Here is a 52,592-nt window from a genome sequence, read left to right as displayed (position 1 = left end):
TTCCACACTTGCGCGACGTCAAAACCGTCATCGAGCAAGTGTCCCAACAACTCCAGCGCAAACGGCCGGTCACATGGCGAGGCGCTGGTTGCACATGCATTCACCCAGGTCGCCCATCACTTCGTTCCCGATGCCAGGACACCGATTCTGCCGGTCTTCGTCAACGCCGCTACTCCGCCGCTTCCTCCGCCACGCCGGTACCTCGAATTCGGGCGGGCTCTGCGAAGCGCTCTGGCCCGGGCCGGTGAGGGGAAGCGAGTAGTGCTGTGCTCATCTGGTGGCCTGTCGCACTTCACGGTGGCGCAGTTTGCGATGGCGGGCTATCAGGGTCCCCACGTAATGGGCTCGATTTGCACCGACTTCGACTACGACCTGCTCGACGCCATTCGGGTGGCGGACTTCGACCGGGTCGCCGCACACAGTGCCGACGAACTCGTCGCCAACGGCGATTCTGAATTCTTGCAGGGTATAACGCTTCTCGGTGCCCTGCCAGACGGCGCCACCCCTCAAGCTCTCGAATATCAACCTATCTATCGAGCCTTGACGGGTCTATGGGCAGCCTATTGGGATCTGACGACATGACGGCCGCTGACGCCGGGCGGTGGCAGGCGGTGTTAGGAGACGCTACAGCGCTTCCCGCCGAAGGGCAGTCTTGCGTCTACGAGGCAGACGGCAGGCGGATCGCGGTCTTCAACGTTGGAGGCGAGTTGCACGCTATCGATGACACCTGTACTCACCGTCCGGCATCTCTTTCCGAGGACGGCGAACTCGACGATGGTGTCCTCGTGTGTGGATGGCACGGATCGATGTTTGAACTTGCCACGGGCAAGAATGTCGGGCCCCCGGCATGCGACGCACTGCGTACCTACGACCTGGAAATCGATGACAGCGTTCTGGCGGTCGAGCGCGGTTAGGGAGCGTCTAGCTCTTGCAGTCCAGAATCAGCGTCAGCTCGCGCCATTGGCAACCCAGGCCGGGTCAAGTGGCCGCTGCGCACCGCGCTGCGCAACGCCGAGGAGATACTGCGCGCCGTGCTTTGCGCCGTCGTCACGTAGTCCAAGGGCGACATCTGGCCGCCGAGAATGCTCACACTCACTGCCGCGATAGGGTGCTGGGTTCCCGGGCCGAATATTGGTGCTGCGACACAGGATAACCCGATCATGCTCTCGTTACGCTCGGTGGCGAAGCCGTGGGCCCTTGCGTCGACCAATTCGCGCCACATCCGGTCCGGATCGGTCACGGTGCATGACGTCGCCGCAGCCAATCGCCTGCTGAGATAGTTCTCGACTGCTACCGAACCCGAGTAGGCGAGCAATGCCTTGCCCAACGCCGTTTGATGCGCTGGTAGCTTCGCGCCAATGGCAGTCGGCAACGATTGCTTCGGCAGCGCCAGCTTTTCCACGAACAGAACCTGGTCGTCTTCGAGAATCGCCAGGTGGAGGCACTGACGGACGTTAGTGTGCACCGCGTGCAGAATCGGCTTGGCGGTCTCGCGGAGCTGGCGTGGTCGACAGAACGGTACTTGGTTGCCAAGTGTGAACATCCGCGTCCCGAGAACATATCGGCCGTCTCGGCGCGCGACCAAGCTGCGGGTTACGAGAGTGGCTAGCAGTCGGTGGGCGGTGGCCTTGGGTAGTCCGGTGGCCTCGACAATTTGTGTCAGCGACCGGCTAACGCCAGGACCGTCGAAAGCGTTGAGGATATCGATCGCCTTATCGAGAGACGTCCGGTTGGCCCTGGTTTTCGCCGCACCTGGAGCCGAAGGCCTAGAGGCTACCGTCAGAGCCATTACGTCACCCCGTTCTTGTCGAATACAAATTCGAGCGGCCTTGGTTCTCAAATATTACAAGCCAACAGACGGCGGCCGAGGTTAATTATGTAACGAATGTGTTCAAATCGCTGCTGAAACCTCAGAGCCGATTAACGGGCTCATGTGCGAAAGATCCGGAATTCTCGGAGTCGATGCCGCTGGCACCGCTTCACTCCGAATTCACTTGCACACCAATGCCTTCGGCCTTAGTCCGCCGTATGATCACTCCTCTCAACCCGGTTGTACATGATCGGGCAGATAGTTGTTGCCTCGCAACGTATTACGGGAGCCGACGTTAGGTTCGCCGCTGAGTGTCCGCGTCAGGATCCTCCGGCACTGTGCGCGTCTATTCGAAAGGGGAAGTGCCCCAGCAGATGTTCGCCTAGTTCTAAGTCTCTTGCGAGTTCCCATCGGTGGGGATCGCGATTGTTCTGCGAAAGGGAACCAAGCGCGTTGGCGTTGGCTGGATTCTTGAGTCCATTGACCCCGGCAGCGCCGCGAGGGCCCGGTTGACTGCTCGTCGGTTGCGGGTGCGGATCGGCGGATCTATGTCTGCCAGGATGCCTGGTGCTATCCACGGCAGCCGGTTTAGACCGTCGATCCAGCCGCCCTAAGAGGCTCATGGTCGGCCTGGATACCGCAGCAACTGCCAACCGCCCAGATCTCGTGTTGGGGAAGACGGCAGGGTGCGCCTCGCACGACTTCAATTTCACCAAGCTGAAGCCTCCCTACCTGTGGAAGTCTCATCATGATCCGGACCTCCGGTATTGCCGAGGTGTCGTTCCACAATGCGGAACTCGATCGGCGTCGGCTGAACGGTTCAACTCAGCCGGTCGGGGGGATCAGCATGCTTTGCCACGTCTTGTGTTTCGGCGCTTGCTGGGCGAGGTCTGATTGGGTGTAGGCGTGCCCATCCGGTCCGTAATAGGTGCCGGTGGCCGGGTCGTACTCGGCCGCGGCGATCGGCGGTGGAGCCGCCCCGGTAGCCGGCGACGCCGGCGCTGGCACAGAACCGGGCGCTAGTTGTGGGATGTCCTGTCCGCTTAGCGTCGCGTTGGGATCGCCTTTCCAGTTGAAACCGTCGTTGAGCGGCACATAGTTTTCATCGCTTTCGCACATCTTGACAGTCGGGGCACGCTTGCCTGGCCGCGTCTCACACGGCAGGTTGCGCGCACCGCGCACGTCAATGGGCGAATCCTGCGGCACCCGACAATACAGGTCGCCAGCGGGCCGATCCGGGTAATCCTCGTTGACCTGAGTGCGCTGCTGCTGGGGCGGCAGATATCCGGTCAGGCACGGCGGCGGGAGGTTCACGTTGAGGTCGAAAGCGAGATAGGCGCCCTTGTTCTTGGTGTTCAGGTTAGGGATTTCTACCGCGTTGAGTTCGGCCACCATCTCGGGGGTCAGCACCAGGAGCTGCTCGAGGTTCGGCTGATAGGTCAGCGCCACCTGGCCGACAGAGACCAGGTTGGCCAACACGATGGGCAGGGTGGGTTGCAGGCGCTCGATCAGCGAGCGCGCCTCGTCGGCCGCCGCCGGACCTTTGCGCAGGATTCCGGCGAGTGCGGCGTCCTGACCCTGGAACCCCCGGGTGATAGTCGCCAGGTGCGCGGCCCAGCCGCGGATGGCGTCTGCGCTGTCGGCTTGCGAGTCCAGCACCGGCTTGGATTGATCGATCAGGGAGGTCAGCTCGTCCTGATGGGCGCGAGCATCGATCGCCAGCGCGGTGGAGCCCCTCACCAGGCGGGACAGTTCGGGCCCGAGCCCGCCGACCGCCAGATAGGACTCGTCGATGACAGTCTTTAGGTCGTCGTGCGGGATCGCCTGCAAGCCAAGGTGGGTGGCGTCGAGCAGCGTGCTGATGTCCGGCGGGACGGTGGTGTGATCCAACGGGATGACGTCGCCGTTCCTCAGGGCTGGGCCGCGGTCACTGCGCGGCACCAGCTCGACGTACTGTTCGCCGATCGCTGCTTGACTGTGCACTTGGGCTTCGACATCGGCGGGGATGTTGATACCCGACTTGAGCGATAGCACCGCCGCCACGTCAGTGTCGGTCAGGCGAACATCGGTCACCCGCCCCACCTCGGTTCCCCGATAGGTGACATTGGCGCGTTGGTAGAGTCCGGCGGCCCGGGGCAGTTGCATCGTCACCGTGTATCGCCCGATACCGAATAGCAGTGCGGGAGCCTTCAGGTATCCGAAGATCATGATCGAGGCCGCCACCAGCGACACGACGACGAAGACGGTCAGTTGGATGCGGATGAGCCTGTTCAATCTCATGTTATGGCCCCTGATCCAGGTGGTAGGGCACGACCAGCGGGTTGCCCTTCGTATACGGGCTGGGGAGCTGACCGATGGTGCGGCCCCACTGCATCTCAAGTTCGGTCAGGTTGCCCGCCCATCGGGTTCCGGTGAAGAAGGCCGCGTCCAACCGGCTCAACGTCAGGTCGAAGATCACCACGGAGTTGGCATAGTCGCCACGGAACCATTTTTGAACGGTTTCTTCCGGCCATGGAAAGGTGACCAGATTGCTCAGCGAACGGGTCAGCGCAGGCCCGGCGTTGGCCAGTGACTCCAAAACTGGCGCCGTATCTTTGAGCTCCGCGATAAGGGACTCTTTGGTCTTGTTGACCGAATCGGCGGCCAGTGCGCTGAACCCGCCCAGCCGCGTGAGGGTGTCCGCTAGCTGAACGCGCTCGTCTTTGAGCACCGACAGGGCATCAGGAATCGTCTGCAATGCCTTGTCCAATACCGACCGCTGGTCGGCGAACTGGCCCATCAGCTTGTTGAAACTGTCTGTGGCGGCGATGATGTCGTCTTTTTGTGCGTTGAGGTAGGCGATGAACTTGTCGAGTTGGGTGATCAGGCTCCGCAAGTCTTGTTCGCGCCCGGAGAAGGCGGTGCTGAACGCCTTCGTGATGTCTTGAATCTGGCCGATGCCACCGCCATTGAGTAGCAACGAGAGCGCGGCGAGTGTTTGTTCGGTGTTCGGATAGGCACTGCCGGATGACAACGGGATCAGCGAGCCCTCGTGCAGCCTGCCCTGAGGGGCAACGCCCGTCGGCGGGGCCAACTCGACATGCAACGAACCCAGCAGACTGGTCTGGCCCAGTTTGGCTGTCGCATTGGCGGGCAAGTTCACGTCGCCATTGAGCCGCATCGTCACCAACGCATGCCAGCCCTGGCGGGCGATCATCGTCACTGTACCGACGGAGACATCACCGACCCGCACCCGTGAGTTCTTTTGCAAATTATTGACGTCGGGCAGCTGCGCCTGAATCGTGTAGGCGCCGGGCCCACGGCCCTGCGTGCCCGGCAACGTCATCGAGTTCAGGCCCCGCCACCCGCAGCCGGCCAGTACGACGGCCGCGAATGCGATCGGCACGACTGCGGCCAACTTAGACCACCGCGACCGCATCAGGATCCTCCTTGCGGCACCATGATCCCCCGCAACCCGTCGGCCGGATTGGTGGGCACCGCCTCGGCGGGCGGGGGGGCGGGGCTCTCCGCCATAGGCACACCGGGCGGCGCCGGTGGAACGTAATCTGGGCGCAGCCAATCTTCGCTGTAGGTCACCTCGTTGGGCCGGGCCTGCGGGCCCACGAATAGGTTTTCGCCAATCGGCAAAAAGTTGTACTGCCGGTTCTTGAGGATGGGCGCCAGGTATTGAACGCATAACTTTGACGACTGCTGCGCGTTGAGCCTGGACGCCGCCTGAATCGCCCCGCAGATGAACGTGATCGGATTAGCGAAGGTGTTGAGCGTCAACGCGCCCACGAGTGACCCCTGAGCGGGGTGATAAGCATTGACCAGATTCGAAAAGGCTGTCGGCGCAACATGCAGCGATTGCTTGATGTCATCGATGCTTTCGTTTAGGGCGGTGCTCAGCGAGGCCAGCTTGTCCGAGGTGGTCCCCAACGTTTCCTTGTTGTCGGCGATGAAGTTTCGGACGTCGTCGATGACGGCATGCACGTCCCGAAGCGCGTCGTTGATCTTGGTTGGATCGTCGGCGAGGAGCCCGGTCACGGTGGCCAAGTTTTGGTTGAGCTGCACCATCAGGTCGGTACTTTGCTGCAGCGCCGATACCAGAATGGAGAGGCTCTTGACCGTGCCGAAAATGTCTTGGCTGTGATCCCCGAGCGCCGAGACTGCTTGGGACAGCTTGAGCATGGTGTCGCGGATGTTCGTGCCCTGGCCCCGTAGGTTGTCGGCGGCGCTGTTGATCCATGAACCCAGCGTGCTGACACCGCCTGGCTGGGTAGGCTGCAGCATTTCGGTCAGCTTCTGCAGCTGTTGGCGGATGTCGTCAAACTCCACTGGAACTGCCGTCCGCTGCTGCGGTATGACGGCATCGTTCTGCATTGCCGGCCCACCGGTGTAGGCGGGGGTGAGTTGAATCGCCCGGGCGGTGACCAGGGAAGGTGACAGGATCACGGCCTTGGCGTCGGCGGGAACTCGGTAGGTGGAGTCGTACCAGAAAGAGATCTTGACCCGGGTGGGTTGCGGTTCGATCCTGTCGATCTTGCCGACCGGCACGCCCAGCACGCGCACCTCGTCACCGACGAAGAGACCTTTGCTGTTGTCGAAGTATCCGATCACGTGGGTGCGCCCAATCCCACCGACCGATCGGACGAGCGTGACGGCGCCCGCCACCAGTACGAGCGCGAGCACCACGCCCAGACCAATCCTTGCGTTGCGCAGCGTCATGGCCGGCCCCCGGCATCGGGCGCGTCAGGGGGCGCGATTTCGTTGGGCGCTGGCACGTACACGCGCGTCGGTGTTGGTGCCGGTGCCACGCTCGCGGGAGGCCCAGGGGGCGGCCCGCCTGGTGGAGGAGCCGGCGGCGGTTGGCGATAGGGATAGCAGCCCGGGCCAGGCAGCAGGCAAGGACGGTCGCCGGGGTTACCCGTGATGGCGTCAGGCAGGGTCAGGCGAGGGGCACCCTCCTGTCCGGTGCGCGGGAATGGCACCGGCAGCGGTGGGGTCGCGGGTTGCCCGGTCGGCGGGTCGACCCGCTCCGACGGCAACAAAGTGTTCGGGTCAAGGCCCAAGTCAGAGAACGCGGCGTCGACGAACGGCTGCAGGTACTGGCCCGGCAATATGTTCGAGATGTAGCTCTTGAAAAATGGCCCCGCCGAGAGCGCCTCCCCCAGCGACAGGGCGTAGGCATTGAGCAACTTGATCGATTTCTGCAGCTCCGCCTTGCGGTTGTCGACGATCGCCAACACCCCGTTGAGCTTGTCGAACGCGGGTTTCATCGTCGCCCGGTTTTCGGCGATGAATCCCTTCAGCTGCTCGCTGACCGAGGAAATATTGCGGAAGAGGTGCTCGAGGGCAGCGCTTTGGCCTTTCAGTTGGATCAACAGAACATTGCTATCGGCGATCAACCCCACGACTTGGTCGCTGCGCTGGGCGAGCACCCCTGCCGCCTTATTGGCGTTGGCCAGCAAATGGCGCAACTGCTCGTCGCGTTCGTCGAGGGTCTGGGAAAACCGCGCCACCCCTTCCACGGCCACCTTGACCTCTGGCGGGGTGTCAGAAAACGTTTGCGCGAGCGTTCTTAGCGACTGCGACAGCTGGTCGGTGTTCAAGCCGCTGATGGTCGTGGTCAGCTCACCCAGGGCGTCGGGAAGCTGGTAGGCCGAGGCCGTGCGAGTGAGCGGGATAGGGCCGCTCTGGCGGCCCTCCCCCCGCGGTGTGACTTCGAGAATCTTTGCGCCCAGCACGCTCTTGGTCTTGATCGCCGCCTCGCTGCGATCACCCACTGCGATGTGTTTGTCAATGGTAAATTTCACCAGCACCCGGGACCCGTCCAGACCGATCGACTTGACCTGCCCAACCCGGAGTCCCGCAACCTGAACGGCGGCGTCGGTTCTTAGGCCACCCGCTTCGGCGAAATAGGCCGAATAGTTCCTGGTCTGGTTGATGAACGGCAGCTTGTCGTACTGGAGTGCGACCAACACCGACACGGCGATCACCACCATCCCGATGGCCCCGATGATGAGGTTGTTGCGTTCGGCGAAAGATTTCATTTGGGCGTACATCTCCCCGAGGACTGATCGGCCACCTTGATATACACCGGCTGGCCCCCTTTGCCGTTGACCTTGAAAAGTAAGGAGCAGGCGTAGTAACTGAAGAAGTCGCCGTAGAGGCCTTGGCGGGCTAAGGCTCGATAGGCGTCGGGCAGCGTTTTGAGCAGGTTGTCCATGTAATCGTGATCGGCGACAACGATGCCCGCCGTGCGGTCAGCCTGCTGAACTGTTTGCTGGAACGGCGGACGCGCCTGTTGCAGCAGATCGGCGATCGACCCGGTGGCGGCATTGCTATATGCCAGACTGTTTGCGATGTCGGTCTTGCGGGCTGCCAGCTCCTTGACCAACTGGGCCAGCGAATCCACCGCTTTGCCGAACTTGCTACTGCGGTCGCCCAGCGACCCCAGCACGCTGTTGAGGTTGACGATCACCTGCCCGATCAGTTGATCGCGGTCGGCCAGCGTATTGGTCAAGGCTGCGGTCTGTGTCAGAAACGATCCGATCGTTGCGCCCTGTCCTTGAAAGGCTCCGATCAATTGGCCCGAGAGCGCATTGACTTGGTCAGGATCTAAGGCCCGGAACAGGGGACGAAATCCGCCGATGAGCGCATCGAGGTCCAGCGCGGGCGCAGTGCGGTCCATCGGGATGGTTTCCCCGGGCCGCAGCTTGCGCGTCCCCCCAGCTCCTTCTTCTAACGCTAGATAGCGCCCGCCGATCAGGTTGTCGTAGCGAACCGCCACCCGGCTGCCCTCGGTGAGCACCACCGAATCGTCGGCGCTGAATTCTACGAGGGCGGTGGCGTCGCGTTGGATGGAAATGCGTTGGACCTTGCCCACCTCGACACCGGCGATGCGGACAAAATTGCCGTTTTCCAGGCCGCTGACGTTGCTGAATACGGCTCTGTAATCTTGCGTCGACTCGAACCGCAGCTGCGCGAACACCGCGATGAGGCCGAACATGCCCACCAAGCAGACGGCGACGAAGATGGCGGAGCGCCAAATGGCGCCTGCCACAGAAGTTTTCATGGCCTCCCCCACGTTTTTGTCTGGACTTCGTAGCCGGTCATGGCGATGGGGCCGCTTCCTGGGGCAGCGGCGGCGTCGGAGTTGGAGGCATCGACGCCGGCGCCGTCACAACGAACGGTTCCGTGCCGGGCCTGGGCCCAGGATCACGCGGCGCGCCGGGAGCCGGTGCCGGGGGCAGCCCCGGGTAAAGAGGGGTTCCATCCGCGGCATATTGCGGCGCCCCATACGGTGGTGCGCCCGGATACGGAATCGGCCCGGGCGCAGGCCCGCCCGGATAGCGGATGCTGGGCGGCTTTGGCGTCCCGCGGGTCACCGGCAGGTAGTCGGCCCAACCGGGGAAGCCGATGCCCGGGTTAGGCCGGACATCCACACCGGTACCCCAGCCGGTGTTGGTGATTAGTTGACGTACCGGGTAGTTCTTCGACACGTCGGGTAGCGACCCACAACCCGGTTTGCCGCCCGGGCCGCCCTTGGCGCCGACAACCGGCAGGTTGTCGGGGTAGCGGTAAGGGTCGTCGCCGAGCAAGAATCCGATGTCCAAGATCGACGAGCGCCCGTTGCCGCCGAGGATGTCATAGCCACCCCCTTCGTCCAAATACCACTTGGCGCCCAATATCAGGCATGTGTACTCGGGGTTGTATTTCAACAACAGGTCCGTCGTGGGCCGCAATAGATTGACGGACTTGATCAGGTTCGCCTGGTTCGGCGCGAGCACGCTGATTCCGCTATTGGACAGCCCCATCACACTGAGCAGCAACGCATCCAGCTCCGATGCGTTCGCGGTGATCGTTGCGCTGGTTGTGCTGGCGGCGTCGAGTGTGCGCAGAATGTCAGGCGCTGCCGCGTTGTAGGCGTTCGACAGACCCCTCAGCGCCCGCCAGTCGGCGCGAATGGTTTCGCTGCGCGGGTTGATTGCCAGCAGTACTTGGTTGGCGGCGGTGGTGGCCTCGCCAATGGCCGGCCCTTCGCCGCGGACACCTTCCGCCAGTGCCGAGAGGACGCTGTTGAGCTTGGCCGGGTCAATCTGGTGCAGCACACCAACCAGGTCCTGGAACACCGTGTTGACTTCGGTGTTGACGTTCTGCGACTGCAGCACCTGGCCGGCGGCCAGCCGCTGTGGGCTGGGATGGTCAGGGTATAGCAGCTCGATGTATTTACTTCCGAAGACCGTGGTCGCCCTGATCCTTACCGAGACGTTAGCCGGAATGTATTTGATCTGATCGGGGTAGATGTCCAGCTTCAGCCGTGCCGGCCCACTTCCGCCGGTGACCTGGTTGACCTGACCGACCTGGACCCCGCGCATCTTGACTTTGCTGCCGGGATCCATCACCAGCCCCGACCGGTCGGAGGTCACCAAGACAGGCACATACGAGGTGAACGAACCGTTGAACACCAGACCTGTGAGCGTAACCACTGCCGCGATGACGCCAACCAAGAACAGGGCCCACCACGCCGGGTCGAGTCGGCCGTCGGACTCCTCTATTGGCATCGGCTCACCCCGAGAGATTCAGGTTGCCCGAATGCCCGTAGGCGGCCAACGACACCAACAGAGTGATAAACACCGCGCACACCAAAGAGGTACGCACCGCGCGGCCGACCGCCTCGCCAACCCCAGCCGGACCACCGGAGGCCGTGAACCCGTAGTAGGTGTGGATGAGCATGATGATGGCGCCCATCGCGACGACTTCGGCGAACGACCACACCACATCGAGCGGGTTGAGAAAGCTGTTGAAATAGTGGTCGTAGACCCCCGTGGACTGACCGTAGCCGAAAGTGGTGCCGACTCGCGCCGCGGAAAATGACGTCAACAGACCCACGCAGTACAGCGGGATGATCACGATGACGCCGGCGACTACGCGCGTTGAGCTGAGGTAGGCGATCGAACGCACGCCCATGGCTTCCAATGCGTCGATCTCCTCGTTGATCCGCATGGCACCCAATTGGGCGGTGGCCCCGGCGCCGATGGTGGCCGCCAGTCCGATTCCTGCAGTGGTGGGTGCGATCGCGCGAACGTTCAGATAGGCCGACACAAAGCCGGTTAACGCCTCGACACCGATGCCCGCCAGTGAGTTGTAACCCTGGACCGCGATCAGCGCCCCAGTGGACAAGGTCAGAAACCCGACGATGACAATGGTGCCTCCGATGATGGCCAGCACGCCCGTGCCCAGGCTCATCTGAGCCACCAGGCGGGCGACCTCCGTGCGGTAGCGCGTGCACGCGTCGGCGGTCGCGGCGAGCGTGCGCGCATAAAATCGGCTCTGGCGGCCCAACCGGCGCCAGCCACCCACCCAGCCCTCTACGATGCGGGCCACTGACGGATACCTCTGCGTAGCAACAACTTCGGCGCTCACATCGCCGCCTTGACGCCGACCGCGGTGACGATGAGGTTAATCACGAACAGTGCGATGAATGAGAAGACCACTGTCTCGTTGACCGCGTTCCCGACGCCGGCCGGCCCGCCCTTGACGGTGATGCCCTTGTAACAGGCGATCAGGCCGGCGGCCAAACCGAAGAGCGTGGCCTTGGTCAGTGATACGACGACCTCGGTAAGTCCGACGAGCAGGGTGAGGCTCGAGACCCACGCCCCCGGCGTTATGTGCTGTATGAAGACCGAGAAGGCGAAGGCACTGGTTAATCCGGTGAGGGTGACCAGTGATAACAATAGCGTCGCCACGAGTGTGGAGGCGATCATTCTCGGGACGACCAGCGCCTGAACCGGATTAATGCCGAGCACCCGCAGTGCATCGAGTTCCTCGCGGATGGTGCGGGCACCGATGTCGGCACACATCGCGGTGGCACCTGCGCCGGCAACCACCAGGACGGTCACGATCGGCGCGATCTGTGTCACCGTACCCAGCGCAGCTCCGGCACCCGAGATATCGGCGGCGCCGAAATCGATAAGCAAGATGTTGGTAATGAATACCGACAGCGCGCAAAACGGTATGGCCAGCAGGAGCGTTGGGGCAAGCGACACGCGGGCCACGAACCAGAACTGCAGAACAAACTCGCGCCACCTGAATGGCGGTCTCGGCAGAAAAAACAAGGCGTCCAAGGACATCGCGCAAAAGTCGCCGAAGGCGCGCAGCGGCCTGTCCGCAGCCCAGGTCGAAGACACAGCCGATCCCCGACCCCACCTCGGGCCCCCGACGACCGTCGCCGTTTTTGCCATGGATGCATGTTCGTCGGCGTATGAGCGAGCCGCATGCACTGTTTCGAAGGGCGGAACCGGAGTGAGCAGTCACCGCTTCGGATACGTCAGGATTGGTCCACTGCTGACAGAGCGAGCAATTCACTACGAACCGCAGATCGGATCCGATCGAGTTCGTCGGGTTCGAAAACGCGCCGACCCACTCCATCCCTGGGAGTGGTCGCGTTAGACAGATACGGCCAGACTTGGGCTGCGACTCTCGCGAACAGCTCCGAGCCGCCCATCGCGACCACGGTGAACGGTCCCGCCTGCGCCCAGCGCCGCGCCAGGCCATCGCGTACCACAGTGTCGAGGTCTTCGGCGCTCACAATGCCCTCGTCGACGAGTGCCACCGCCTCCCGCAGGAATCCGAATTGCAGCCTGTTGATGACAAAGCCCGGGGCGTCCTTGCGAACCCGGATTGGTTTTTGGCCCATCGTTCGCAATACCGCCTCGACGGTCGAGTACACCGCCGGCGACGTCTTCGGCCCAGCGATTAGCTCTACCACGCGAAAAGCGGTGGGAGGACTGAGATAATGCGTCCCTACTAATCGGCTGGGATCGGTCAGGGCGGCAGCGAGATCGCCGATCAGCAACGACGAGGTGTTCGTACACAAAATCGCATCCGGCGAAGCCTTTTGGGCGGCGGACAGTTGTTCCTGCTTGATCTCAAGCCGCTCCGGCAGCGACTCCACGACGATAGCGGCCTGCGCCGCCGCTTCTGCCACCGAGCCGCACCACTGCACTTCCGCGCCAGTGTCGTCGAGGTGGTGCTGCACCCGACGCACCGCCTCGACGGGCGACGTCGAGGACGAGGTCGTGACCCGCACACGGTATCCCGCGGCCGCGTATTGAGCCGCGATCGCAGAGCCCATCAACCCAGCACCCAGCACAGCCACGGTGGCCGGCGCTTGTATCTCACTCATTGTTGCCTCCTGAAAAATACGCGGATACCCGGCCGAGCCGGTCCAGGTCTGCATCGAAGAGATCGCCGCCAACCACATCGACGGGTGCAGTGATCGAACCGGACATGACGACGCTGCCGCTCTTCAGCGGCCCCTGCGCGGTCAAGGTGTTCGCCAGCCAGGCCAACGATCTCAGCGGACCACCCAAGACGGCCGCCCCGGCGCCTGTCAGCGCCACCTTGCGGTTCCTTGCCAAAACACAACCGACCAGCCGCAGATCAAGGTCGGTGATCCGGATGGGATGCTCGCCGAGTACGACGCCTCCGGATGAACCGTTGTCGGCGACCGTGTCGCGCAAGCTGATGCGCCAGTTGCGAATACGGCTGTCGATAATCTCGATTGCCGGCAAGCAATATGCGACCGCTCGGGCGGCGCTAGCAGCGGTAACACCAGGACCCGCAAGGTCATGCTCCAAGACGAAAGCCACCTCAGGCTCGACCTTGGGCGCGATGAATTCGTCGAGAGGAATCTCTTCACCCTCGGGCCACACCATGGTGTCGAACACGTGCCCGTAATCTGGCACGTCGACCCCCAGCGCGGTGCGCATCGGCGCCGATGTCAAGCCGACCTTGTGTCCCACCACGACTTCGCCTCGCGCGGTGCGGTGGCGTGCTTGCGCCAGCTGGATCTCGTAGGCATCGTCGACCGTCATTTCCGGAAACCGGTCCACTAACGGATCGATCGGCTTTCGAGTCTTGTAGCACGCCAACAGTTCCTCGGCGACGTTATGATGGTCGAGCGCGGTCACCCTTATCTCCAGTCCGTAGCGCACTTGCTGCCGGCGCACGGCAGTCCATGGTCACGACTCTGTCAATGCATCGCCCCATCGGACGACGGTCGTTTCGATCAACGGAACCGGGGTCGGTCTCTGGTAACGAAGCCGCCAACTCAGTCGATTGCTTGAGGCACGCGCAATGTCTCGGCGAAGAGCTCTTCGGGCACTACCAGCCGGCTACTGAGCCCCTGCTCGAAGGAGTATCGACACGCCGTCTGCAGCGTTTTTCTGTTGGCCTCAACTCCATACGGCCAAAGATCATCCCCATGAACCTTGCGGGCCTCGTCGAGCCGGTGCAAGAACCCGGGCAACGCCACGGGTGAATGCCCCCCGATCCCCTTCATCCGTTCCAGGCAAAGGTCTTTCGCGGTTACAAACGCTTTGTAGAGGTTGAGCGCGACCCATGGGTGGCGCTCATACAGTTCTCGCTTGACGACGACCAGGTGCATGATCGGGTATATGCCGGTCCGACCGAAGTACTCGATTTCGGCCGCCAAGGGATCCGGGTACAGCCGATGGACCGGGGAATACGGCTTCTCGAGCAGGCTTGATCCGTAGGGATTGAGGCTGGCATCCACCGACCCGTCCTGCAGCATTTCGTCGATGGTGCGGTTGGGTTCTACTTCGATGGTTACGTCCGGAATCGATACTGTCTCGCGCTCTATTCGGCCGGGGGTGTGGTGCCCTGCTTGGATCCAGGTGATGTCGCGGTGGTCGACTCCGTATTCGTCAAGCAGCAGGCCGCGCATGAAAAGCGCTGCCGTCATATGGTATTCGGGTACCGCGACCCGCTTGCCCGGCAATTGCTGAGCTGACTCAATCTCTTTACGCAAGATGATGCCGTCGTGGCGAAACACCCGCGAAGTGAACACGGGCAGGCCTACGTAGCGGTCGTCGCCCCGGGCAGTGCGCATGATGAAGCCCGACAGGGACATCTCCGCGACGTCGAACTCGTGGCACTGCGTGAGTCGCCAGAATGTTTCGGTGGGGGTCATCGTCAGCGGAATTAGATCGATTCCGACCGGCCGGACTTCCCCCGATCTGATCGCCTCGGTGCGGTCATACCAGTCACACGCGAATGACAAGGTCAGCTTCATCGCTTACCGGTCCTTTCCTGCGTGGCGTTGCTGATATGCGTTTGCCAGCCGCAATAGGTCTTCCACACGGTCGTCACCCGGGTCGAGGAGAACGGCTGCATCCAGCCCGGCCCGGGCTAGACGGTCCAATCCGACGATGCACGCGTCGAGATCACCTGCGACGGTGAAGGTATCGATCATTTCGTCGGTTATGTACCTCTCTGCGTTGCGGCCCGACAGCCAGGATTCGCGGAAGTATTCTGCGGCCTCCGGGTCAAGGCCTCCTTGGAGAGTGATGTCACGGATTCCCTGGATGCCGAGATATTTTGCAAGTGGGCGCAGGGCTTGGGAGCGAGCCTGCGGACCGCACAGCGCCACGACGTAAGCGGAGACGTCGGTGCCAGCTGGAAGCTTGTCCCGTACCCAACGGACGTATCTGGGTGAGCTCATCACCGACAGGATGATGCCGTCGGCATGCTTTGCAGCCATCGTGATCATCTGGGAGCCCTTGACGCCGAGACGGATTTGCGCTGGTTCAGTTTGTTCGTGGTTCAGCTTGGCGCCAACCGTGAAATGTTGGCCGGCGAAGTCGACTCGTTCGCCATCGAGCCCGGCGCGGATGATCTGAGTAGCTTCGCGCAACACGGCCACGGGCGCTCGGAACGGGACCCCGCAGCGTTCCTGTATCCATCCCGGGTTGCTGGCGCCCAAGGCCAGGATCGTTCGCCCGGGGGCCAGTTCGCGAAGCGAGGCGAACTCCATGGCGATGAGCATCGGATGTCGCAGCCACGGATTGATCACCCCCAAGCCGACTTTGGCTTTGGCGGTGGCGCCAGCGATGGCGCCGGCGACAACGAAGGCGCCGTTCTCGCTGGGATCCTCTGAAATCCATATCTCGGCGATACCGGCCTGTTCGGCGGTCCGCGCCAGGGACATTGCGTCGCTTGCGCGGCGGCTTCCGGCAATCAGCAGGCCGATGCGCATTGTCACGGGCGAACCCCCGCTGGTAGCGCGGCTTCCAGCGCCCGTAGAGACGGTTCCAGAACCAAGACGTCGGGTAGGCGCTTTGCTGTGGCGCCCGGGTCTTTCAGTCCGGTCGAAGTCGATAGCACCACGACGCTGTCATCGTCACGAATCCATCCGCGATCCGCGAGCTGATGGGCCGCGAGCAACGTCAACGCGGATGCGCCCTCGACGTAGAAACCCTCCGCTGCGGCAAGTTCGAGCTGCATACCAGCGATGGCTGCGTCGCTGGGCTCGGCGACCGCTGTTCCGTTCGTAGAGCGGATGGCGTCCAGTCCCTGGTGTGTGGCCACAGGAGTCGCCACCGAGAACGCCATTGAGGGCTGCGTGGGGACGGTGGGTAGTTCGCCGTTGACGACACTCAACGCGCGCGCATACGCGCCGAAGGGATCGACCGCCACCAGCCTCGGCATTCGGTCGGCAATGCCGAAGGAGATGAGGTCGGCGAACCCCCGCCGGATACCGGCTAACCCGTCGCCGTAGGCTGCCGGCGCCACCACGACGTTTGGGGTCTCGCCCAGTTGCTGCGCCAATTCGTAGGCGATGGTTTTGTATCCGTCAATGCCGAACGGATTGGAGCCGATCGGCGGGCTGAGCAGTCCCGAGATGGGCGTCCAGCCGAAAGCGTCGACTGCAGCCTTCATGACCGACCAGCGGTGCCGGCTGTTTTGGTAGGCAACTACGGTGGCCCCGTACGCCTGCATCAACGTGCGCATCTCGGGTGGCACGCTCGACAAGGTCAGTACGACACAGCTCAGACCCGCCGCCGCCGCGTAAGCGGCGACCGCGGCGCCATGATTTCCGGTCGAGGAGACCACCACAGTGTGGGCTCCCGATGCGGCCGCCTTGGTTACTGCAACGGCGGCCAGCCTGTCTTTATACGACCAAGTGGGATTCCGCGATTCGTCCTTGAGCAGCAGCCGGTTCATCCCGAGCCGCGGTCCCAGCCGATCCAAGGGGATTAGCGGTGTTTGCCCCTCGCCCAAGCTGACCGGGGCGTCATGATGCGTCAACGGCAGCATTCGCCGAAAGGCGAAGATGCCCGGCGCTGCTGGGGAAACCGGGAGGGGACCGGGAGCAAGTCTGTAGGCCGGTGCGAGGTTAACCCCGACCCCGCTGTCGTCGGCACATTTTCGGCACCCGAGCGGCGCGTACGATTCAGGTGTGTCGCGCGCGCATCGAGGGCAGCGCAGATATCCGAGGTAATCTGCGCTCATCGTGGCACCAGGGCCAATTGGCGATCCAGGGTGGTGAACAGCTCGAAGCCGTTCTCGGTTACCACCCCGGTGTCTTCGACCATCATTCCGCCCCAGCCCAATTCGTAATATGGGGTTTCAAGGCAGAAGACCATCCCAGCCTGCAGGATCGTATCAACATTCGGCGCAATGATCGGCCGTTCGTATACCGATAGGCCGATCGCGTGACCCACGTGGTGGCGCCGGTAGCCTGCCAACCCACTGGCACGAACGGTGTTGAGTCCGACGCCGAAGAGCTCGCCTGCAGTCACGCCGGGGCGCGCATGTTCGATTTCGGCCCATAGACCGGCGAGCAGAGCCGCATACCGGGAGCTCTGAGTCGGACTCGGCGGACCGACGACAGCGGTACGAGCGATATCTGACCAGTAACCGTTGTAGACGCAACCGATGTCAAAGCGCACCAAGTCTCCCAGTTCAATCGCGCGATTGGTTGGGAACGCGTCCGACAGTGCGCTTCGCTCACCCGAAGTGACGACGACGAAGCGGGGTGCGCCACCGTTAGCGGCCATAGTCTGCGCCACCAGGCTAGCGATATCTCGCTCCCGGCAACCCGGAACGATCCCGGTAATGCCGGCGGCGATACCCTGCTCAGCGATGGTTGCCGCGCTGCGGAGTAGCTGTTGTTCGGCGGGAAGCTTAACCGCTCGCAGGGCCATTAACCATTCTGTGGCATCCACGAATCCGGACTTCAGCCCGGAGGTCATCAGCGGGGTCCGAGCCGACGACTCCACGGCGAGAACAGAATTCGGTCCCGTCACCCGCGAGATCGCCGCCGCTATTGCGGTCGCGCAATCCGGGTACCTGCTGGGCATCGACTCGGATTGGAGACCTTCAAAGAAGAAGGTCCCGTAGGCGAGGATTTGATCGGCGGCGATGTTACTGTCGAGGGCGGCCGCCACGTCGCCGGCACCAACGATCAGTAACAGATCCGTAGGCGTTACGACCGCAGCCATCGCGTAATCCGAAAAGACCGATGCTGCGACACTTCTGAACCCAGAAGCGTAATGGGCTGATTCGGCCGAGGTCAGCAGGATCACGTCGAAGGCGGCGTCGGCAATCGCGTCTTGCAGACGCATCCTGCGGTCAACGGCGAGTTGGGCGCCGAACCCCTTCTCAGTTTCCAATGGAGGGCGCCTCGGTGAATGGCGAAGCGAAAAGCGGTTGGGCATCGTCTTCTTTTGTGCGGCCGACGGTTACGCCGACCTGCAAGCTCTTGCGCACGTAGCGGGGAGTGCTGACGTGATCGTTGCCCCAAACCGAGTCGAAGCCCAAGGCTTCGGCCCGCACGCCCGACTGGACGGCATCGGCGGCCGAAGCAAACGGAGACGGATGCATCAGGCCTTCAGTGCAGTTTGGTACTGCCACCCCCAGTTTTGTCGTCGGCACGGCTGACACCTTTACAGCCTCGCCGACGAGGGCAGCAACGGGAACATTATGTTCCACCATTCAGAAGCGAGCCTCTTCACCCGCCTTCGGGCTGCCATATCTGACCTGCAGTCGTATGGCCGGATACGTGGTGGCGCAACGCGCTTGACTCACAATGACGGAGTCGCCGAACGTTACACCGCGGCTTCGTCTTTGTGACGAGCCTCCACGCCAAGAAGGAAATCCGTCACGATCTTGTTGAAGGTCGGCGCGTCCTCCCATTGCGGCCAATGGCCACAATTGGCCATTTCAACGAATTGCACGTCGGGGATGTATTCACTCGCTTTGAGCGCCTGCGCCGTCGGAATGGTGGGATTGTGGTCGGTCCAGATGAAGAGCGTCGGTTGCTTGATCTGGCTTAACGATTCGGGGGTCATCGGCACCGAAACCGTGTCGCCCCGGCGCAGCGCCGCAACGATATCGGCGTTGGCGCGGCGGATGTTATCGCGTTGGTAATAGTAGTAGCGAAGTGCTGCCAGCTCGTCAGTCAACGACTTCTCGGGCTCATGGAAGAGCCACGCCAATCGATCGCGCACCCCTTCCATCGTCGGGCCCTCCTCGACGATGCGCGCATTGCCCTCCAGCAGGCGCTTCATCCCTTGCGCCAATCGCTCGTCATCTGCTTCGGAGGTGTCGACCATGAAGGGGCCGCCCCCGACGACCGCGATCACACTAGAGACACGATCGGGATGCCACAGAGCCCCCGACAATGCATGGCTGGCCCCGAATGACTCGCCCAGCACGCAGGCTTTGTCCACCCCCGCCGCGTCAAGGATTCCGATCATGTGATCGACCCGGTCACGCATCGTGGGGGTGGTCGTGGGGTAGTCGGTCATCCCGGAACCGAGATAATCAGGAGCGATGACGTGGAAGTGTTCTGAGAGCGGAACGACATTCCTGGCGAAGGCTTCGGCGTGTCCGCTTGAACCATGCATCATCAGCAACGCGGGACCGGATCCGGCTTCGATTGCGCGTGTGCGAATGCCTCCGACATCGTAATAGCGGACTTCGGCGCCGGCCAGGTCGAGCCAAAGCGTCTGTGCCATGCTGGTGCTCACTTTCTTTGCGCTGGAATCTGTTTCCGCTCGTGGCGGCGGGCCGACGCTTCTCTAGAAAAGAACCGACAATGCGCGGGGCAGGACTGGATGGGCGAGCTGGATCCGACGCTCGCAAAGTTTTAGATTCCCGTCCTCGCGACGGAGCCGGTCCTGGCGCCGGCCGGCGAAAAACACCCCGTCGGTGTCTCTGGACCGGATCTGCCAGAGCATGAAGTTCGATTGGGCCGCCCACCCCTCGTCCTGCTCCTGGACCTGAACATTGGAGATGAGGCGGCGCTTCAAACTCGGTGGATGCTCGACATGAGTGTGGGGCGACATCAGCCATTGGCATCGGTTGCGCAGCGACTGCTTATTCTCGTCGAAGTAGTGTCCGCCACGCTCAACCACTGACGGGTCGACGCCATCGACAAATTCGATGAGCGGGCAGAAGTACCAGACGTCGTCGGTGAGTAGTTCCAGCCATTCCTCGTAGCGGCCCTCGTCCAAGAGCAGCGCTTCGTGGAAAAGGAACTGCTCGACTTCGCGCACGAGGCTGTCGATGCCGGTGGACATGGTCAGTCAGCTCCTCATCAACTGCGCCCAGTGCCGATATATAGCGAGCTGGTTGAAATCCGAGTATCCGAAGGCAGTCTGGCCGGGCAGTTCCTCAAAGTGCGCGTCGAGGTACTCCTGCGGCGGTCGGACACCCATTCCCATCTCGTAGTTCAGCGCGTAACGCAACGATGCCGGTGAGCCGGCGGCTCCGTTCATGCGGGTGAAGTTTTCGTAGTCGTCGGGTTCGACCATTCCCGAGGGGGATTGGGTGCGGATAAGGTCTTGGGCGGATCGACGTTTCAACGACTCGGGCGCATCCTTTTCGACCACGACCCATTGCCAGTAGTCCACTTTCCGCGGACCCGCGGGATGTATTTGCATGATCCCCGTTTGATTGACCGCGGTGCCTCGCGCTATGAAGCCCATGTTCGGGAAGATGTTCCCCACCATGAAAATGCCCGGATAGATACGGGGGTCGGGCTTGACTTCCTTGAGCTTGCGGTAGCGCTCCTCGATGTAGTCGAGCGCCTCTTGATCCAGGAAGGTTTTGGCGATGTGCTTGTCGTAGTTCTCCGCATTGCCGTAGAGCTGAGCACCGATGAGTCCGTGTGCTGGTGCGTTGTTGGCGCCGCTGCTGGCGTGATAGAAGCGCATGTGCCGGTTGTTGAAAGTGCCCGGTTCTTCGGCTCCTGGGTCTTTGACCATCAGCGAGCCTAGGTGAGAACTCCAGGGATGGTAGACGTCCCCGGCAAGGTTTTCTGCGGTCAGCTTCCAATTTCCCGATACGACGAGGCGCTGAGCCCCGGGCAGCACCTCGATGCCGCCGGCGAATGCCCGTACCAATACCCAGTCGAGGTATTCGCGGATGTCACCCAGATATTCGTCGAGGGTCAGCTCCGATTCCCAGGAAGCGAAGATCAGCCCGCCGTACTCGGCGACATGCGGCACCGAGATTAAGCCCCACTTGTTCTTGTCGAGCACCCCGTCGTAGCTCACCTCGAAGAATGGAGCGTCTTTCAAGCTTCCGTCGTTGCCGTACGTCCAGCCGTGATAGCTGCAGGTAAAGACGCTGGCCTTGCCCCGATCGAACGGGCAGACCAGATTGCCCCGGTGGCGGCATCGGTTGAGGTGAACGTGCAACGCTCCTTTGCGGTCGCGCACGACGATTACTGGGTCCTCGCCCATCTTGTTGGCCAGGTAATCACCTGGATTGGGCACTTGGGATACGTGTCCGACGTAGAGCCATGAGCGCCGAAAGACGCGTTCGAGTTCCTGGCGGTAGATGTCTTGATCAAAGAAGATCCGCGGGTCCACGCGACCGCGCTCGACGTCACCGGCGATTGCATCGAGATCCACTGTCACACTCCACCTCCAATCGACGTCACGAGCGCCGTGCGCCTTCAGCCAAACAGGGACGTTGCATCAACATCCAGTATCGTTCCGCATCCCGGAAGAATCTCTGTTCTGCCGAACCTTGTTCGCAAACAGGGGGTGTAGTTGATGGCGGTCCTCCACGCCCGACTCCTGCTCGGGTTCGTTCGCCCGCGACAATGCGTCCGTCGGCGCACCGTGGGTAGGGGTGCCCGTCGCGCTGCCGGGCATCAATGCCGAGGTCGGCTCGGGCCGTTACGGGCCGCCATTCATCGAAAGGTCTGCGACATGCACAGCGTGCATCCCGCTACGTTGAGAACTACGCGGGCGACCCCGACGGGCTGCGGTATACAGAACCGACGAGGTCGGCGAAGCTGGCTGCCATCGCTAAAGAGGCTTGCGTGTCCACATGGCCGACGCACAGCTCCTCAATGCCGTTGCCGTCCTGTGCTATTCAGCCGCTGAGCTGACGTGGCGCTCGGGTGTGGGCCGACTTTTCCTGGCCACCAAGAAGACTGGGGCGATCAGCACCGACGCGGTGGTGATATCCACCCCTCGTCGGCACCCGGCCTGGCCTTTGTGGCGTGGAGCGTGCGGGACAACTCGTCGTTAACATTGCGCGACTACACAGTGCTAACACCACCGTCCGCTATGTCGACGATCTAGCACCCGCGTTGTGTCCCGCTTGCGGACACGACAGGTATCAACGACGCCCCAGCGGGTAGCCGCTGACGACTCATACGGGGTCGAATTGAGAAATCAACCATCGTCCGCGGATCTTGTCCAAGGTGACGCGCACACTCGACGCGGTACTCGTGGGCGGATCGTTGCCCACGGTCACTGTCTGGTTGACGAACACCAAAACCACCGCGTGATTGGGATTCGCCGAAACTGGTGCCGCGGCAGGAACATTCGCCAATGCAGAGATCTGCTTCTGTTTCGATCCCGGGATTACCACGTCGTGGATCAGTGACGTATAGGTGTTCTTGAAATCACCGGTCAACCGGTCCTGCGCACCGCCAAGGTCCTTCTCTACCGTGTCGGGTTTATACGACAACAGCGCGACCATGCTCTCAGTGGCAGCGCGCACAGACTCGGCTGTGGCCGTTTGCGATTCGCGGGCCGCGGAGTCCACCCATTTGAGATAGCCCGTACCCACAGCCAATATCAGTGCCAGTGCGGGCAGGGCCCCGAATACCAGCACCCTGCCCCAATTGATGCGTCTGCCGTCGCCCGCACCCGAGCCCGTGGCGTCGACTCCCGGGGCCTCGAAGCTATCGTCGTCGCCACCGTTATCGGTCGGGGCTACATCTTCGTCTGGTGTTCCGGAGCCGTTGTCCGACTTGCCGTCGTCGGTGGACGGGCTTTGGGTACCGGCGGGCACCTTTTCTTCCATCTCCGTGCCTGTTACAGCCGCGTCGGCGGTTCTCGTTGTCATGGCACAAACTCGACATTGGAGACTTTGGCGCCGGCGCCGACGCGTTGCACGTCGATGCGCATACGCCACGCGCGCGGCGGTTGGTCGGCCGCCGCAGCGTTGGCGGATTTGACCGTGACCGCGACCAGTACCTGTGCTTGGTCACCGTGCTCGGATTCAAGCCCCGCCGCGGTGATGGTCCCTTCGGACTTCGCCTGAGCTTGCTGCACGGCGTTCACGAACGCCGGGGAGCGCTTCTGAAAATCGTCGTAAAAGTTGCCGGTCGCCGAATCGAGGATGCGCTGAACGTCTGCCTCGATCTGGCCGTAGTCGATCGTGGTGAGATTCAAGGCAGCCTGGCGACCGGTCTGCAAGAACAGGCTGCGTAGCTCCTGCGCCTGATGATCCCGGTAGGCCCGCCACCCCAGCCAGCCGCCCGTACCACTCAACGCGAGGACGCTGACCACTGCGAAAACCGCGGCGAGTCGCACGCCCGAGGATGGGTTCGAGGGGGCATCGGTGTGATCGGAGACCGCGCCATCGCGCGCATCGGTGGGCTGGTCCTGCGGGTCGTCGCAGCCCGACAAAGCATCCACGTCGTCGGCGGCATCATCGTCAGCCACGTGTCCCTCCCTGAAGGCGCCAAATAGGACAGGCATGGATCCTCTCGTCGCCAAGCCGCCCGGTCCAGCACAGTTCCGCAGGTTGGTCCTGATCTTCCGCTCCTGGCGTTGAGGCGTTCACTCTTATGCCTGCGAGGTGTTCGAGGAGGCATAACAATGGCAACTACGACCTACTTCAGTCGTTTTGCGGCGCTGTTGACCGTCGTGACCATTCCGGTCATCGGTCAAGTCTCGGCCACGTCAACGGCACGCGCTGACAACAACCGGCTCAACAACAGCGTTGTTGCCAACGTCTACACGATTCAGCATCAAGCCGGATGCACCAACAATGTGATTGTCAGCCCACCCCTGCGGCTTGCAGCTCAGTGGCACACGCTCGATGTACTGAACAACGGGGCCCTTGACGGTGACATCGGCTCAGACGGATCCACTGCTCAAGACCGCGCGCAAGCGGCCGGTTTTCACGGCAGGGTGGCCGAGACGGTCGCGATCAACCCGTCGATTGCCATCAACAACATGGACATTCTGAATCAGTGGTACTACAACCCGCAGGACCTGGCGATCATGCAGGATTGCCAGTACACCCGGATGGGGGTGTGGTCGGAGAACAGCCCGAGTCGCAGCGTTGTCGTCGCTGTTTACGGCCACCCGGAATAACTCGGGAGCCGGCCCCGCATTGGAGCGGCACCTTCACATCGGGCCTGCCTGACCGGAATTGGGCCGCCGCTGCGCGCCGCGGCTACTGCGGGGGAGGCCGATAGCCCGCCGCCGATTTACGTAGCTGCCAAATTAAGTCGGGGCACAACAAGTTAACCGCGTACGACACCAAATAGTTGGCCGCGAACTCGTCGCTGGGCGTCACCTCACTCTTGACGTCACCCATCACTTTGGCATAGCTGTCGCCACCCCTGACCTTGTCGCAGATTCCGCGGCCGTACCCGATCGCGTCGTTGTTAGGAAAGTTGTAGTGCCGCCGCACTGCCACGTCGTACACATACTCGACCTCGGGCGCCGGAGCGGCGTGCGCTCGCGGTATCAGCGTCATTGGTTCTCCGCTCACGAGCAGCGCTGCGGCAAGCACCGTGACCGAGCTACGACGTCTCGATGACTGACGTCCCATCCGCCGCACCTCTCGAAAGTGATTCGCGACCCGCTGGTCTGGCGCGATCGTATTGGAGCGGGCCATCCCATGATCGTGGTAGTTCCGTCCGACGGAACTACCACGGCTGCGTCAATGTTGACTTGCCACAATCGCGCTATGCCCGAAAGGACGGACCGGTTTGGCGCGTCATCGTCACGGCCGCCTCGGGAGGCAGAATTGCTTGCGGTGACTTTGCGCCTTCTGCAGGAGCATGGCTATGACCGCTTAACCATGGATGCTGTCGCTTCTAACGGCCGCGCCAGCAAGGCCACCGTTTACCGGCTGTGGCCCTCGAAAGCCGAATTGGTATTGGCCGCGTTCATTGAGGGCGTGCGCCAAGTCGCGGTGCCACCAGATACCGGCGCGTTGCGCGGGGATTTGTTGTGTGTCGGCGAGATGATCCGCTCGAAGGTCCGCGAACATGCCGGCACACTGCGGGCCGTGCTGGCTGAAGTGCCGCGGCACCCAGCATTCAACGACGCCCTGCAGCATCAGTTCGTCAACCAGCTGAAGGTAATGATCCTGCATGTGGTGCATCAGGCGATCGACCGGGGTGAGATCAGCTCAGCTAATGTCACCGACGAACTCTGGGACCTCTTGCCGGGGTATTTGATCTTCCGCTCTATAACCGCCGGCCAGCCGCCCACCCGTCGCACGGTGCAAACTCTCGTCGATGAGGTGATCATCCCCGGGCTCACCCGATCTAGCGGCCAACACGAACGATCACGCGTCAGCCACTGTTAACGATTGCTAATGAGGGAACCAATTGACTCATGGCCCACAGCGTCTTTGTGCGCTCGCGGAATCCCCGACGGCTGCCCGACCCACTCGGACTAGCTCTGGGTGCGCCGTGGGTTCCGTGATGCGAGACCACCATTGCAACGTCATGATGGGCGGCGCCACGATCGTCTCGCCGCGAGAGCAACGGAGGAGATATGAGCGACGGACCGACGCCAACAGCACTCTGTAGCTCGGACATCGACCCGTTCTCGGAGGAGTTCCTGACGAATCCGTTTCCGTTTCTCGAACAGCTCCGCGAGCTGGGTCCCGTCGTGTACCTCGAGGCGCTCGGCGTCTGGGCGGTAGCCCGGCACGAGGAGGTTGGAGCCGTGCTTCGCGACCATGACACGTTCTCGTCCGCCGCTGGGGTGGGCCTCGACAATCTGAAGACGGGTCAGTCGTGGCGTCCGTCGAGCATTCTGCTCGAGATCGATCCTCCGCTCCACACCGTCAATCGCCGGGTTGTAGGGCGACTAGTTTCGCCAAGCGCACTGCGTGTCCTCGAGACAACGTTCAACCAAAGGGCGGAGAAACTCGCCGAGGAGCTCGTGGAGCGGCGAAGGTTCGACGCGGTCGCCGACCTCGCCGAAGTGTTCCCGACCGAAGTGTTTCCAAAAGCGTTGGGGCTTCAGGGTGACGTCAAGGACAAGCTCCTTGCCTTCGGTTCACTCGCGTTTAACGGGATGGGTCCGATGAACGCACGGCTTCAGGCCGCACTGAAGGACGCACCAGAACTAATGGGCTGGGTCGCCCAGCACACCGTCCGCTCGGCATTCGGTCCTGAGGGCATCGGCGCACGTATGTATGAGGGCGTGGACACCGGGGAGGTGAGCGAAGAAGACGCTTCGCTCCTCATGCGGGCGTTCCTGTCGGCCGGAATCGACACCACTGTGAGCGCGATCGCCTTCGGCATCCGCGCCTTCGCTTCCCATCCAGAGCAGTGGAGCCTCTTGCGGGCAGACCATCACTTGGCCAGAAACGCGTTCGAGGAAGTCGTGCGGTGGGAGTCGCCGGTTCCGGGCTTCTTCCGCACCACCACGACTTCAACGACGCTGGCCGGCTGCGAGCTTCCGGCCGACGCGAAGGTGCTCGTTTTCTTTGCAGGGGCCAACCGGGATCCGCGGCACTGGGACCACCCCGACACGTTCGACATCCGGCGCAAGACCGGTGGCCACGTCGGCTACGGCTGGGGTGCTCATGTCTGTGTTGGGCAGAACATCGCCAGGATGGAGGGTGTCGCCTTGTTCACCGCGTTGGCGCGGAGAATCGAGAGCTGGCGGCTGACGGGTGAGCCGCGGTTCAGGCTCTGCAACACACTCCGTGGCCTGGAAAGCCTTCCGGTGGAAGTCGTTCCTGCCGCGTAGGCGAATACGGTATGAGGATGAACCGACCGTTGTAGGACTTCGGGTGAGCCAGACAAGGACCCGCAGGCACCTTCGGAACTTACACGCCATTCTGGCGGTCAACATCGGCTACCCCGCGCTCCGTTCAAGCGCGCCAAGCACTTTGAGGTAGACGACGCGATGTCGAAGAACCCGAGCCGAGAGTTGCTCGCACGTGTTGCATGACGGAATTGGGATTGGGCTGCGATGGTGAGGTGGGCGGCGGATCAAACCACGTTCGCACTAGTCGTGGGGGCTGGGCCAGCAGGCCTGACTTGCGCTGCCGCGTTGGGGTCATACGGCGTGGATCATCTGCTCATCGAGCGGTATCCCGGAACCGCCCACACCCCCCGCGCACACATAGTTAATCAGCGCACCGTCGAGATCGTGCGCCACCTGGGTGGACAGCAGGATCTGGAGGCGGCGTCGACACCGCACGAAGGCATGGCTAATCGATTATGGGTGACGACGTTGACTCGCCCGGACGTCGTGCGCAAGGAGACATGGGGTACGGAGGCGCACGTCAATGCGGCGTACCGGCGGGCCAGCCCAGCGACGATGCTGAACTGTCCGCAGACGCGGTTTGAGCCGGTGCTTGTGGATATCGTGCGCCGTCAGGGTTCTGATGTGGCGTTCGGTCACAAGCTGGTGGAGACCCGGCGGTGCGACGGCGGCTATCTAAGCACGGTGCGTGTGGCCGGGGGTGACTTCAGCTACACCGTGTGGTCGCGCTATGTGATCGGTGCTGACGGCGCGCGTTCCTCGGTGTTGCAGATGGCGGGGCTCACCGTGCAGGGGCAGACAGGGCTCGGTCATGCGGCCAACATCTGGTTTCGCGCCGACTTGAGTCCCTACCTTGCACATCGACCAGCGGTGCTGGTCAGCAGTGTGTACCCGGGCCCGCAGCCGCCGCGCCGCGGGGGCCTCCTGATCTGTTATGAGCAGTTCAACGAGTTCGTGCTGTCGCGTTTCTACGATCCCACGGTCACCGACCTGGCTCAGATGAGCAACGAAGAAGCCATCGGCTACATCGAGGCGTTCGTCGGCGAGCCCGTCGCCGGCGTCCAAATCTTGGGTATCGCCGATTGGCAAATCAACAACCTGATCGCACCAAAGTTCAGCAATGCCGGCATCTTTTGCATGGGCGATGCCGTGCACCGCCACCCGCCGACGACCGGGATGGGGCTGAACATGTCGGCCGCCGACGCGTTCAACCTGGCGTGGAAGCTGGCGCTGGTCGAACGGGGGGTGGCCGGTGAAGCCTTGCTCAACACCTACAACACCGAACGGCAGCCGGTCGATGCGGCCACCGTCGAACGTGCGGTGTCAACCACTGTGGAAAGCGCGGCTTTCGAGGAGAGCTTGGGTCTGCGTCCGGGACAGACCGAAGAAGAGGGCTGGGCGGCCCTGGCCGAGCTCGACGATCCCGGCCCGATCGGCGACGCGCGCCGCGCGACGGTGCGCGCGGCGCTAGGCGTGCAGGACAAACTATTCAATGCCTTGGGCTTCGAGCTGGGATACCGCTACCGGGACGGCGCGATCGTCGACGACGACCACCCAGCGGACGAGCCTCCGGGCGACCCGTGGCTCGACTACCATCCCGGCACCCGCCCCGGCGCACGGGTCGCGCACGCGCGTATCGAACGCGAACGAGTACCCCTGTCCACCCTTGATCTGATCGACGGACTGCAGTTCGCCCTTCTCGTCGGGCTCGACGACACGGGATGGCGCCAAGCCGCCAGACAGGCTTCTGCGACGCTGAGTGTCGAAATTGTCGTCCACCAGATCGGCGGCCCCGAGATCCGTGATCCGTACTTCGAATGGGCCGATCGGCGCGAAGTCGGCCATGACGGAGCGGTTCTGGTACGACCCGACCGCCACGTCGCCTGGCGTGCACACCACCGCCCGAGCGATCCCGCTGGTGCGCTCACCACCGCCCTGCGCCGCATCCTCGCGCGCTGAGTACCCAACCAACGCGGCTGGCCCTCCAGAATCGCCACTGACAATGCTGTGGCCGTGTCAGACGTCGAGCGCCGGTCCGGCCAACGCAGGCGGTCGAAGTGGTTGCACGCCATCCCGACGGTCAACATCGGCCACCCGCCAGACAAACCCTGGATCGATCGACTGCCAACGCTGCCAGTCGACGACGTCATCCAATGGGCCTGATTCAGTTCCATCACCCCGATGGGGACGCGGCCGTGCCGGGCCGAGTGTGAGTGTGGTTCCTGTCCGTGGAACCTCGGTAGCTGAGAGGGTGTTGGGAGTTTCAGACTGCGACGATGAAGTTTGGTGTCGCGGTTCCCACTTGCACTGAGGGAATCAACTATCCGGTTCCTTATGCCTCGGTCGAGGAGGCCATCGGGCTTTCCGTTACGGCGGAGCAACTGGGGTTCGACTCGGTGTGGGCGAACGAGCATCTTTCGACGCCGGAGTACATCCGGCGTAGGTTCCCCGATCCTCCGAGTTTCTTGGATCCATGGGCGTATCTTGCGTTTATCGCCGCACGCACCAGCCGGATCCGTCTTGCGACTGGTGTGACGGTTCTGCCGTTTCGGCACCCTGTTGTGTTGGCGAAACACGTTGCGACGCTTGATCAGCTCTCAGGCGGGCGCCTGATCCTTGGCGTCGGTATTGGCGCTTATCGCGAGGAGCAGGAGTGCTTGCGGCTGGACGCGCCGCCGCCGCGTGGAACCTATGCGCGCGAGTCGGTGGAAGGGCTGCGGGCGTTGCTCGATAACCGCCGTGCCACCTACGCGGGGAAGTGGGTGTCGTTCGAGGATGTGGAGTCGTTCCCGAAGCCCGTCCAGTCGCGCCTGCCGATTCTGTCGGGCGGCAACTCCGAGGGAAGTCGCCGACGGGCTGCCCTGCTCGGTGACGGCTGGATGCCGGGGTGCCTGCTGCCCGAGGAGATTAGTGCGGGGCTCGCCGATATAGGCGAGCAGCGGGCGGCGGCGGGCAGGAACATGGAAGGGTTCGACTGCGCCCTGCAGCTTGGCGTCTATCTGGGCGCGACGAGAGAGGCGGCCGTCGAGGCGTTCAACGGGTCGGAGTTCTACCGTCACCTCCGCTCCCTTTCGTCCTCGACGCTGGCCGGTCAGCAAGACCAGCTGGTCGAGCGGAACCTGGTCGGCACGGTCGAGGACGTGGCCAGCAAAATCGACGCCTACCGGGCCGCGGGCGTCACGACGTTGGCGGGACTCATCTTCGCGACTGACACGATTTCCGAGACCATCGACATGATGTCTGCGTTTATCGCCGAGATGGGCCCGCGCTATGGAGAGTGAGATCCTCCGCTAATGCCCGCGTCCTATGCCGGAATGCTGGCGTGCCCGCGATGCGGGCAGACAGCCGCGGAGAGCGACGTCTCCGCCGGCTGCAACGCCTGCAGATCCGCCGGTGTTGGCGTCAACCTCGCGCCCGTTTACTCGGTCACCCCGGGCCCGCTGCCGGACCGCCCGGACGAGCCCGGCATCTTCCGCTTCCGCGACCTCCTCCCGTTGGCTGCTGCCGACGTTGCCGTCAGCTTGGGAGAAGGGCAGACACCGTTACTCCGCATTGGCCGCCTTGGATGCAAGTTCGGCGTCGAGAACTTATGGGTGAAAGACGAATCCCGGAATCCGACACTGTCATTTAAGGACCGGCTCGCAGCCGTTGCCGTCTCGAAGGCGGTGGCAGCAGGAGCCAGCACCGTCGTCGCGTCTTCGAGTGGAAACGCTGGCGCAGCGGTCGCCGCGTACGCCGCCGCTGCCGGGCTGCGTTGCGTCATCCTGACAATTTCCTCGGTACCGCCGACCATGAAGACGGTCATGCAGATGTACGGAGCGACCGTCCTTGCTGTCGCCTCGGGTCCTGACCGGTGGACGCTGATGCGTCAGGCGGTAGACAGCCTGGGGTGGGTGGCGTTGTCCGGGTACACCGACCCGCCCATCGGGGGAAACGCCTTCGGTGTCGACGGCTACAAGACCATCGCCTACGAATTATGGCAACAGCTCGGTATGGAACCGGACGTCGTGGTGGTGCCCAGCGGGTACGGTGACTCGCTGTCCGCCATCGTCCGCGGGTTCGAGGATTTGCGAGCGCTCGGGCTTGCCGATCGGGTGCCGCGCATGGTTGCCGTCGACCCCTTTGGGGCCTACGCCGCGAACCTGGCCGCCCCGGACGGTGAGGGCACGAGGGTGCCGGTGCGGCCGTCGATGGCGTTCTCGATCGCGACGCCAGTTGCCCCCTACCAGGGTCTTCGGGCGCTACGGACAACCGCCGGCACCGCGGTCTCCGAACCATCCGACGACGCGATCGCCCGCATGCAACAAACACTCGCGGCCACGCACGGTCTGTACGTCGAGGGCGCGGCGGCCATGCCACTGCTGGCTGTCGAGAAGCTGAGGGCGGACAACTGGATCACCCCGTCGGAGACCGTCGTCGTGCTGGCGACGTCTTCCGGTCTGAAGGATCCGGCCGCCTCCGCCCGGTATCTCCCCGATGTGCCAGTCATCGAACCGAACCTAGCGTCGTTGGAAGGCGCCATGACCGCAGTGTGCGATCCCATCCGCGGCGGCCAGCCACGTGGAACGGAGGACAAGGAATGACCGCGAGATTTCGGGAGTTCGTCCCGCAGGAGGATTCGCCACGCTACATCGGCCTCGACGCTGATGCAGAAACCTACTCGGACAACATCATCGGCCGGATTCTGAGCCTTGGTGCAGACAACCCATTGGACAGGATCGTTGCGCGGACCAATGTTCCGTTCCAGGGCGTGACCGTCGATGGGACGGTCGAGCCGGGGCTTTTCGAGCTCGCCGCCGAGGACGCGCCAATAGCCGCAATGCTCAAGGCGGCGAACAATTTGTTGTCGACCGTTACCCCCAGCGAACGCGCCAAGCTCGTTCGTCCGCTGACCTCGGTGGAGCGGCGGCGCTGGGCCAATCCGGAGATATATATCTTTCGGCACGGACTGCGGCTCGACGAGGTCAACGCCGAAACCCGAACCGCCATATTCGATTTCCTCAAGACCACCATGAGCGAAATCGGCTACGCCAAATTGCGGGACTGCATGTACATGAACGCGTTCCTCGGGACGCTCGTGGCGGCACCGCGGATCATGAACGAATACAGCTACAACTTCACACTTTTTGGCGATCCGTCGCTGACCGAACCATGGGGCTGGCAATTGCACGGCCATCACGTCGTGATGAACTGTCAGATAATCGGCGCGCAGATGGTCATGACTCCCTGCTTTTGGGGAGCCGAGCCCAACGAGGTCGACCATGGCCCACGCCGAGGCCTAAAGCTGTTCGTCGACGAGGAAAGCCTCGCGGTGCAGCTATTCGAGGTGCTTTCGCCGGAGCTACGCGAGCGGGTGGTGCTCTTCCCCAGCGCGTACGATCCCGCGGTGCCGCCCGGTCGGCTTGTTCCGAATGATCACCTCCATCTGTGTGGATTGAGCCAGGACAACCGGATCATCCCCTATGAAGGAGCCCCGGTTGCCGGCTTCGACGCTGCCGCGCGGGACAAGCTTGTCGAACTCATCGAGGTCTACCACCGACATTTACCCGACGGCCCACGGGCCGCCCGAATGGCTGATGTCGAAAAGCATCTCGACAACACTCACTTCTGCTGGATCGGCGGCGCCGGTCCGGATGACCCGTTCTACTACCGGATCCAGAGCCCGGTGACCATTATCGAATTCGACCATCACGCAGGAGTTTTCCTCTCGAACCCAACCGCCATGCGGTTCCACGTCCACACCCTGATGCGCACACCCAACGGCAACGATTACGGGATGGCCCTGATCCGCCAATATTGCGAGGCACACCAGCTCTCGCTCGCTGGACTCGAGCTAAATCAATAACCATGCGAACCATGAAGCGGCCGACGCCGGGCTGAATGATCCTGTCTTGGAATGGAACTGGCCAACATCACGCTCGATCATATGGGAGAAGGACATTGAAGCTGCTATTTTTCAACGAGTTCAATCTTGGCGTTTTGAAGCCAGAATCTAACCAGGTGGTCGATGTCTCAGCCGTGACAAGCGGACTGCCGGACCTGACTCCCCAGGACCTCATCATGGCCGTTATCACCGAGTTCGATCAACTGCAGCACAGCATCGCAAACCTGGCTTCCACTGCCGAAGGAGTTCCGCTCGAGTCTGTCCGCATCCGACCCCCAATTCCGTTTCCGCGAAACATTGTGTGCATGGCGGTGAACTACATCGACACCTATGCCCCTGAAGCGACACCGATCGATGCGTTCAATAAGTCGCCCAACTGCATTATCGGCGACGGAGACGTCATGGACCTTTCCTCGGCGCCGACGGCGTCGGTGATCCATGGCGAGGCCGAACTGGCTCTCGTCATCGGAAGACACGCCGCAAACGTCACGGAGCAAGACGCCATGGACTACGTGTTCGGTTACACGAACTTCATCGACGGCTCGGCCCGAGGCCTGGGTCGCGGGTTTTACCAAGGTAAGTCGCGGCGCAGCTTCGCTCCGATCGGTCCGTTCCTCGTTACCGCAGACGAGTTCGGTGACCCGCACAGCAAGAATGTGCGCCTATACAACAACGGCGTCCTCAAGCAGGACTTCAATACCTCGTCGATGGCTCACAAGATTCCTGAATGCATCGCACTGATCTCTTCTGCCCATGACCTCGAACCCGGCGACGTGATCGCAACCGGGACCCACCATGCAGGCTTAGATCCGTTCATGGACGGCGACCGTGTCGAGTTGGAGACCGAAGGCCTGGGGCGGTTGCACATTACGGTCAAAGACGATTTGAAGCGAACCTGGGATCGGTAGATCCCTCTTCGCCGAGCCGGTGGCCATCCCGCTCCCGGAGCTGAGTTTAGTTAGGCCGTGGGTTCCGTGGTGCGAGACCATCATTGCAAGGTCACGATAGGCAACGCCACGATCGTCATATCCGCGTTTATCGCTGAGATGGGACCGATCTATGGAGAGCGAGACCTTCGAAATGTTGTCGATGTTTGTGGTCGGGTGGGGATTGTTTCATGGAAAGTAATCTCGCCACTGCGCGTGTCTTGGCGGCGGCACGTACTTCCCATTTGCAGAAGCGGCTGGCTGCCGCTCCGTTCGATGTGCTGATTGCGACGACCCCGGAGTCGGTGTCGTATGTGACTGGGTTTCGCAGTATCAGCGCGAAACTGTTTGCCGATTACCCGTTGGCCGCGGTGGTGTCCGCGTCGGCGGTGCTGTTGGTGATCCCAGCGGGTGAGGTGGCTAACGCCATCGACGGGGGTTTCGAACCCGATGGGCTTGTCACGTTCGGCAGCTTCTTCTTCGCCGGTGACGGCCCGGCATCGGGGTTCAGTGGCCGCAACAACAGTTTCAGGCAAGCAGTTGTGGCGGCGTGCAAGCAGGCGGGGGGCGACGATGGGGTGCTGGGCATCGAGTCGCCGGCGCGGGTCGCGGGCTGTTTCGATGATCGAGCGAACGCACCCGTCGACGCCACCGAGTGGTTATTGAGCGTGCGCACAGTCAAGCTGCCGGCCGAGCAAGAGCTGCTGCGGATCGCATGCAACATCGCTGAGGACGGGATTCGTGCTGGTTTCGCCACGGCCGCACCGGGCGTCCGAGAGCGTGACGTCGCTCGGGCCGTGGCCGCGGCGATGGTTGCACGTGGCGGCGAGCCACGCTTTTTGGTCGTGACATCCGGAGAACGCAGCCCCTTTTCGGGCGCAATCGCCTCAGAACGCGAACTGCAGGCCGGTGACCTCCTGCGCCTCGATATCGGATGCCAATACGAAGGTTACTGGTCAGACATTGCCCGGACCGCGGTCATCAGCGGCGCGACTGACAAACAACTTTCCTATTACGAAGCGATCCGGGAAGGACTGCGCGTAGAGATCGAACACACCCGCGCCGGCGTACGAGCCGATGAGCTGTTCGCGACGGCGGTCGATACTGTCCGCGCCAGCGGAATCGCCCACTACGAGCGTAACCATGTGGGCCATGCGATCGGCATGTCGGTCTACGAGCGGCCTGTGATCGGCCCGACTGCCACGACCGCTCTCGAGGCCGGGATGGTGCTGTGCCTGGAAACCCCCTATTACGAGTTAGGTTGGGGCGGAATGATGGTCGAAGACACCGGTCTGGTCACCGACACTGGTTTCGAAGTCTGGACCACCCTCGACCACGACCTCGCCATCCTCACCTGATGCCCGGCCACGACGCGAGATGGGCGCGGCCCTGAACACTGAATCGTCCCGCCCTCCGGTCGGTGTTCTCGCCTTCACCAGAACGCCACCCGAACGGATCGGCGGCCTGGCAGCACGAGTCGAGGAACTCGGCTTTGCGCAGTTCTGGGTCGCCGAGGACTGCTTCTTCTATGGCGGCATGACGAGCGCCGCGCTAGCTCTGTCGGCCACAAAAGAAATCCCGATCGGTCTCGGGTTGGTCTCGGCGGCAGTGCGCCACCCGGCCATCGCCGCTATGGAGATCGCCAATCTCGCACGGGCCTTCCCCGGACGGTTCCTCCCCACTGTCGGTGTGGGACCGTCGGTGCAGCTCGATCAGATGGGCGTGCACTGGCCGCGGCCGCTTCGGGCGGTGCGCGAGTGCGTCACCGCAATGCGCGGCCTACTTAACGGCGAGACCATCTCGCGACAAGGCGAGTACTTCACATTCAACGATGTGTCGCTCGTCCACCCCGTGGCCAGAAGGGTTCCGCTGTATGTCGGTGGCAGTGGACCCAACATGTTGCGCCTCGCCGGAGAGATCGGCGATGGTGCCCTCCTGTCGGTGCTCGCGACCCCGCAATACGTGCGCCACGCACGCGAGCTTGTCGACGAGGGGCTCCATGCGCGCACATCCCAGGACCGACCGAATGGGGCCGCCCACCTAGCGGTCTACGTGTTCCTGTCATGCCTGCCCGACAGCGGTGCGGCCAAAGCGGCAATGCGACAGGTACTCGCTTCGCGCCTAGCGGCCATCGGGCCTGGGCCGCTTACCGACGCCTATGGCGACGCCAGCGCCACCCTCACCGCCATGCTGCCCGCTTCCCCCGAGACAGTGGCGGCCGAGATGCCCGACGTCTGGGTCGACGACTTCGCCATCGCCGGTGACCCAGAGGAGTGCGCGGCGAAGATCGGCCGCTACCTCGACGCCGGCGCCGACATGGTCGTCCTGTGCCCAATGCCGCCCGCGACCGCACCCGAGATGCTCGGGCTGGTGGCACGCGAGGTCCTCCCACGGCTGTAAGCGTCACGATCGGCGCGGCCCGAGCAGGGCGGCGGCGGTTGCGGAGCGCACCTAATGAGTTCGCATCGAAATGGTCACCTAATGAGAAGGGAACGCCATGTCCGTATCCACTGTTCTTACGCCGAGCGTGCCGCGTCCGGTCGGCCCGTATTCATCTGCAGTGCGCGCCGGCGACTGGCTCATCCTCTCGGGCCAGCTGGGGCGCATCCCGGATTCGGGCCAGTTGGTCGATGGAGGCTCTGCGGCACAAACCCGCCAGATTCTCGCCAATATCGTTGCCATTCTCGGCGACTGCGCCGCTTCACTCGCGGATGTCGCCAAGACAACCATCTTTGTCACCGACATCGGAAGCCTTGAGGAGGTGAACGCAACCTACGCCGAGGTATTCGGCGAGTTCCGACCCGCCCGCTCCATGGTCGAAGTCGCGGCTCTACCCGGCGGTGCAGCAGTCGAGATCGAGGTCTGGGCGCATCTTGGATGAACGAACCACGCTGCCCGATCACCGCATCGGTCGACGGCTAAGTCGCTCGGGTTGCCCGACCGAGCGCAGTTCAACTGCGCGACCGCACTCATGAGCTGCATCGCCGGTCTTGCCGCACAATACGCCGCGGGCGTTCCGCCGCCCTTGAACCAGACGTATCGATCGGCATTCCTGGCCATCGTCGTCGCCAAGCTCCGCGCAAATAGCTACTGAGATCGCCCGCAGTACAAAGCAATTCCCAGGCGCTGTTTATCGATAATCATCTATATGTTGCGCCACAACCTATTACGCCGAAGCTCGATGTTACGTCAGCTAAACTGGCCCCACAATTGCCACAACACGTGACGTCGATCACGAATCGGTAGGTGGCACATTCACTTCGGGATGGCCGGCGCGCCAATGCCCTTGAACACTGCGCGCCGACGCCGCAAATCGACTGTGAATCAACCGGTGAGATCCGCTCCCGCATACCTCGCACCCACCGGTGCTGCTCGTCCAGGCGCTCACCACCTGGGTTGGGCGAGGTGACCGAGCAGCCGTCGCCTGCAACCCGAGTTGTTCAGACGATTCGCCTGATGAGGTCATAACATTCTCAGCGGAGAACATTTCGTGCCTGACTCGTGTAAGGACAGTCGCTTATGAAAATGGTCGTCGGTGGCGTCGTTGCGTTCATTGCCGCATATGTCGTGACCGTCGCGTTGTATACCAGCACCGGGTTGGGTCGCCCCAGTCAAGTTACTGAGGGTCAGCCGGCCGCCGACGGCACACTGGTGACCATCGACCTCCTCGAGGTTCAGCCAATCAACGGCGTCCTCACGGGCAACCTCATCGTTTCACCAGGACCGGAATTGCTGGATCCGCAAACCCACGTCCTTAAGCAAGATCTCGGTGTCGCCGTCGCATCCGTTCTGACCTCCACCAAGCGCAACTGGCCCAAAGGTGAGGTGCCCGGCATCGTCCCAGTTTCCATGTCCGTCACCGGCGATCCCGCGGAATACCCATTCGATCACTACCGCGCGCGGCCGATTGCGGTCGAAATCTTGCACGGCGCTACACAATTGCCGGAACAGACCTCGGTCACCTTCGTTGACCGCCTCCGCGGGTGGAAGGTTACCGCCAGCAAGTCGGCTGCCCCCCCGTCGTATCGCGTGAATGTGCAGCGGTCGCCAAGCACGGGCGCGTTGGCCGTCCTCATACTCGGTGTTTTAGTTCTGCTTGCCGGGGTCGGGCTCTTCGTCGCGGTTCAGACCGCGCGTGGCAAGCGAAAGTTCCAGCCGCCCATGACAACGTGGTACGCGGCAATGCTCTTTGCGGTGATACCGCTCCGAAATGCGCTTCCTGACGCCCCTCCAATGGGATGGTGGGTCGACGTCACAGTCGTTGTCTGGGTGATCGTCATCTTGGCGCTCGATGCTGCTCTACATCTGTTGCTGGTGGCGGCACCTAAGTCCCGAGGAGAGCAAGCCGACATCACCGACCGCAGAATCCAAAGCGCCACCCCTATCTGGTCAGATATCCACGACGAGCAAGCGCATCCATCCTGTCCCTAATTCAGTTCGTCTTGGGGCCCGCCGCGTCGCCGGTCAACGCCGGCGCTCAACGACACTGGCCGATGCCCAACTTGAAGGACGCCCCAGAGCTGCAACGTAGAGCACCGCGGACGTTGCCACTGCCGCGAACAGGCAGCTCCGAGTTCGCTCAAGACGTTTGAGCCCAACTGACCCTCTGCGGTTCGGAAAAGGGACCCACCCCGGGGACGGTTGGAGGGTGATGAAGGTGGAGGACTGGGCGGAGATCCGCCGGTTGCGTCGACACCGCATCGAACGCCGACGCCCGCAGCAAGAACGCGCCGACGTTTCGACGCGAAGGAATTGGACACATTGTGATACCGCTGAAATCCAGCGGGCTGCTCACTACTCGTCATCATGTTGCGGCACAACAGCTCCCGCGGATGCGGTCAGCACCTTTGGATGTAGGCGTTCGAATTAACCTCGCTCGCAGTGGTTTCGGGTCGGCAGGCTGTGCGCCTGTTGACAGCACGACCGTGGTTTGGCGGCGGCTTCAGCACCCGCCCAATGATGCAACCTAAGGTTAGGCTAACGTAACTACCTTAGGTTAGGCTAACGTAAGGTCGCCGGGGCCGTGAGGTTTGCTGCGACCCGGGCACGGGCCGGTGACCGTCGACGAAACAAAGGGGTTGTTGACGTATGCGCGTCGTCTTCTTCGGGTTCCAGACATGGGGTTACAAAACGCTGCAGGCGTTGATCGACACCAATCACCAGGTGGTCCTCGCCGTCAGCCACCCGTTCAGCGACGAGTCCTACAAGGCGATCTGGTCGGCGCCAGTCGACGAGCTCGCGCGTGAGCAGGGTATCCCGCTGCACCTCACCGAGCGGGTGGACGCCCAGACGATCGACCTGGTCAAGCGCGCCGAACCCGACGTCATCGTAGTCAACAGCTGGTACTACCGAATGCCCGCGGAGCTGTACAACCTGCCCCGGCACGGCACCCTGAACTTCCACGATTCGCTGCTGCCCAGGTTCACCGGGTTCTCCCCGGTCCTGTGGGCGTTGATCAGCGGCGAGTCCGAGTTCGGGTTGACCGTGCACCGGATGGACGACGGCCTCGACACGGGGGACATCCTGGTGCAGCGGTCGGTGCCGATCGGCCCCACCGATACCGGCACCGATTTGGTGTTGCGGGGAATGGACCTGATCCCGGACGTGCTGACCGAGGCCCTGACCGCGCTGGAATCTGGCACCGCGGTCTGGCGACCCCAGAATAAGGCCGAGCGGACCTTCTTCCACAAGCGCTCCGAGTGCGACAGCCTGCTCGACTGGAGCTGGTCGGCAGCGGACCTCGCGCGGTTCGTGCGGGCGCTATCCGATCCGTACCCGGGCGCCTTCACCTTCTACCGCGGCGAGCGGATCGAGGTCCTCGAGGCACACGTCTCCGAGGCCGGCTACGGCGGCACTCCGGGCCGGGTGATCGTTCAGGAGGAAGGCGGCGTCGTGGTCTGCGGCGCCGACCCACATCGCGGCGGCAACCGGGGACTGGTGATCACCCGCGTCCGCGCCGCGGACGGCGTCGAGTGCAACGGCGAAAAATTCTTCCGGCGCGGCGGCTACCTGACCAGCCAGCCATGAGCGGCCGCGTCGGGTAACGGCATGAATCACGCATCTGGCGTACCGTCGGCCCCGCCGACGGCCGTCGCGCCATCGGAACCCGGCCTGCCCGACTATCCGGACAAGATCGACGCCCGGCTGCTGTGGATCGGCGCGGCCTGCGGCCTGGCGGGCATGATGGGCCACCTCGACGGCACCGCGGTGGCCGTCGCGCAACGGACCTTCCTCGCCGAGTTCGGGTCCACGCAGGCCGTCGTGTCCTGGACCATGGCCGGCTACATGCTGGCGTTCGCCACCGTGGTCCCGGTCACCGGTTGGGCCGCAGACCGATTCGGCGCCAAGCGGCCCTTCGCCGGCGGTGTCCTGGTATTCACCTTGGCGTCCGTGCTGTGCACCGTGGCGCCGAACATGTTGTGGCTGATCGTCTTCCGGGCTGTCCAGGGATGCGCCTGCGGCATCATGACACCCCTGAGCTTCGTGGTCTTGACTCGCGAATCCGGCCCGAAGCGGCTCGGCCGCTTGGTCGCTGTGGGTGCGGTTCCTTTCCTACTGGGCCCGATCGGTGGACCGATCCTGGGCGGCTGGTTGATCGGCACCTACGGCTGGCGGTGGATCTTCCTGATCAATGTGCCGATCGGGCTCGGCACCGTCGCGCTCGCCGCCCTGATGTTCCCGAAGGATCGGCCCGCGCCGGCGGAGACGCTCGACGTCACCGGCATGCTGCTGCTGTCACCCGGCATGGCAGCCCTGCTGGCCGGGCTGTCGTCCGTGCCGGGGCGGGGCACCGTCGCGGACCGTCATGTCGTGCTGCCCACGGTGATCGGCGCGGCGTTGATCGCGGGTTTCATCAGGCACGCATGGCGCCGGGCCGACGGCCCGCTGGTCGACCTGAGGTTGCTCAAGAATCGGGTCGTCAGGCAGGCCAACGTGACGCTGCTGATCTTCGCCGTGACCTACATCGGGGTGTTGCTGCTCATCCCGAGCTACCTGCAGGTGATGCTTCATCAGACGCCGCTGCAATCGGGACTGCACCTGGTCGCTATGGGAATCGGCATCGCGGTGACGACGCCGTTCGCCGGGGCCCTGATGGACAAAGACGGGCCGAGCAAGATCGTGCTGATTGCCTTCCCCCTGATGGCGGCGGGCCTGGGTGTGTTCACCCTCGGAGTCGCTCACCACGCCGGCTATGCGCCGACGCTGCTGGCCGGCCTCCTGCTGATCGGCATGGGGGTGGGCTGTGCCGCCACACCGGTTTCCGCGGCGTGCGTCCAACCGCTGGCCCCGCACCAGATCGCACGCGCCACGACGTTGCGCAGCGTCAACAATCAGCTGGGCGGTGCTGTCGGGGCCGCTCTGATGACGGTGCTGCTGACGGATCGAACCAGGGCCGCCGCCCAACACCTCACCCACGCCTACACGGCGGTGTTCACCGTGGCCACCGCGTTGGCGATCGGCGCAAGCATTGCGGCGGCGTTCCTGCCGATGACCACACTGGATAAACGCGTTGCGGCACAACCAATTTGACGGCCGGTTGTGACGCAGGGCAGGCCAACCTCGCGGGCGTGGCGGCGCTCGCCTTACTAGAAAGTTCGTCCTCAGATGCTCGATTACGGTACGCAACCGGACACGTTGGGACCGCTCACCGCGGCCCAGCGCGCGATCTGGGCCGCGCAGCAACTCCGGCCTGACGTCCCGTACAACTTCGCCGGTTACCTGGCGATCGATCACGACGTCGACGCCGACCGACTCATGGCCGCGTGCGAATCGGCGGTCGCGCGGTTCGGTACACCGTGTGCGCGGCTGGCCCTCGACAACGGCGAACCGGTCTTCGTGGTGGACCGCTCCTTCCCACTGACCCTGTGCTGTGTAGACCTGCGCGCCGAAGCCGACCCGCGCGGTGCCGCGCTGCGCTGGATCGACGACGACTATCGCCAACCGCTCGACCTACTCGCCGACCGGCTCGTCAACTTCGCACTGCTGCGACTCGCCGACGACCTGTGCTACTTCTACCTGCGCACGCACCATGTGCTCGTCGACGGCTACGGCGCGCACAACATCATCCGGCACGTCGCGGCCGTCTACTCCGGCGCCGACGCCCACACCGGTGCTGTCGACTTCTCCGCGTTCGCGCTCATCCGCGACGCGGATGTGAAGTATCAACAGTCGTCCCGCAGCGTCACCGACGCCGCGTACTGGAAGACAGTCCTGCGTGAGTCGGTGGCGGTCACCGACCTGGCCGGCACGCAGCGGTCGGTGCCCCCACGGCATCCACTGGTGCGCGAGTTGCGCTGCACCCACCGCCTTCTCGAGACGGGGCAGGACCGGTTCGACGTGGCCCGGGTCGTCGCCGCGATGGCCGCATTCGTCGCGAAGACCACGGGCCGGCAGCGGGTTTCGTTGTCGCTGCCCGTGTCGGCACGCACCACGGCCGCGCTGAAGAACAGTGCCGGCATGGTGTCGAACCTCGTGCCGCTGGTCGTCAGCGTCGAGGAGGGCGACACCGCCGCAGAGCTGACCGACCGGGTCGGCACCGCCGTGATCGGTGCACTGCGGCACCAACAGTTCCGGGGTTGGCCGGCACTCGTCGCGGATGCGACGCCGGTCGACACCAACGTCGAATTCGGCCAAGTGGTCAACATTTTCGGTTTCGCCGAACCTCTGCGTTTCGGGCCCTCACAGCCGACGTGCAGCGTGCTGACCACCATGCCCATCCAGGACGTCGCCGTCAACATCTACCCGCCTCTGGGCGGCAGCACGCCCAGAATCCAGTTCGCGTGGAACCCCGAGCGATACAGCGCCTGCGAGATCGACCGGCACGTCACCCGCCTTGAATCGCTGTTCGACCGGATCCTGATGGCGGACCCGTCGCTGCCACTGAGCCAGGTACCACTGCTGGACCGCGACGAGCGCGACCTGTTGCTGGCCCGGTGGTCGGGTGCCGAAGCGGCCGCTCCGGTCGGGCTGACGCCGTCGCTGCTGACCGCGGCGGCCCATGCCCGTCCCGCAGCGACGGCCGTCATCGACGACGACCGGGAATGGTCCTACCGCGACATCGATGAGTGGTCAACGCGATTGGCGTGGGTGCTAATCGACGCCGGGGTGGGCCCCGAGCGCGCGGTCGCGGTGGCGGTGGATCGATCCGTGGAACTGGTGGTCGCCTGGTGGGCGGTGGCCAAGGCCGGCGGGGCGTACGTACCAGTCGATCGCTCCCAGCCGGTCGAGCGCATCACGACGGTGCTGGACGCGGTCGGTGCCGTCTGCGTATTGACCTGCGGCAACAGCACTTTCGCCACGACCGGTGACCGCCCCACGCTAGACCTGGACACCGTGGACCTGTCCGGTCAGCGGACCGACCACATCTCCGACGCGGACCGGTTGACGCCATTGCAGGTGGACAGCACCGCCTACGTGATCTTCACGTCCGGGTCCACCGGCACCCCCAAAGGGGTCGCCGTCACCCACGCCGGCCTGACAGGACTGGCCGCGGCGCAGCGCTCGCTACTCGGCGTGGGTCCGAACGCGCGGGTGTTGATGGTGGCCGCGCCGATCTTCGACGCGTCGGTCTTCGAGCTGCTCTGGGCGGCGGGTTCGGGGGCGGCGCTGGTCGTGGCGCCGCGCGACGTGTACGCCGGCGCCGCGTTGACCGCGTTGACCACAGCTCACCGGGTCACCGCGGCCGTCCTGACGCCGACGGTGCTGGCCTCGCTGGAGCCGCTGCGGCTGCAGGGGATTGACACGCTGCTCACCGCCGGGGAGGCCTGCCCGCCCGAGCTCGCGGCCGCCTGGTCGGGGGGCCGCCGAATGCTCAACGCCTACGGGCCAACCGAGGCCACCATCTGGGCCACCTGCAGCGCGCCGCTGTCGCCGCAGCATGCGGTGCGCATCGGTGCGCCCATTCCCGGCGTGCGCGCAATCGTGCTCGACGCCCGGCTGAACCCGGCGCCCATCGGGGTGGTGGGTGAGGTGTACCTCAGCGGCCCCGCGCTGGCGCGCGGGTATGTGGGCCGGGTCGACCTGACCGCGGAGCGCTTCGTGGCCAACCCCTACGGGCCGGCCGGGACGCGGATGTATCGCACCGGAGACCGCGCGTGTTGGGACCCGGACGGGCAGCTGCGTTTCGTGGGCCGCGCCGACGACCAGGTCAAAATTCGGGGTTACCGCATCGAACTGGGCGAAGTCCGGGCCGCCTTGGCCGCGTGCGACGGCGTGCGGCAGGCCGTGGTGGTCGCCCGCGCGGGCGGCGACCACGGCAGGCGCCTGGTGGGTTACATCACCGGATCCGCCGACCCCGCGCAGCTGCGCGGCCGACTGGCCGAGCGTCTGCCGGCCTACCTCGTGCCGGCGGCAGTCGTCGTCGTCGACGCGCTGCCGCTCACCGCGAACGGCAAGCTCGACGTTCGGGCGCTGCCCGCACCGGAATTCGCCGCCGGCGCCTATCGCGCGCCGTCCGGTGCACTCGAAGAGGTGCTGGCCGGGATCTACGCCGAAGTCCTGGGCCTACACCGGGTCGGCGCGGATGACTCGTTCTTCGACCTGGGCGGCGACAGCATCATGTCGCTGCAGGTGGTGTCCCGCGCGCGTGCCGCCGGCGTCATCATCGGTCCGCGAGACATTTTCGTCGAGCAGACCGTGGCGCGCCTGGCAAGCATCGCCACCGTGGCCGTCGGTGAACAGCGCCCGGACGACGCGGGCGTGGGCGAGGTGCTGGCGACCCCGATCATGCGGTGGCTGCAGGGCATCGACGGTCCGGTCGACCAGTTCAACCAGACCATGGTGGTGCAGGCCCCCGCCGGAGTCGAGGAGACCGATGTCGTAGTTCTCCTGCAGGCACTGCTCGATCGGCACGCCATGCTGCGGTTGCGGGTCGACGATGACGGCGAGGGGACGTGGTCGCTGGCGGTGCCGGAGGCCGGCACCGTGGACGCCTCCGCCTGCCTGCAGGTGTCGCCGGTGCTGTCAGAGCAGGCGCTCATCGGCGCGCGGTCGCGGCTGAATCCGGGCGCCGGGGTGCTGCTCAGTGCGCTGTGGGTGCCGCCCGCCCGACAGTTGGCGCTCATCGTTCACCACCTCGCCGTCGACGGGGTCTCTTGGCGGATCCTGGTGGAGGACCTCAACATCGCGTGGGCCGCGCGTCGCGCCGGTCACCCCGTGACGCTGCCGCCGGGCGGCACCTCGTTCGCCCGCTGGTCCTTCCTGCTCGACGAGCACGCGCGCCGCCCCGAGGTGCTGGCCCAAGCCGAAGCCTGGCGGCGCGTGGCGGGCGCGCCGGCCGCACTGCCGGCCCCCGGCACCCTCGACACCCACGCCACCGCCGGACGCAGGTCGGCTCGTCTGGACGCCGACACCACCCGCATGCTGCTCGGCGAGGTGCCCGCGGCGTTCCACGCCGGCACGCAGGACATCCTCCTGATCGCGTTCGGCATGGCGATCGCACACTTTGCGGGCAGTCACCGCACGCCGATCGGAATCGACGTTGAAAGCCATGGGCGGGAAGCGGATTGGGGCGTCGACATCGATTTGTCGCGCACGGTCGGTTGGTTCACGGCCAAATACCCGGTCGCCCTGGCGGTGGGCGCGCTGGACTGGGCGCGGGTCCTCGACGGCGGGGCCGCCGTGGCAACGGTGGTCAAGGCCGCCAAGGAGCAACTGCGCGCCCTGCCCGACGGCCTCACCTACGGACTGCTGCGCTACCTCAGCCTCAAACTGGACGATCGCGAGCCGACTGTCGCGTTCAACTACCTGGGCCGACTGGCCGGCACCGCCGGCCTACCCCGAGACATCTGGCGCCCAGACCTCGACAGCCTGTCGGCCAGCGTCGTCGCGACCGCGGTGGCCACGCCGCTGACACACACCGTGGCGCTCAACGCCGGCATCCTCGACGACGAGGACGGCCCCCACCTGCAGGCCGAGTGGACGTGGGCGGCCTCTGCGCTCAATGCGGATCAGCTTGAGCGGTTGAGCGACTTGTGGTTCGAGGCGTTGAGGGGCATCTGCGCGCACGTGCGCGGCGGAGGCGGCGGCCTGACCCCGTCGGACGTCCTCCCCGCGCGCCTGACCCAGGCGCAGCTCGACGATCTCGAACGGCACGGTCGCGTGGCCGACGTGCTGCCGCTGACCCCGTTGCAGCAGGGGCTGTTCTATCACGCCACGGCTGCATCTGCCGAGGGCGTCGATCTCTATGCCGTCCAGCTGACCATCGGCATCGCCGGTCCCCTCGACCCGCAGCGGCTGCGTGCGGCGGTGCGCACCGTCGTCACCCGGCACCCCAACCTGGCCGCCCGCTTCTGCCCGGAGATCGATCCGCCCGTGCAGGTCATCCCCGCCGCCGCCGAAGTACCCTGGTGCGAAGCCGAATTCGACGCCACCCACCCGGGTTTCGGCGAGCAGGTCCGGCAGCTGTGCGCCGCCGAACGCGCCGCGGTCTGCGACCTGAGCGACTCACCGGTGTTCCGGGTGGCGCTGATCCGCACCGCCCCCGACCACCACCGGCTCGTGCTGACCAATCACCACGTCGTGCTCGACGGCTCGTCGCTGCCGATTCTGCTGCAGGAGATCTTCGTCGCCTACCACGAGCAGCGCCTCGCCGCGCCCGTGCCGTACCGCAGATACGTGGCCTGGCATGCGCAGCGTGACCTCGTCGCCGCCCACGCGGTGTGGCGAGAAGCCTTGGCCGGATTCGACACTCCCACGCTGGTCGGATCGCCACACCGGCAGCGACGGGGGCAGCGCGGCGTGCAGTCGCGCAGGCTCTCCGAGCGGGCCGGTCAGGCGCTGCAGCAACTGGCCCGCGCGCACCGCACCACCGTCAACACCGTGCTGCGGGCCGGATGGGCGCAGCTGCTGGTGTCGCTGACCGGGCAACACGACGTGGTTTTCGGTGCCACGGTCTCGGGCCGCGCGGCCGATATCGTGGGCATCGAGTCGATGGTGGGTCTGCTGATCAACACGGTCCCGGTCCGGGCGCGCGTGAGCGCCGCGACCACGGTCGCCGACCTGCTTGATCAGCTGCATCGCGCGTATCAGCAGACGCTGGATCACGAACACCTGGCGCTCAACGAGATTCACCGCGTCACCGGTCACGATCAGCTGTTCGACACGTTGTTCGTCTTCGAGAACTACCCGCTTGACGCGGCGGCCTCGATGAAACTCGGCGAGCTGGCCATCACCGATTTCACCAGCCACGAGTCTACCCACTACCCGCTGACCCTGCAGGCGACGCCCGGCTCCGAGCTGGGGCTGGCCATCGAGTACGACTGCGATGCGTTCGACCCCGAAACCGTTGCGGCCCTGGCCGACCGGCTGGAGCGAATCTTGTCGACCATGCCCGCCGACCCGTCGCGGCGGTTGTCGGCGGTGGACGTGCTGGCCGCGGACGAGCGCGCCCGGCTCGACCGGTTCGGCAACAGGGCGGTGCTTGGTCAACCGGTGACCGGACCATCGATCCCACAGCTGTTCGCCGCGCAGGTGCACCGGACCCCGGAGGCGGTGGCGTTGACGTGTGGTGCCCGCAGCTTGACCTACCGCGAGCTCGACCGGGATTCACACCGCTTGGCGCACAAGCTGATCGCCCATGGCGCGCGAGCCGGCCAATGCGTCGCGGTGATGTTCGGCCGGTCCGCCGACGCCATCGTCGCGATCTTGGCGGTGCTCAAGTCCGGGGCCGCCTATCTGCCCATCGACCCCGCCGTCCCCGACGCGCGGATCGCCTTCGTCCTCGGCGACGCCACACCGATCGCCGCGGTGACCACACCGGAGCTGGCACCCCGCTTCGCCGGCCGCGGGATCACCGTGGTCGACGCCGCCGCCGACGCCCCGGCCGCAGAATCCGCGCTGCCGTTGCCGGCCGGTGACGACATCGCCCACATCGTCTACACGTCGGGGACCACGGGAGTACCGAAGGGCGTCGCGACCACCCACCACAACGTGACTCAGCTGCTCGAGCCGCTGCACGAGGGCCTGCCGTCGGGGCCGAACGACGTGTGGACGCAATGGTATTCGTACGCGTTCGATGCCTCGGTGGAAGAGATTTGGGGCGCGTTGCTGCACGGCAGCCGCCTGGTGGTGGTGCCCGAGTCGGTCGCCGCGGTGCCGGAGGACTTTCAAGCGCTGATCGTCGACGAACGCGTCAGCGTGCTGCACCAGACGCCGTCGGCCCTCGCTGCGCTGTCACCTCAGGGCCTGGAGTCGACGGCCGTGGTGGTGGCCGCCGAGCCGTGCGCGGTGGAACTCGTGGACCGGTGGGCGCAGGGCCGGATCATGACCAACGCCTACGGACCGACGGAAACCACGCTGTGCGTGACGGTCAGCGTGCCGTTGGCGGCCGGCGCGGGGGTGGTCCCCATCGGCGTGCCGATACCCGGTGCGGCGTTGTTCGTGCTGGACGGCTGGCTGCGCCCGGTGCCGCCGGGTGTGGTCGGCGAGCTGTACGTGGCGGGCCACGGGGTCGGCGTCGGCTATGTCCGCCGACCCGGGCTGACGGCGTCGCGCTTCGTGGCGTGCCCCTTCGCGCCGGGGCGGCGCATGTACCGCACCGGGGACCTGGTCTCCTGGGGTGCCGACGGCCAGCTGCGTTACCTGGGCCGCGCCGACGAACAGGTCAAGATCCGCGGCTATCGCATCGAGCTGGGCGAGATCCAGGCCGCGCTGATCGACGTCGAGCACGTCGAGCAGGCGGTGGTGATCGTTCGCGAAGACCGCCCCGGCGACAAACGCCTGGTCGGTTACGTCACCGAAACCGCGCCCGGCACAGTGGATGTCGCCGCGGCGCGGACCCGGCTGGGCGAGCGGCTGCCGGCCTACATGGTGCCGGCGGCCGTCGTGGCGGTCCCGGCGCTGCCCCTGACGATCAACGGCAAACTGGACACCCGCGCGCTGCCGCAACCGCACTACCGCGACGCCGCGTATCGCGCCCCGTCGAACGCCGTTGAGGACATCCTCACCGGCATCTACGCCCAGATCCTCGGGATGGAGCGCGTCGGCGTCGACGACTCGTTCTTCGACCTCGGCGGGGACTCCCTGTCGGCGATGCGCCTCATCGCCGCCGTCAACAAGGCCCTACGGACGGATTTGACGGTACGCACCTTGTTCGCCGCGCCCACCGTCGCCCAGCTCGCGCCCCGGCTCCACCCAAGCGCGGGCGAGCGCCGGCCGCTGGTCGCCGCTGTGCGGCCGGCGCGAATACCGTTGTCGTTCGCCCAGAACCGACTGTGGTTCCTCGGCCAATTGCACGGCCCCTCGCCGGTGTACAACATGACGGTGGGCCTGCGACTGCACGGTCGCCTGAACGCCGAGGCGCTGGGCGCCGCACTGACCGACGTGGTGGGCCGCCACGAATCGCTGCGCACGGTGTTTCCCCACATCGACGGGGTGCCCTACCAGGACGTGGTGCCGGCCGACCGGGTGGAATTGGGCTGGGCCACGGTCGATGCCCGCGGGTGGTCGCAGGCCCGGTTGGCCGATGCCATGGACGCCGTGGCGCGTCACGCGTTCGACCTGCAGACCGAAACCCCGCTACGGGCACAGCTTTTCACCGTTACAGACGACGAACATGTGTTGGTGGCAACCGTGCATCACATCGCCGCCGACGGCTGGTCGGTCACCCCACTAGTGCGCGACCTGGGCGTGGCCTACGCCAGCCGGTGCGACGGGCGCGCCCCCGACTGGGAGCCCCTGGCGTTGCAGTACGCCGATTACGCGTTGTGGGAGCGTGCCCGATTCGGAGACGTCGACGACAGCGACGGACCCATCGCCGCCCAGGTGGCGTACTGGCGGCAGGCGTTGGCCGGGATGCCCGAGCGGCTGCACCTGCCGACCGATCGGCCGTACCCGCCCGTCGCCGACTACCGGGGCGCCACCGCCGTGGTGCAGTGGTCCGCCGAGCTGCAGCGCCGGATCCGCGTGCTGGCCCGCGATCACGACGCGACCAGTTTCATGGTGCTGCAGGCCGCTTTGGCCGTGCTGCTGAGCAAGCTGTGCGCAACCGCCGACGTGGCGGTGGGGTTCCCGGTCGCCGGACGCCCCGACCCCGCGCTGGACGAGCTGGTGGGATTCTTCGTCAACAGGCTGGTGCTGCGGGTCGAACTTGCCGGCGACCCGACGATCGCCGAGACGCTGGCTCAGGTGCGCTCTCGCAGCCTTGCCGCCTACGAGCACCAGGACCTACCTTTCGACGTTTTAGTGGAGCGGCTCAATCCGACCCGATCGATGGCCCATCACCCGTTGGTTCAGGTGGCGTTGGCGTGGCAGAACCTGCCCGGACAGCACGACGACCCGGCTGCGGGGCTGACGTTGGGTGACCTGCAGATCACCCCGATGCCGCTGGACACCCATACCGCGCGGATGGACCTCACCTTCTCGCTGGCCGAACGGTGGACGCAGACCGGTGAGCCCGCGGGCATCATCGGAGCGGTGGAATTCCGCACCGACGTGTTCGACGCGGCCAGCGTCCAGGCGCTGATCACGCGGTTGGAGCGGGTCGTGCTCGCCATGACCGCCGACCCCGACCGCAGGTTGTCGACCGTCGACGTGCTCGACGAACGCGAACACGCATGGCTGGACGAGGCGGGTAACCGCGCGGTATTGACGCGCGGTTACGTCGGCGCGTCCATACCGGAACTCTTTGCCGCACAGGTGCTTCGCACTCCCGAGTCAACAGCGTTGTGCTGCGCGGACCGGTCGATGACCTACCGCGAGCTGGAGCGGTCCGCGAATCGCCTCGCGCACCTGTTGGCCGACCACGGTGCGCGGGCGGGCCGCATTGTCGCGCTGCTGGTCCCGCGCTCGGCCGACGCGATCGTGGCGATCCTGGCCGTGTTGAAGACCGGGGCGGCATACCTGCCGATCGACCCTGCCGTGCCGGACGCCCGGCTCGAATTCCTCGTCGACGACGCCGACCCCGTCGTCGCGATCACGACCGCGAGCTCGGCCGGCCGGCTGCACCGGTACGGCCTGCGGGTCATCGACATCGACGCGCCGCTGGGTTCACATCCCAGCGGCGCGCCACCGGCGCCGGACGCCGACAACCTCGCCCACATCATCTACACCTCGGGCACTACCGGCGCCCCGAAAGGCGTTGCGGTCACGCATCGCAACGTCACCCAACTGATGGAAGGCCGGGACGCCGGCCTGGCCCCACCGGGCCCTGTCAACGTGTCGATGCAGTGGCACTCCTACGCGTTCGACGCGTCGGTGCGGGAGATCTGGGGTGCCTTGCTGCACGGCGGGCGGCTGGTCGTGGTTCCCGAGGCGGCGGCCGGATCGCCGGAGGACTTGCGCGCGCTGTTGATTCGCGAGCAGGTCGGTGTGCTAAGCCAAACGCCGTCCGCGTTGGCGGGGTTGTCTCGCGAGGGTTTGGAGGCGGCCGCGCTGATCGTCGGCGGCGAGGCCTGCCCGGCCGAGTTGGTGCAGCGGTGGGCGCCGGGCCGCGTCATGCGCAACGCCTACGGTCCCACCGAAACCACGGTCGACGTGACCATCAGCTCCCCGCTCGAGGCGGACGCCGGCGCCGAGGTACCCATCGGGAGACCGGTCGCGGGCGCCGCGCTGTTCGTGCTCGACGCGGGGTTGCGGCCCGTCCCGCCGGGCGTGGTCGGTGAGTTGTACGTCGCCGGTCGCGGTGTCGGCGTCGGCTATCTGGGCAGAGCGTCGCTGACCGCGTCCCGCTTCGTCGCGTGCCCGTTCGCGGGCGCGGATGCGCCCGGGGCACGCATGTACCGCACCGGCGACCTGGTGCGGTGGCGTGCCGACGGGCAACTGCACTACGTCGGCCGCGCCGACGAGCAGGTCAAGATCCGCGGCTACCGCATCGAATTGGGCGAAATCCGCTCCGCGCTGGCCGCGTTGGCGGGTGTGGACGCCGCGGCGGTCATCGCCCGCGAGGACCGGCCCGGTGACAAGCGCCTCGTGGGCTACATCACCGGCACCGCCGATCCACTGGCCCTACGGGCGGAGCTGGCCAAGCAGTTGCCGGCTTACCTGGTGCCGGCCGCGATCGTGGTGCTCGACGCGTTGCCTCTGACGATCAGCGGCAAGCTGGACAGCCGGGCGCTGCCGGCGCCGGAGTACCGCGATGCCCCCTATCGCGCCCCCGGCAACACCATCGAAGAAATTCTGGCCGACACCTATGCCGAGATCCTCGGCCTGGACCGCGTCGGCGTGGACGACTCGTTCTTCGACCTCGGCGGCGACTCGCTGACCGCGATGCGGCTGATCGCCGCGGTCAACAAGTCCCTGAACACCCGTCTGGGCGTACGCGTCCTGTTCGACACGCCCACTATCGCCGGCCTGGCGCCCAAGGTCCACACGGACGGCGGCGCACTACAACCCCTGGTGGCCGGTGATCGGCCCGCCGTGATCCCACTGTCCTTCGGTCAGAGCCGGTTGTGGTTTCTTGACCAATTGACCGGCCCCTCAGCGGTATTCAACATGGCCGTGGCGCTCGCGCTGACCGGCCGCCTGGATGTCGGCGCGCTGGGCGCGGCCCTGGCAGATGTGGTCGGCCGACACGAATCCCTGCGCACGGTATTTCCCCACCGTGATGGCGTGCCCTATCAGGACGTGGTGGCGCCCGAGCGCGCGCACTTCGGCTGGGGCGTCGTCGACGCCACCGCATGGTCGCGGCACCGGCTGACCGAGAGCATCGGTGCCGCCGCGCGTCACACCTTCGACCTGTCGAGCGAAACCCCGCTGTACGCACGGCTTTTCGCGGTATCCGAGGACGAGCACGTCCTGGTGGCGGTGGTGCACCACATCGCGGCCGACGGCTGGTCGGTGGCCCCGCTGGTGAGCGACCTGGCGGCCGCCTACGCCAGCCGGTGCATAGGGCACGCCCCGCAGTGGGCCCCGCTGCCCGTGCAGTACGCGGACTACACGCTGTGGCAGCGCGCGCAATTCGG

At 64.5% G+C, this 52,592-nt stretch carries 38 protein-coding genes and 3 pseudogenes; 18 read left to right on the top strand and 23 right to left on the bottom strand.

From position 1 onward, the window contains the following. Together A5695_RS27685 and A5695_RS15995 are read left to right on the top strand one after the other, a co-directional pair. Positions 1 to 582, top strand: a pseudogene (locus tag A5695_RS27685) (hypothetical protein); the annotation flags it as partial. Further along, a complete protein-coding gene (locus tag A5695_RS15995) occupies positions 579 to 914 on the top strand; it encodes a Rieske 2Fe-2S domain-containing protein (RefSeq protein WP_068083826.1) in 336 nt (111 codons plus the stop codon). The pseudogene A5695_RS27685 and the gene A5695_RS15995, both read left to right, overlap by 4 nt. On the opposite strand, the gene A5695_RS15990 is transcribed toward A5695_RS15995, so the two are convergent. From A5695_RS15990 to A5695_RS15890, 22 genes and pseudogenes are all read right to left on the bottom strand, one after another. Further along, positions 911 to 1,543, bottom strand: a complete 633-nt coding sequence (locus A5695_RS15990) for an IclR family transcriptional regulator (RefSeq protein WP_231974861.1) — start codon at positions 1,541 to 1,543, stop codon at positions 911 to 913. The genes A5695_RS15995 and A5695_RS15990 overlap by 4 nt on opposite strands. Positions 1,544 to 1,582: 39 nt before the next feature. Beyond that, positions 1,583 to 1,789, bottom strand: a pseudogene (locus tag A5695_RS30310) (helix-turn-helix domain-containing protein); the annotation flags it as partial. A gap of 846 nt (positions 1,790 to 2,635) precedes the next feature. Next, positions 2,636 to 4,090 (bottom strand): MCE family protein, encoded by a 1,455-nt coding sequence (locus A5695_RS15985; protein WP_068083821.1) that lies wholly within the window; start codon positions 4,088 to 4,090, stop codon positions 2,636 to 2,638. A 1-nt stretch (position 4,091) separates the two neighbouring features. Further along, entirely contained in the window at positions 4,092 to 5,228 is a 1,137-nt protein-coding gene (locus A5695_RS15980) for a virulence factor Mce family protein (protein WP_156749687.1), read from the bottom strand. Next, entirely contained in the window at positions 5,228 to 6,517 is a 1,290-nt protein-coding gene (locus A5695_RS15975; protein WP_068083818.1) for an MCE family protein, read from the bottom strand. The genes A5695_RS15980 and A5695_RS15975 overlap by 1 nt, the downstream gene beginning before the upstream one ends. After that, positions 6,514 to 7,842: an MCE family protein gene (locus A5695_RS15970; RefSeq protein WP_068083811.1), complete on the bottom strand. Its 1,329-nt coding sequence runs from the start codon at positions 7,840 to 7,842 to the stop codon at positions 6,514 to 6,516. Before A5695_RS15970 ends, A5695_RS15975 begins: the two co-directional genes overlap by 4 nt. Next, a complete protein-coding gene (locus A5695_RS15965) occupies positions 7,839 to 8,867 on the bottom strand; it encodes a virulence factor Mce family protein (RefSeq protein ID WP_068083847.1) in 1,029 nt (342 codons plus the stop codon). Before A5695_RS15965 ends, A5695_RS15970 begins: the two co-directional genes overlap by 4 nt. Positions 8,868 to 8,904: 37 nt before the next feature. Continuing rightward, complete coding sequence (locus A5695_RS15960; RefSeq protein WP_068083808.1) at positions 8,905 to 10,356, bottom strand: MCE family protein; 1,452 nt, start codon at positions 10,354 to 10,356, stop codon at positions 8,905 to 8,907. Positions 10,357 to 10,360: 4 nt separating this feature from the next. Beyond that, positions 10,361 to 11,179, bottom strand: a complete 819-nt coding sequence (locus A5695_RS15955) for an ABC transporter permease (RefSeq protein ID WP_231974860.1) — start codon at positions 11,177 to 11,179, stop codon at positions 10,361 to 10,363. A 35-nt stretch (positions 11,180 to 11,214) separates the two neighbouring features. Next, on the bottom strand, positions 11,215 to 11,925 hold the full coding sequence (locus A5695_RS15950; RefSeq protein WP_068083844.1) for an ABC transporter permease: 711 nt from the start codon (positions 11,923 to 11,925) through the stop codon (positions 11,215 to 11,217). Between the two features lie 197 nt (positions 11,926 to 12,122). After that, entirely contained in the window at positions 12,123 to 13,058 is a 936-nt protein-coding gene (locus A5695_RS28615; RefSeq protein ID WP_156749686.1) for a 3-hydroxyacyl-CoA dehydrogenase family protein, read from the bottom strand. After that, positions 12,973 to 13,767 (bottom strand): 2-keto-4-pentenoate hydratase, encoded by a 795-nt coding sequence (locus A5695_RS15940; RefSeq protein WP_068083841.1) that lies wholly within the window; start codon positions 13,765 to 13,767, stop codon positions 12,973 to 12,975. The genes A5695_RS28615 and A5695_RS15940 overlap by 86 nt, the downstream gene beginning before the upstream one ends. A 140-nt stretch (positions 13,768 to 13,907) precedes the next feature. Further along, a complete protein-coding gene (locus tag A5695_RS15935; RefSeq protein ID WP_068083790.1) occupies positions 13,908 to 14,891 on the bottom strand; it encodes a hypothetical protein in 984 nt (327 codons plus the stop codon). Positions 14,892 to 14,894: 3 nt separating this feature from the next. Continuing rightward, positions 14,895 to 15,854 (bottom strand): LLM class flavin-dependent oxidoreductase, encoded by a 960-nt coding sequence (locus A5695_RS15930; RefSeq protein WP_068083787.1) that lies wholly within the window; start codon positions 15,852 to 15,854, stop codon positions 14,895 to 14,897. A gap of 2 nt (positions 15,855 to 15,856) precedes the next feature. After that, positions 15,857 to 16,915 (bottom strand): pyridoxal-phosphate dependent enzyme, encoded by a 1,059-nt coding sequence (locus A5695_RS15925; protein ID WP_082946132.1) that lies wholly within the window; start codon positions 16,913 to 16,915, stop codon positions 15,857 to 15,859. A 191-nt stretch (positions 16,916 to 17,106) separates the two neighbouring features. Then, positions 17,107 to 18,273: a Xaa-Pro peptidase family protein gene (locus tag A5695_RS15920; RefSeq protein ID WP_068083779.1), complete on the bottom strand. Its 1,167-nt coding sequence runs from the start codon at positions 18,271 to 18,273 to the stop codon at positions 17,107 to 17,109. After that, on the bottom strand, positions 18,263 to 18,535 hold the full coding sequence (locus tag A5695_RS28610; protein WP_156749684.1) for a hypothetical protein: 273 nt from the start codon (positions 18,533 to 18,535) through the stop codon (positions 18,263 to 18,265). The genes A5695_RS15920 and A5695_RS28610 overlap by 11 nt, the downstream gene beginning before the upstream one ends. Before the next feature lie 173 nt (positions 18,536 to 18,708). Next, positions 18,709 to 19,632 (bottom strand): alpha/beta fold hydrolase, encoded by a 924-nt coding sequence (locus A5695_RS15910; RefSeq protein ID WP_082946130.1) that lies wholly within the window; start codon positions 19,630 to 19,632, stop codon positions 18,709 to 18,711. A gap of 51 nt (positions 19,633 to 19,683) precedes the next feature. Then, a complete protein-coding gene (locus A5695_RS15905) occupies positions 19,684 to 20,184 on the bottom strand; it encodes an aromatic-ring-hydroxylating dioxygenase subunit beta (protein ID WP_068083773.1) in 501 nt (166 codons plus the stop codon). A gap of 6 nt (positions 20,185 to 20,190) precedes the next feature. After that, positions 20,191 to 21,480: a Rieske 2Fe-2S domain-containing protein gene (locus tag A5695_RS15900; RefSeq protein ID WP_156749683.1), complete on the bottom strand. Its 1,290-nt coding sequence runs from the start codon at positions 21,478 to 21,480 to the stop codon at positions 20,191 to 20,193. A gap of 793 nt (positions 21,481 to 22,273) precedes the next feature. Next, on the bottom strand, positions 22,274 to 22,975 hold the full coding sequence (locus A5695_RS15895; protein ID WP_156749682.1) for a hypothetical protein: 702 nt from the start codon (positions 22,973 to 22,975) through the stop codon (positions 22,274 to 22,276). After that, on the bottom strand, positions 22,972 to 23,550 hold the full coding sequence (locus A5695_RS15890) for a mammalian cell entry protein (RefSeq protein WP_369830197.1): 579 nt from the start codon (positions 23,548 to 23,550) through the stop codon (positions 22,972 to 22,974). Before A5695_RS15890 ends, A5695_RS15895 begins: the two co-directional genes overlap by 4 nt. A gap of 183 nt (positions 23,551 to 23,733) precedes the next feature. On the opposite strand from A5695_RS15890, the gene A5695_RS15885 reads away from it, so the two are divergent. After that, a complete protein-coding gene (locus A5695_RS15885) occupies positions 23,734 to 24,234 on the top strand; it encodes a CAP domain-containing protein (protein ID WP_369830196.1) in 501 nt (166 codons plus the stop codon). Positions 24,235 to 24,316: 82 nt separating this feature from the next. On the opposite strand, the gene A5695_RS15880 is transcribed toward A5695_RS15885, so the two are convergent. Next, entirely contained in the window at positions 24,317 to 24,622 is a 306-nt protein-coding gene (locus A5695_RS15880) for a DUF732 domain-containing protein (RefSeq protein WP_231974859.1), read from the bottom strand. A gap of 213 nt (positions 24,623 to 24,835) precedes the next feature. Between A5695_RS15880 and A5695_RS15875 the strand changes: the two genes are divergently transcribed. From A5695_RS15875 to A5695_RS15810, 15 genes and pseudogenes are all read left to right on the top strand, one after another. Further along, positions 24,836 to 25,462, top strand: a complete 627-nt coding sequence (locus A5695_RS15875; RefSeq protein ID WP_068083757.1) for a TetR/AcrR family transcriptional regulator — start codon at positions 24,836 to 24,838, stop codon at positions 25,460 to 25,462. Positions 25,463 to 25,653: 191 nt separating this feature from the next. Further along, positions 25,654 to 26,862 (top strand): cytochrome P450, encoded by a 1,209-nt coding sequence (locus tag A5695_RS15870; RefSeq protein WP_068083755.1) that lies wholly within the window; start codon positions 25,654 to 25,656, stop codon positions 26,860 to 26,862. Between the two features lie 225 nt (positions 26,863 to 27,087). Further along, the gene (locus tag A5695_RS15865) at positions 27,088 to 28,842 is read left to right on the top strand and encodes an FAD-dependent monooxygenase (RefSeq protein ID WP_068083750.1); all 1,755 of its coding nucleotides are present in this window, start codon (positions 27,088 to 27,090) and stop codon (positions 28,840 to 28,842) included. 54 nt (positions 28,843 to 28,896) lie between these two features. After that, positions 28,897 to 29,046: a hypothetical protein gene (locus tag A5695_RS28605; protein ID WP_156749680.1), complete on the top strand. Its 150-nt coding sequence runs from the start codon at positions 28,897 to 28,899 to the stop codon at positions 29,044 to 29,046. A 113-nt stretch (positions 29,047 to 29,159) separates the two neighbouring features. Continuing rightward, complete coding sequence (locus tag A5695_RS15860) at positions 29,160 to 30,164, top strand: TIGR03619 family F420-dependent LLM class oxidoreductase (protein ID WP_068083748.1); 1,005 nt, start codon at positions 29,160 to 29,162, stop codon at positions 30,162 to 30,164. Positions 30,165 to 30,176: 12 nt separating this feature from the next. Further along, positions 30,177 to 31,466 carry a pyridoxal-phosphate dependent enzyme gene (locus A5695_RS15855; protein ID WP_231974858.1) on the top strand — a complete coding sequence of 430 codons (1,290 nt, stop codon included), beginning with the start codon at positions 30,177 to 30,179 and terminating at the stop codon, positions 31,464 to 31,466. Next, positions 31,463 to 32,728: a DUF3500 domain-containing protein gene (locus tag A5695_RS15850; RefSeq protein WP_068083744.1), complete on the top strand. Its 1,266-nt coding sequence runs from the start codon at positions 31,463 to 31,465 to the stop codon at positions 32,726 to 32,728. Before A5695_RS15855 ends, A5695_RS15850 begins: the two co-directional genes overlap by 4 nt. A gap of 95 nt (positions 32,729 to 32,823) precedes the next feature. Next, complete coding sequence (locus A5695_RS15845; RefSeq protein ID WP_068083742.1) at positions 32,824 to 33,675, top strand: fumarylacetoacetate hydrolase family protein; 852 nt, start codon at positions 32,824 to 32,826, stop codon at positions 33,673 to 33,675. A gap of 209 nt (positions 33,676 to 33,884) precedes the next feature. Further along, positions 33,885 to 35,051 carry a Xaa-Pro peptidase family protein gene (locus A5695_RS15840; RefSeq protein WP_082946127.1) on the top strand — a complete coding sequence of 389 codons (1,167 nt, stop codon included), beginning with the start codon at positions 33,885 to 33,887 and terminating at the stop codon, positions 35,049 to 35,051. A gap of 19 nt (positions 35,052 to 35,070) precedes the next feature. After that, positions 35,071 to 36,093: an LLM class flavin-dependent oxidoreductase gene (locus A5695_RS15835; protein ID WP_068083739.1), complete on the top strand. Its 1,023-nt coding sequence runs from the start codon at positions 35,071 to 35,073 to the stop codon at positions 36,091 to 36,093. A gap of 97 nt (positions 36,094 to 36,190) precedes the next feature. Continuing rightward, the gene (locus tag A5695_RS15830; RefSeq protein WP_068083735.1) at positions 36,191 to 36,574 is read left to right on the top strand and encodes a RidA family protein; all 384 of its coding nucleotides are present in this window, start codon (positions 36,191 to 36,193) and stop codon (positions 36,572 to 36,574) included. Between the two features lie 638 nt (positions 36,575 to 37,212). Beyond that, positions 37,213 to 38,029, top strand: a pseudogene (locus A5695_RS15825) (DUF4436 domain-containing protein); the annotation flags it as partial. 752 nt (positions 38,030 to 38,781) lie between these two features. After that, positions 38,782 to 39,720 (top strand): methionyl-tRNA formyltransferase, encoded by a 939-nt coding sequence (locus tag A5695_RS15820; RefSeq protein ID WP_068083730.1) that lies wholly within the window; start codon positions 38,782 to 38,784, stop codon positions 39,718 to 39,720. A gap of 21 nt (positions 39,721 to 39,741) precedes the next feature. Next, on the top strand, positions 39,742 to 41,223 hold the full coding sequence (locus A5695_RS15815; RefSeq protein ID WP_068083727.1) for a DHA2 family efflux MFS transporter permease subunit: 1,482 nt from the start codon (positions 39,742 to 39,744) through the stop codon (positions 41,221 to 41,223). A 75-nt stretch (positions 41,224 to 41,298) separates the two neighbouring features. Beyond that, positions 41,299 to 52,592 (top strand): non-ribosomal peptide synthetase (locus A5695_RS15810; RefSeq protein ID WP_156749679.1); only part of this gene is annotated, 11,294 nt, incomplete at its 3' end.

Source organism: Mycobacterium sp. E1747, from assembly GCF_001667775.1.
In the GTDB taxonomy this organism is placed as follows: domain Bacteria; phylum Actinomycetota; class Actinomycetes; order Mycobacteriales; family Mycobacteriaceae; genus Mycobacterium.
The sequence above is the reverse complement of the archived record's forward strand: the minus strand, read 5'-3'. Positions and strand labels throughout refer to the sequence as shown.

What these genes read in the sequence shown, in the direction of transcription:
- A5695_RS15995 (WP_068083826.1), top strand. Translation starts at nt 579, where the DNA reads ATGACGGCCGCTGACGCCGGGCGGTGGCAGGCGGTGTTAGGAGACGCT.
- A5695_RS15990 (WP_231974861.1), bottom strand. Translation starts at nt 1,543, where the DNA reads ATGTTCACACTTGGCAACCAAGTACCGTTCTGTCGACCACGCCAGCTC.
- A5695_RS15985 (WP_068083821.1), bottom strand. Translation starts at nt 4,090, where the DNA reads ATGAGATTGAACAGGCTCATCCGCATCCAACTGACCGTCTTCGTCGTC.
- A5695_RS15980 (WP_156749687.1), bottom strand. Translation starts at nt 5,228, where the DNA reads ATGCGGTCGCGGTGGTCTAAGTTGGCCGCAGTCGTGCCGATCGCATTC.
- A5695_RS15975 (WP_068083818.1), bottom strand. Translation starts at nt 6,517, where the DNA reads ATGACGCTGCGCAACGCAAGGATTGGTCTGGGCGTGGTGCTCGCGCTC.
- A5695_RS15970 (WP_068083811.1), bottom strand. Translation starts at nt 7,842, where the DNA reads ATGAAATCTTTCGCCGAACGCAACAACCTCATCATCGGGGCCATCGGG.
- A5695_RS15965 (WP_068083847.1), bottom strand. Translation starts at nt 8,867, where the DNA reads ATGAAAACTTCTGTGGCAGGCGCCATTTGGCGCTCCGCCATCTTCGTC.
- A5695_RS15960 (WP_068083808.1), bottom strand. Translation starts at nt 10,356, where the DNA reads ATGCCAATAGAGGAGTCCGACGGCCGACTCGACCCGGCGTGGTGGGCC.
- A5695_RS15950 (WP_068083844.1), bottom strand. Translation starts at nt 11,925, where the DNA reads ATGTCCTTGGACGCCTTGTTTTTTCTGCCGAGACCGCCATTCAGGTGG.
- A5695_RS28615 (WP_156749686.1), bottom strand. Translation starts at nt 13,058, where the DNA reads ATGTGGTTGGCGGCGATCTCTTCGATGCAGACCTGGACCGGCTCGGCC.
- A5695_RS15935 (WP_068083790.1), bottom strand. Translation starts at nt 14,891, where the DNA reads ATGAAGCTGACCTTGTCATTCGCGTGTGACTGGTATGACCGCACCGAG.
- A5695_RS15930 (WP_068083787.1), bottom strand. Translation starts at nt 15,854, where the DNA reads ATGCGCATCGGCCTGCTGATTGCCGGAAGCCGCCGCGCAAGCGACGCA.
- A5695_RS15925 (WP_082946132.1), bottom strand. Translation starts at nt 16,915, where the DNA reads ATGCTGCCGTTGACGCATCATGACGCCCCGGTCAGCTTGGGCGAGGGG.
- A5695_RS15905 (WP_068083773.1), bottom strand. Translation starts at nt 20,184, where the DNA reads ATGTCCACCGGCATCGACAGCCTCGTGCGCGAAGTCGAGCAGTTCCTT.
- A5695_RS15895 (WP_156749682.1), bottom strand. Translation starts at nt 22,975, where the DNA reads ATGACAACGAGAACCGCCGACGCGGCTGTAACAGGCACGGAGATGGAA.
- A5695_RS15885 (WP_369830196.1), top strand. Translation starts at nt 23,734, where the DNA reads ATGGCAACTACGACCTACTTCAGTCGTTTTGCGGCGCTGTTGACCGTC.
- A5695_RS15880 (WP_231974859.1), bottom strand. Translation starts at nt 24,622, where the DNA reads ATGACGCTGATACCGCGAGCGCACGCCGCTCCGGCGCCCGAGGTCGAG.
- A5695_RS15875 (WP_068083757.1), top strand. Translation starts at nt 24,836, where the DNA reads ATGCCCGAAAGGACGGACCGGTTTGGCGCGTCATCGTCACGGCCGCCT.
- A5695_RS15870 (WP_068083755.1), top strand. Translation starts at nt 25,654, where the DNA reads ATGAGCGACGGACCGACGCCAACAGCACTCTGTAGCTCGGACATCGAC.
- A5695_RS15865 (WP_068083750.1), top strand. Translation starts at nt 27,088, where the DNA reads ATGGTGAGGTGGGCGGCGGATCAAACCACGTTCGCACTAGTCGTGGGG.
- A5695_RS15860 (WP_068083748.1), top strand. Translation starts at nt 29,160, where the DNA reads ATGAAGTTTGGTGTCGCGGTTCCCACTTGCACTGAGGGAATCAACTAT.
- A5695_RS15855 (WP_231974858.1), top strand. Translation starts at nt 30,177, where the DNA reads ATGCCCGCGTCCTATGCCGGAATGCTGGCGTGCCCGCGATGCGGGCAG.
- A5695_RS15850 (WP_068083744.1), top strand. Translation starts at nt 31,463, where the DNA reads ATGACCGCGAGATTTCGGGAGTTCGTCCCGCAGGAGGATTCGCCACGC.
- A5695_RS15840 (WP_082946127.1), top strand. Translation starts at nt 33,885, where the DNA reads ATGGAAAGTAATCTCGCCACTGCGCGTGTCTTGGCGGCGGCACGTACT.
- A5695_RS15835 (WP_068083739.1), top strand. Translation starts at nt 35,071, where the DNA reads ATGGGCGCGGCCCTGAACACTGAATCGTCCCGCCCTCCGGTCGGTGTT.
- A5695_RS15830 (WP_068083735.1), top strand. Translation starts at nt 36,191, where the DNA reads ATGTCCGTATCCACTGTTCTTACGCCGAGCGTGCCGCGTCCGGTCGGC.
- A5695_RS15820 (WP_068083730.1), top strand. Translation starts at nt 38,782, where the DNA reads ATGCGCGTCGTCTTCTTCGGGTTCCAGACATGGGGTTACAAAACGCTG.
- A5695_RS15815 (WP_068083727.1), top strand. Translation starts at nt 39,742, where the DNA reads ATGAATCACGCATCTGGCGTACCGTCGGCCCCGCCGACGGCCGTCGCG.